The organism is Gluconobacter sp. DsW_058 (assembly GCF_002153615.1).
GTDB lineage: Bacteria > Pseudomonadota > Alphaproteobacteria > Acetobacterales > Acetobacteraceae > Gluconobacter > Gluconobacter cerinus.
Window position 1 is genome coordinate 1 of record NZ_JOPH01000002.1, and the last position, 55,611, is coordinate 55,611.

The 55,611-nt window shown below is 54.4% G+C and carries 60 protein-coding genes and 1 pseudogene (1 of these 61 only partly in view); 44 read left to right on the forward strand and 17 right to left on the reverse strand.

Features of this window, described 5'->3' with window-relative positions; genetic code table 11:
- Positions 1–139 precede the first annotated feature (139 nt).
- Both HK24_RS01685 and bfr read left to right on the forward strand, forming a co-directional pair.
- Positions 140–452 (forward strand): annotated as a pseudogene (locus HK24_RS01685) (transposase); the annotation flags it as partial.
- A 426-nt stretch (positions 453–878) separates the two neighbouring features.
- Positions 879–1,400: a bacterioferritin gene (bfr, locus tag HK24_RS01690; RefSeq protein WP_233125940.1), complete on the forward strand. Its 522-nt coding sequence runs from the start codon at positions 879–881 to the stop codon at positions 1,398–1,400.
- A gap of 46 nt (positions 1,401–1,446) precedes the next feature.
- Here the strand turns inward: bfr and HK24_RS01695 are convergent, their stop codons facing one another.
- Together HK24_RS01695 and HK24_RS01700 are read right to left on the reverse strand one after the other, a co-directional pair.
- The gene (locus HK24_RS01695; protein ID WP_086633141.1) at positions 1,447–1,677 is read right to left on the reverse strand and encodes a bacterioferritin-associated ferredoxin; all 231 of its coding nucleotides are present in this window, start codon (positions 1,675–1,677) and stop codon (positions 1,447–1,449) included.
- 88 nt (positions 1,678–1,765) lie between these two features.
- Positions 1,766–2,239: an Lrp/AsnC family transcriptional regulator gene (locus HK24_RS01700; RefSeq protein WP_086633062.1), complete on the reverse strand. Its 474-nt coding sequence runs from the start codon at positions 2,237–2,239 to the stop codon at positions 1,766–1,768.
- Positions 2,240–2,350: 111 nt separating this feature from the next.
- Between HK24_RS01700 and alr the strand changes: the two genes are divergently transcribed.
- The 5 genes from alr to HK24_RS01725 all read left to right on the forward strand — a co-directional run bounded on the left by alr (position 2,351) and on the right by HK24_RS01725 (position 6,700).
- Entirely contained in the window at positions 2,351–3,475 is a 1,125-nt protein-coding gene (alr, locus tag HK24_RS01705) for an alanine racemase (protein ID WP_086633063.1), read from the forward strand.
- A gap of 126 nt (positions 3,476–3,601) precedes the next feature.
- Entirely contained in the window at positions 3,602–4,048 is a 447-nt protein-coding gene (locus HK24_RS01710) for an Rrf2 family transcriptional regulator (RefSeq protein ID WP_086633064.1), read from the forward strand.
- A 237-nt stretch (positions 4,049–4,285) separates the two neighbouring features.
- Positions 4,286–4,603 (forward strand): DUF2849 domain-containing protein, encoded by a 318-nt coding sequence (locus HK24_RS01715; RefSeq protein ID WP_086633065.1) that lies wholly within the window; start codon positions 4,286–4,288, stop codon positions 4,601–4,603.
- The gene (locus HK24_RS01720; protein ID WP_086633066.1) at positions 4,600–6,273 is read left to right on the forward strand and encodes a nitrite/sulfite reductase; all 1,674 of its coding nucleotides are present in this window, start codon (positions 4,600–4,602) and stop codon (positions 6,271–6,273) included. The genes HK24_RS01715 and HK24_RS01720 overlap by 4 nt, the downstream gene beginning before the upstream one ends.
- Positions 6,260–6,700, forward strand: coding sequence for a DUF934 domain-containing protein (locus HK24_RS01725; RefSeq protein ID WP_086633067.1), 441 nt, complete (start codon positions 6,260–6,262; stop codon positions 6,698–6,700). Before HK24_RS01720 ends, HK24_RS01725 begins: the two co-directional genes overlap by 14 nt.
- On the opposite strand, the gene HK24_RS01730 is transcribed toward HK24_RS01725, so the two are convergent.
- Positions 6,697–7,746, reverse strand: coding sequence for a CorA family divalent cation transporter (locus HK24_RS01730; protein WP_046900308.1), 1,050 nt, complete (start codon positions 7,744–7,746; stop codon positions 6,697–6,699). The genes HK24_RS01725 and HK24_RS01730 overlap by 4 nt on opposite strands.
- Positions 7,747–7,924: 178 nt before the next feature.
- Between HK24_RS01730 and trpB the strand changes: the two genes are divergently transcribed.
- Positions 7,925–9,151, forward strand: a complete 1,227-nt coding sequence (gene trpB, locus HK24_RS01735) for a tryptophan synthase subunit beta (RefSeq protein WP_086633068.1) — start codon at positions 7,925–7,927, stop codon at positions 9,149–9,151.
- On the forward strand, positions 9,148–9,960 hold the full coding sequence (gene trpA / locus HK24_RS01740; RefSeq protein ID WP_086633069.1) for a tryptophan synthase subunit alpha: 813 nt from the start codon (positions 9,148–9,150) through the stop codon (positions 9,958–9,960). Before trpB ends, trpA begins: the two co-directional genes overlap by 4 nt.
- Before the next feature lie 72 nt (positions 9,961–10,032).
- On the opposite strand, the gene HK24_RS01745 is transcribed toward trpA, so the two are convergent.
- The gene (locus tag HK24_RS01745; RefSeq protein WP_086633070.1) at positions 10,033–10,596 is read right to left on the reverse strand and encodes an HdeD family acid-resistance protein; all 564 of its coding nucleotides are present in this window, start codon (positions 10,594–10,596) and stop codon (positions 10,033–10,035) included.
- A gap of 272 nt (positions 10,597–10,868) precedes the next feature.
- Here HK24_RS01745 and accD point away from each other — a divergent pair, with 272 nt between their 5' ends.
- Together accD and HK24_RS01755 are read left to right on the forward strand one after the other, a co-directional pair.
- A complete protein-coding gene (accD, locus tag HK24_RS01750) occupies positions 10,869–11,738 on the forward strand; it encodes an acetyl-CoA carboxylase, carboxyltransferase subunit beta (protein WP_086633071.1) in 870 nt (289 codons plus the stop codon).
- Positions 11,738–13,060: a folylpolyglutamate synthase/dihydrofolate synthase family protein gene (locus HK24_RS01755; RefSeq protein WP_086633072.1), complete on the forward strand. Its 1,323-nt coding sequence runs from the start codon at positions 11,738–11,740 to the stop codon at positions 13,058–13,060. The genes accD and HK24_RS01755 overlap by 1 nt, the downstream gene beginning before the upstream one ends.
- Here HK24_RS01755 and HK24_RS01760 read toward each other — a convergent pair.
- Positions 13,036–13,350, reverse strand: coding sequence for a hypothetical protein (locus HK24_RS01760; RefSeq protein ID WP_086633073.1), 315 nt, complete (start codon positions 13,348–13,350; stop codon positions 13,036–13,038). The genes HK24_RS01755 and HK24_RS01760 overlap by 25 nt on opposite strands.
- Before the next feature lie 121 nt (positions 13,351–13,471).
- Between HK24_RS01760 and HK24_RS01765 the strand changes: the two genes are divergently transcribed.
- Positions 13,472–14,986, forward strand: a complete 1,515-nt coding sequence (locus HK24_RS01765) for a replicative DNA helicase (RefSeq protein WP_046900301.1) — start codon at positions 13,472–13,474, stop codon at positions 14,984–14,986.
- Between the two features lie 535 nt (positions 14,987–15,521).
- Here HK24_RS01765 and HK24_RS01770 read toward each other — a convergent pair.
- Positions 15,522–15,914, reverse strand: coding sequence for a helix-turn-helix domain-containing protein (locus HK24_RS01770; RefSeq protein WP_046900300.1), 393 nt, complete (start codon positions 15,912–15,914; stop codon positions 15,522–15,524).
- Positions 15,915–16,020: 106 nt separating this feature from the next.
- Between HK24_RS01770 and HK24_RS01775 the strand changes: the two genes are divergently transcribed.
- From HK24_RS01775 to HK24_RS01885, 23 genes are all read left to right on the forward strand, one after another.
- Positions 16,021–16,329 (forward strand): hypothetical protein, encoded by a 309-nt coding sequence (locus HK24_RS01775; RefSeq protein WP_064274272.1) that lies wholly within the window; start codon positions 16,021–16,023, stop codon positions 16,327–16,329.
- A complete protein-coding gene (locus HK24_RS01780) occupies positions 16,329–16,841 on the forward strand; it encodes a hypothetical protein (protein WP_086633074.1) in 513 nt (170 codons plus the stop codon). The genes HK24_RS01775 and HK24_RS01780 overlap by 1 nt, the downstream gene beginning before the upstream one ends.
- Before the next feature lie 587 nt (positions 16,842–17,428).
- A complete protein-coding gene (locus tag HK24_RS01790; protein ID WP_086633075.1) occupies positions 17,429–17,878 on the forward strand; it encodes a hypothetical protein in 450 nt (149 codons plus the stop codon).
- Positions 17,859–19,175, forward strand: coding sequence for a phage terminase large subunit (locus HK24_RS01795; RefSeq protein WP_198942036.1), 1,317 nt, complete (start codon positions 17,859–17,861; stop codon positions 19,173–19,175). The genes HK24_RS01790 and HK24_RS01795 overlap by 20 nt, the downstream gene beginning before the upstream one ends.
- Positions 19,176–19,217: 42 nt before the next feature.
- Positions 19,218–20,636, forward strand: a complete 1,419-nt coding sequence (locus tag HK24_RS01800; RefSeq protein ID WP_086633076.1) for a phage portal protein — start codon at positions 19,218–19,220, stop codon at positions 20,634–20,636.
- A 23-nt stretch (positions 20,637–20,659) separates the two neighbouring features.
- Complete coding sequence (locus tag HK24_RS01805) at positions 20,660–21,148, forward strand: phage scaffolding protein (RefSeq protein ID WP_233125942.1); 489 nt, start codon at positions 20,660–20,662, stop codon at positions 21,146–21,148.
- 76 nt (positions 21,149–21,224) lie between these two features.
- Positions 21,225–22,604 carry a DUF4043 domain-containing protein gene (locus HK24_RS01810; protein ID WP_086633144.1) on the forward strand — a complete coding sequence of 460 codons (1,380 nt, stop codon included), beginning with the start codon at positions 21,225–21,227 and terminating at the stop codon, positions 22,602–22,604.
- Positions 22,605–22,659: 55 nt separating this feature from the next.
- Positions 22,660–23,061, forward strand: a complete 402-nt coding sequence (locus HK24_RS01815) for a hypothetical protein (protein ID WP_064274306.1) — start codon at positions 22,660–22,662, stop codon at positions 23,059–23,061.
- Between the two features lie 118 nt (positions 23,062–23,179).
- Positions 23,180–23,671 carry a hypothetical protein gene (locus tag HK24_RS01820; protein ID WP_233125944.1) on the forward strand — a complete coding sequence of 164 codons (492 nt, stop codon included), beginning with the start codon at positions 23,180–23,182 and terminating at the stop codon, positions 23,669–23,671.
- Between the two features lie 10 nt (positions 23,672–23,681).
- Positions 23,682–24,659 carry a hypothetical protein gene (locus HK24_RS01825; RefSeq protein WP_086633078.1) on the forward strand — a complete coding sequence of 326 codons (978 nt, stop codon included), beginning with the start codon at positions 23,682–23,684 and terminating at the stop codon, positions 24,657–24,659.
- 83 nt (positions 24,660–24,742) lie between these two features.
- A complete protein-coding gene (locus HK24_RS01830; RefSeq protein ID WP_086633079.1) occupies positions 24,743–26,227 on the forward strand; it encodes a phage tail protein in 1,485 nt (494 codons plus the stop codon).
- A 2-nt stretch (positions 26,228–26,229) separates the two neighbouring features.
- Entirely contained in the window at positions 26,230–26,655 is a 426-nt protein-coding gene (locus HK24_RS01835; RefSeq protein ID WP_086633080.1) for a hypothetical protein, read from the forward strand.
- On the forward strand, positions 26,652–26,972 hold the full coding sequence (locus tag HK24_RS01840) for a hypothetical protein (protein WP_086633081.1): 321 nt from the start codon (positions 26,652–26,654) through the stop codon (positions 26,970–26,972). Before HK24_RS01835 ends, HK24_RS01840 begins: the two co-directional genes overlap by 4 nt.
- Positions 26,973–27,138: 166 nt before the next feature.
- Positions 27,139–28,014 (forward strand): hypothetical protein, encoded by an 876-nt coding sequence (locus HK24_RS13395; RefSeq protein ID WP_143412281.1) that lies wholly within the window; start codon positions 27,139–27,141, stop codon positions 28,012–28,014.
- A gap of 18 nt (positions 28,015–28,032) precedes the next feature.
- Positions 28,033–28,950, forward strand: coding sequence for a hypothetical protein (locus tag HK24_RS01845; RefSeq protein ID WP_086633082.1), 918 nt, complete (start codon positions 28,033–28,035; stop codon positions 28,948–28,950).
- A 6-nt stretch (positions 28,951–28,956) separates the two neighbouring features.
- A complete protein-coding gene (locus tag HK24_RS01850; RefSeq protein ID WP_086633083.1) occupies positions 28,957–29,166 on the forward strand; it encodes a hypothetical protein in 210 nt (69 codons plus the stop codon).
- 338 nt (positions 29,167–29,504) lie between these two features.
- Positions 29,505–30,224 (forward strand): hypothetical protein, encoded by a 720-nt coding sequence (locus HK24_RS01855; protein WP_233125946.1) that lies wholly within the window; start codon positions 29,505–29,507, stop codon positions 30,222–30,224.
- Positions 30,221–30,844, forward strand: coding sequence for a baseplate assembly protein (locus HK24_RS01860; protein WP_233125948.1), 624 nt, complete (start codon positions 30,221–30,223; stop codon positions 30,842–30,844). Before HK24_RS01855 ends, HK24_RS01860 begins: the two co-directional genes overlap by 4 nt.
- The gene (locus HK24_RS01865) at positions 30,841–31,200 is read left to right on the forward strand and encodes a phage tail protein (RefSeq protein ID WP_086633085.1); all 360 of its coding nucleotides are present in this window, start codon (positions 30,841–30,843) and stop codon (positions 31,198–31,200) included. Before HK24_RS01860 ends, HK24_RS01865 begins: the two co-directional genes overlap by 4 nt.
- A gap of 42 nt (positions 31,201–31,242) precedes the next feature.
- Positions 31,243–32,382, forward strand: a complete 1,140-nt coding sequence (locus HK24_RS01870) for a baseplate J/gp47 family protein (RefSeq protein WP_086633086.1) — start codon at positions 31,243–31,245, stop codon at positions 32,380–32,382.
- 44 nt (positions 32,383–32,426) lie between these two features.
- Positions 32,427–33,665, forward strand: a complete 1,239-nt coding sequence (locus tag HK24_RS01875) for a hypothetical protein (RefSeq protein ID WP_086633087.1) — start codon at positions 32,427–32,429, stop codon at positions 33,663–33,665.
- Between the two features lie 3 nt (positions 33,666–33,668).
- Positions 33,669–34,355, forward strand: coding sequence for a hypothetical protein (locus tag HK24_RS01880; RefSeq protein WP_086633088.1), 687 nt, complete (start codon positions 33,669–33,671; stop codon positions 34,353–34,355).
- 35 nt (positions 34,356–34,390) lie between these two features.
- Entirely contained in the window at positions 34,391–35,611 is a 1,221-nt protein-coding gene (locus HK24_RS01885) for a hypothetical protein (RefSeq protein ID WP_233125951.1), read from the forward strand.
- Between the two features lie 46 nt (positions 35,612–35,657).
- Here the strand turns inward: HK24_RS01885 and HK24_RS01890 are convergent, their stop codons facing one another.
- The 9 genes from HK24_RS01890 to HK24_RS01930 form a co-directional block, all read right to left on the reverse strand.
- Positions 35,658–36,974, reverse strand: coding sequence for a cytochrome c (locus HK24_RS01890; protein ID WP_086633090.1), 1,317 nt, complete (start codon positions 36,972–36,974; stop codon positions 35,658–35,660).
- On the reverse strand, positions 36,971–38,749 hold the full coding sequence (locus HK24_RS01895) for a GMC family oxidoreductase (protein ID WP_086633091.1): 1,779 nt from the start codon (positions 38,747–38,749) through the stop codon (positions 36,971–36,973). The genes HK24_RS01890 and HK24_RS01895 overlap by 4 nt, the downstream gene beginning before the upstream one ends.
- Before the next feature lie 12 nt (positions 38,750–38,761).
- The gene (locus HK24_RS01900; protein ID WP_086633092.1) at positions 38,762–39,487 is read right to left on the reverse strand and encodes a gluconate 2-dehydrogenase subunit 3 family protein; all 726 of its coding nucleotides are present in this window, start codon (positions 39,485–39,487) and stop codon (positions 38,762–38,764) included.
- A gap of 121 nt (positions 39,488–39,608) precedes the next feature.
- Complete coding sequence (locus tag HK24_RS01905) at positions 39,609–40,436, reverse strand: hypothetical protein (protein ID WP_086633146.1); 828 nt, start codon at positions 40,434–40,436, stop codon at positions 39,609–39,611.
- Positions 40,437–40,455: 19 nt separating this feature from the next.
- Complete coding sequence (locus HK24_RS01910; RefSeq protein ID WP_086633093.1) at positions 40,456–41,514, reverse strand: hypothetical protein; 1,059 nt, start codon at positions 41,512–41,514, stop codon at positions 40,456–40,458.
- On the reverse strand, positions 41,511–42,392 hold the full coding sequence (locus HK24_RS01915) for an Hsp33 family molecular chaperone HslO (protein ID WP_086633094.1): 882 nt from the start codon (positions 42,390–42,392) through the stop codon (positions 41,511–41,513). Before HK24_RS01915 ends, HK24_RS01910 begins: the two co-directional genes overlap by 4 nt.
- A gap of 47 nt (positions 42,393–42,439) precedes the next feature.
- Entirely contained in the window at positions 42,440–43,369 is a 930-nt protein-coding gene (gene argF / locus HK24_RS01920; protein ID WP_198942041.1) for an ornithine carbamoyltransferase, read from the reverse strand.
- Positions 43,370–43,410: 41 nt separating this feature from the next.
- Positions 43,411–44,613 carry an aspartate aminotransferase family protein gene (locus HK24_RS01925; RefSeq protein WP_086633147.1) on the reverse strand — a complete coding sequence of 401 codons (1,203 nt, stop codon included), beginning with the start codon at positions 44,611–44,613 and terminating at the stop codon, positions 43,411–43,413.
- A gap of 151 nt (positions 44,614–44,764) precedes the next feature.
- Complete coding sequence (locus HK24_RS01930) at positions 44,765–46,330, reverse strand: D-aminopeptidase (protein ID WP_086633096.1); 1,566 nt, start codon at positions 46,328–46,330, stop codon at positions 44,765–44,767.
- A 64-nt stretch (positions 46,331–46,394) separates the two neighbouring features.
- Here HK24_RS01930 and HK24_RS01935 point away from each other — a divergent pair, with 64 nt between their 5' ends.
- The 8 genes from HK24_RS01935 (at position 46,395) to HK24_RS01970 (ending at position 53,198) form a co-directional block, all read left to right on the forward strand.
- Positions 46,395–47,003, forward strand: coding sequence for a regulatory protein RecX (locus HK24_RS01935; protein WP_086633148.1), 609 nt, complete (start codon positions 46,395–46,397; stop codon positions 47,001–47,003).
- The gene (locus tag HK24_RS01940; protein WP_046900274.1) at positions 47,000–47,470 is read left to right on the forward strand and encodes a CHAP domain-containing protein; all 471 of its coding nucleotides are present in this window, start codon (positions 47,000–47,002) and stop codon (positions 47,468–47,470) included. Before HK24_RS01935 ends, HK24_RS01940 begins: the two co-directional genes overlap by 4 nt.
- Before the next feature lie 71 nt (positions 47,471–47,541).
- Complete coding sequence (locus HK24_RS01945) at positions 47,542–47,799, forward strand: twin-arginine translocase TatA/TatE family subunit (RefSeq protein WP_046900273.1); 258 nt, start codon at positions 47,542–47,544, stop codon at positions 47,797–47,799.
- Positions 47,799–48,425: a methylthioribulose 1-phosphate dehydratase gene (locus HK24_RS01950; RefSeq protein WP_086633097.1), complete on the forward strand. Its 627-nt coding sequence runs from the start codon at positions 47,799–47,801 to the stop codon at positions 48,423–48,425. The genes HK24_RS01945 and HK24_RS01950 overlap by 1 nt, the downstream gene beginning before the upstream one ends.
- A gap of 3 nt (positions 48,426–48,428) precedes the next feature.
- Positions 48,429–48,983 (forward strand): acireductone dioxygenase, encoded by a 555-nt coding sequence (locus HK24_RS01955; protein WP_046900271.1) that lies wholly within the window; start codon positions 48,429–48,431, stop codon positions 48,981–48,983.
- A gap of 9 nt (positions 48,984–48,992) precedes the next feature.
- Positions 48,993–49,673, forward strand: a complete 681-nt coding sequence (mtnC, locus tag HK24_RS01960; protein WP_086633098.1) for an acireductone synthase — start codon at positions 48,993–48,995, stop codon at positions 49,671–49,673.
- Positions 49,670–50,593: a bifunctional riboflavin kinase/FAD synthetase gene (locus HK24_RS01965; protein ID WP_086633099.1), complete on the forward strand. Its 924-nt coding sequence runs from the start codon at positions 49,670–49,672 to the stop codon at positions 50,591–50,593. The genes mtnC and HK24_RS01965 overlap by 4 nt, the downstream gene beginning before the upstream one ends.
- Before the next feature lie 217 nt (positions 50,594–50,810).
- Positions 50,811–53,198, forward strand: a complete 2,388-nt coding sequence (locus tag HK24_RS01970) for a TonB-dependent siderophore receptor (protein WP_143412282.1) — start codon at positions 50,811–50,813, stop codon at positions 53,196–53,198.
- An 18-nt stretch (positions 53,199–53,216) separates the two neighbouring features.
- Here the strand turns inward: HK24_RS01970 and HK24_RS01975 are convergent, their stop codons facing one another.
- Both HK24_RS01975 and HK24_RS01980 read right to left on the reverse strand, forming a co-directional pair.
- Entirely contained in the window at positions 53,217–53,996 is a 780-nt protein-coding gene (locus HK24_RS01975) for a tetratricopeptide repeat protein (RefSeq protein WP_086633100.1), read from the reverse strand.
- A gap of 89 nt (positions 53,997–54,085) precedes the next feature.
- On the reverse strand, positions 54,086–55,051 hold the full coding sequence (locus HK24_RS01980) for a TraB/GumN family protein (protein ID WP_086633150.1): 966 nt from the start codon (positions 55,049–55,051) through the stop codon (positions 54,086–54,088).
- 219 nt (positions 55,052–55,270) lie between these two features.
- On the opposite strand from HK24_RS01980, the gene ileS reads away from it, so the two are divergent.
- Positions 55,271–55,611: the start of an isoleucine--tRNA ligase gene (gene ileS, locus HK24_RS01985; RefSeq protein ID WP_086633101.1), read on the forward strand. It continues 2,506 nt past the right edge of the window; only the first 341 of its 2,847 coding nucleotides appear in the window; the start codon lies at positions 55,271–55,273; its stop codon lies beyond the right edge, outside the window.

Consider the following 55,611-nt stretch of genomic DNA (forward strand, 5'->3'; position numbering starts at 1 on the left):
GGTTTTGCATTTTGCTCTACAGAACTACACCACAAATCACTCGAAGACCCGAACCACCAATCGGTTGAAAAATATAGCTACATCTAGAATGCCAGATGGCTTCGAGGCCGGGGCTAAAAAAGGGATCCGGATCGCCTGAACAGGTGCCGCTGCCCTGCTGGGCAGCCTTTATGATGGACAATGGATGCTGGGAGACCGGGGTTTATGACACGGGCCGGTTCAGGGATGCCCTGGAAAAGAAAGGCACCATAAAGCCCTGCATTCCAGGACGAAGATCTTGCGAGAGACCTGTCAAATACAACAGGCAGAAATACAAACGCCGCAACCGCATCGAAAGCATGCTCGGATGGCTCAAGGACTGGCGTCGGGTCGTCCCCCGGCGCTACGACAAATTCCCTCATATCTTCTTCTCAGCCATTCGCAGCGTCGCAACCGTCATGTTCTGGATATGAGCTCTATGCCTAGTCTGAAGATTAGAAAAATCCGTGCCCGCCTGAAAGGCCGGATACGGTTCAATGTGGCTACCGATAGGATCGATTTGATTTCAGTGCAATTATTTTTAATATCGAGATGAATTATAAAATGATCAATCTTTAGCATCGGAATTATGATTTACTTTGGTACTCCAGAAGATAAATGGAAAAATTAGATTAAATTTAAGAAATAATAAAATATCTTCAAATTATTTTATAAATATAATTTATATACATATACTACGAATTAAAGGTAGAAATATATAATACTATTATAAATTTCTTAGTAAGAAATATAAAATATTTGATTTTTATAGATAAAAAATCCTAAATGAGAATGTATATTATTTTTATCAATAGTTATATTGAACTATTTTTTGTTATCTACTTTCTTTTGGTGTATGGATGGCGAATCAAGATAACGAAGAGGATTATCCCGTGGCGATTAAAGACCCTAAAGTCATCGAGCATCTGAACACGCAGTTGACCAACGAGTTAACGGCCATCAATCAGTATTTTTTGCACGCACGTACGTTGCGCCACTGGGGTGTGACGCTACTCGGTAAGAAAGAATACGAAGAATCCATTGAAGAAATGCATCATGCCGATTGGCTGATCGAGCGCATTCTTTTCTTGGGTGGTTTGCCCAATGTTCAGCGGCTAAATCAAATTTTGATTGGGCAGAGCGTTGAAGAAATTCTCGAATGTGATCTGAAGCTTGAGAAGAAAGCTCTTGAAGATCTTCGTGAAGGTATCGCGTATTGTGAGAGCGTACGAGATTATGTTTCCCGCGACCTTCTTCTTAAGATTCTTGTGAATGAAGAAGAACATGAAGACTTTATTGACCGTCAGTTTGACCTGATTAAGCAGGTCGGAATTGAGCGGTACATTCAAACAAATTCTGCCGCAGCACCTGATCAAGACTAAGTTCTTTGAAAATGCCCGGAAATCCCGGGCATTTTTTTGATTTAAATTAGCAGTACACGTTTTGCGTTGTTGGCTGTGCGGTATTGGTATTTGCCAGACCGAGATTTCTCCGCTCCTGAATGGCTTGCTTTAAAAGGCAAACCATTCCTGGAACGCAGTTCCCACATTGAGCACGGCACTTCCTGGCAGTGTAAATTTCCGAGGGTCGGGATGCTCCGGCATCGATCGCCGACTCGACGTCTTTGTGGGAAAGTGCGTTACATGAACAAATGATCATGAGCTGCTCGTGGCGTCCTATCATGAGGCAATAATTTTCTATACGCCAAATGAGATTAGTTCGCAAATGCAGTTCGATTAAAATTTCCTTATGTTGTCTGGCCTATGTTCTGAGTGCTCCAACGCTGCACAACTGGCCTGATGGCGAAGTTACTGTGAATGCGGATCACACCAGGAAGGCGAGAGAGTTCTTCTTTGTGGATGCGTTCGTAGTCTGCCAGGTCCCGGGCTGCCACATGCAGAAGATAGTCTGCTTCACCAGTCATCAGGTAGCACTCACGAATGTCGGCGCATTCCTTAATGCGGGCTTCAAAGCGTCTTAGAGCTTCGTCCGTCAGGCGCTCCAAGGTTATCTGTACAATGACTGTTGTCAGGTTATGTACAGACCGATCGTCGATGACGGCATGATAACCTCGGATGACGCCTTTTTCTTCAAGCATTTTGACACGTCTTAGGCATGCTGAGGGTGAAAGACCAACGCGTTCCGCGAGGTCTGCATTGCTCATACGGCCGTCATGTTGCAGAAGGCGAAGAATGGATTCGGTGGTGCGATCGAAGATCATGTCACAATTTTCCGTCTTCCTTGGTTATATGCTGCATATATAACGTTTGAGACTGAAGAATATGCTGAATTTATGCAGGAAATTTCATTTCGATTTGCGATAGGGTGACGTATGACGATCTTATCAGCTCCTCACCTTTGGCCTGCCTCCCGGGCGGGTGCCACTCTTACGGTTGATCTCAAAGCTATAGCCAAAAACTATCGCTTTTTGAGGGATAGGGTGGGAACGGCAGTTTGTGCCGTTGTTGTGAAAGCGGACGCCTATGGGCTGGGTGCTGAGCAAGTGGCACCTATTCTTGAACGGGAAGGCGCGAAAGAATTCTTTGTCGCTCATGTTGATGAAGGAATCGCTCTGCGTCAGATCGTCTCACCCGAGACGCGGATTACGGTTCTGCATGGGCCACGGCCGGGGGCAGCAGCTGAGTGTGTCTATTTCGGACTTCGGCCTGTTCTCAACAGTCTTGAACAAATAGATCTTTGGAAACGCGAGGCTGCGCGAGAGGGGGCCGTTCTGGAGGCTGTTATCCAGCTGGATAGTGGGATGTCCCGCTTTGGTCTCTCATGGGCGGATGTCAGGAAGCTTTCTGATGATCAAACTCTTTTGGACGGTATCAGTATTGGGTTGGTGATGAGCCACCTGGCTTGTGCGGACGATCCAGCCAGTGCAGCCAACCAAATCCAACGCCAAAGATTTCGGGACATGGCGGCTTTAATGCCTGCAGCTCCTTTGAGCCTCTCGGCTTCTTCGGGGATATTCCTAGGTACGGATTACCATATGGATTTGGTTCGGCCTGGCGCGGCTCTCTATGGAATCGCTCCTAACGCTGAACTGCCTAATCCCTTGCAGCAGGTTGTTTCTCTTCACGCCCGTGTTCTTCAATTGCGGGATGTGGGGGTAGGCGATGCTGTTGGGTACGGCTTGACCTATCGTCCGGAGAAACCGCGCCGTATTGCGACTGTGGCCGTGGGATATGCAGACGGTTTCTCCAGGCATAATAGCGGGACAGGTTGTGCATGGCTGGGAGATATCGCGCTCCCTATTGTAGGGCGTGTTTCTATGGATTCCCTGGCCTTGGATGTATCAGCGGTTCCGGAATCTCAGCTGCATGCAGATATGTATGTTGATTTGATCGGGCCACGCAGAAGCGTTGATGATGTGGCCGCATCTGCGGGAACTATCGGATATGAAATTTTGACCTCTCTAGGTGGGCGATATTATCGCGAATATGTGGAGTAGAGTCATCCGATTGAGGGTGTAATCCCGTTTCAATGATTGACAGGGCTGTTTGAAAGACCCAAATACACGAATGAGCATCGCAAGTTGTTCAAGTGCCCTTTCTTTTGCGTTGAATTCGGAAAATTCATGTATCTCCGCCGCGATCGTGCCCTGACAGCTGTTTCAATCATGTTGGATGTTGCTTTTCACGCGGGGCGTTCCGGTGTGGTGAGTGGCGCTGATATTGCCAAGCGGGGTAATATGCTGCGTCGCGGGATCGAGCCTGTTCTTCAGGCTCTTTCGAGAGAAAAACTTCTGGACAGCGTGCGGGGGCCTAAAGGCGGTTATCGGTTGGGGCGTCCGCCACGAACAATTACGGTGCATGAGATTGTTCAGGCCGTTACCGAAGAACACACCTCCGATGGGGAAGCAGCCAATCCATTAATAGAGAAGGTTCTTGAACCTTTTTGGGCCTCAATGAATGTTGAGCTAGCCAAAAAAATGGAAGCTGTGACCTTGGAAGGGTTGTTGCGTCAGGCTGAGGAAGCGGGAATGCAGCGACCAAATCGAGCTCCTATCTCCTTCTCCATATAACTAAATAAATTAGTTATAAAAAATTATCACTAAAATTTTCTGATTGAGGTTGGAGAATTCACCATAATGGATCATTATTTGATCCGTTATGGTGAATTTTTCGTTGCTACGCTCAGTCCTTTTTCATTCGCTGCATTACGTTGAGAAGGTCTTCGGAGCTTCTTTTGACGTCATGCGAGGGGAAACCTGCGAGTTGATGGTTTATCCTATGTCAGTTTCGTTCCTGCGGAGAGCATTATGAAACGACCAGTTCGTGTTAGAGCAGGTGAGAAGCTTGTTTTGACGGCTAATCGCCTTCTGGACGGGAGAATCGTCTGGCGCGATCATGATGGACATTGGGCGGCTCGAGTTGGGGCAGCGGAAAAATTGGATGCTGACGCTGTGAGCGATGTTCTTGAGGGAGCGCAGGCGCGTGCCCAGCAGGATGGTGTCGTAGGTGTATATGAAGTGGCTGTACGCGACGTTGATCCTCCGGAACCTGTGACGGTGCGTGAGCGAATCCGTGCGCATGGTCCAACTGTACATCCGGAATTTTCAGTGGAGGCCGGGCAATGAACGCTCCTGTTGGCCATTACCAATATGATCAGATTGACCGCGATTTTCTGGCCGCTCGCATTGACGAGTTTTCCGGGCAGGTAACGCGCCGCATTGATGGAAGCTTGAGTGAAGACGAATTCAAGCCGCTGCGGCTGATGAATGGTCTGTATCTTCAGCTTCACGCTTACATGTTGCGGGTCGCTATTCCGTATGGAACGATCGACAGTCAGCAGATGCGGATGTTCGCGCATATCGCACGTCGGTACGATCGTGATTATGGGCACTTTACCACGCGTCAGAATATTCAGTTTAACTGGATAAAGCTGGAAGAAACTCCAGACATTCTGCGCGATCTGGCGAAGGTGGACATGCATGCCATTCAGACCAGCGGAAACTGCATCCGGAATGTGACGTCGGACGAATTTGCGGGTGCGGCTGCGGATGAAGTCGTGGACCCGCGTGTTCATGCGGAAATTCTGCGCCAGTGGTCCACATTGCATCCCGAATTCACGTTTTTGCCGCGGAAATTCAAGATTGCTATTTCTGGCAGTCCGAATGACCGGGTTGCGGCTCGTTTCCATGATATTGGGATTCTGGCTCGCAGTGGCGCGGACGGGCGTCCTGTCTTCCGGATCTTTGTGGGAGGAGGCTTAGGCCGCACGCCCATTATCGGGCAGGAGATATTTGACGCCGTGCCTGAAGAGCGTCTGCTTGCAACGCTCGAAGCGATTGTCCGTGTCTATAATGCGCATGGACGCCGCGACAATATTTACAAGGCACGGATCAAGATTCTGGTTCAGGCTCTGGGCATTGACGCTTATCGTGAGGCTGTCGAAGCTGAGTTGCAGCAGATGGATCTGGAATATTACCGTCTGACGCCTGAAATGGTGGATGCGATCCGCGCGCGTTTTGCTGTTCCGGAACTCTCAGCCCCGGATAACGCCTCTCAGGAGCTCTCAGCCAGACGTGAGGCTAATCCGGAGTTTGATCTATGGGTTCGAAGCAATACGCATCCGCACCGTGATGCGGGTCATATTATAGCGGTTGTTTCGCTCAAGCCTGCCGGAGGAATTCCGGGGGATGCGACGTCCGCCCAGATGGACCGTCTGGCCGATTTGGCGGACGAATATTCCTTTGGCGAACTGCGGATTACGCATCTTCAGAACATTGTTCTGGGGCATGTTCGGCAGGATTGGCTGTATGATCTGTGGCTGGCCCTAAAAGAAGTGGATCTGGCATCTGCCAACATCGGTCTGATCGGGGACATCGTGGCATGCCCAGGGCTGGATTACTGCGCTCTGGCAAATGCACGTTCCATTCCGATTGCCCAGAAGCTGGGTGCCCGTTTTGGGGATGCCACCTTGCAGGCAGAAATCGGCGCGCTACGGATCAATATTTCAGGCTGCATTAATGCATGTGGCCATCATCATGCGGGTCATATTGGCTTGCTGGGTGTGGACAAGCGCGGGGAAGAGTTCTTCCAGATTACGTTGGGCGGCCGGGCAGAGAACGGGGCCTCCATTGGAACCATTCTCGGGCCAGCGCTTCCGGAGGACGATACGGTTGATGCGATTGCCCGGCTGGTGGATTGCTACCTTGGTATAAGGCAGAGGGGCGAGACGTTCCTCGATACGTTGGATCGACTCGGGGACGTTCCTTTCAAGGAGGCAGCTTATGAAACTGTTTGAGCTGAATGAGCGTCCTGCCAAGTTTCATGAGGCATTGGTAACGCTTTCAGAGTTGGCAGAGAATACGGAAGCACGTGCTGTTCTTCTGGATATTGCTGATGATGCAACGGCGCTGAAACCGTATCTCAACCGGCTTGAACTGGTTGTTTTGCGCTTTCCGATCTTCCGTGATGGGCGTGTGTTTACGCAGGCGCGGGAATTGCGGGAGTACCTCCGCTTTTCGGGAGAAATTCGTGCGGAAGGGCATGTCCTTCCAGATCAGGCGGCTTTCCTCAAGCGATGTGGCGTAGACAACGTCGTTTTGCCGGAGGGAAGTGACGTGGAGCTTTGGGAAAAACAGCTCCATCGTTTCCCGGTGGCATATCAGCGATCTGTTCTGCCTTTTCGTCCTGTTGAGGGCGGCCTGCGGATTGAAGAAGACTCCTAACGGGTTCCGAACCATCCACGGCGCCAAAACCAGAAAAGCGGCAGGATGGTGGATAAAACCATCAAGGTAAGACCGTAAGGGTAGCCATATTTCCAGGTAAGCTCCGGCATGTCCTTGAAGTTCATGCCGTAGATACCTGCGATCAGCGTTGGCATGATCCCGATTGAGCTGGCGACGGTGAGGACTTTCATACCGTCGTTCTGCTCGATGCTGATGAAGCCCAACGTCGCATCCAGAAGGAATTGGACCTTGCTGACGATCTGGGCATCAAAGTCGCTCAGGGAAGCGATGTCGCGGCCTGCGACTTTGAGGCGGGATTTGAATGTGTCAGCCGGCGTTGGTGATTTCCCAGCAGTATCTCTGGCGGGAAGGGGAGACGTGCCCTGGTCCTTGGCCTTTTGCAGGCTTTGGCTGATGTAATCTTCCAGATAGATACGAACACGGTCGATGCCGAGGAGACTGTCCCGGACTGTTGAGGCTAGGTCTCCGGCATATCCGAGGCGGCGCAGGGTTTCGCGAAGCATGGCGCCCACGCGTGCGCGGTCACGCGGTTGCTCGGCGTTGAAGACGCGTCGGGAGATGGTGTCGAGAGTGCGACCCAGGCCTTCGAGGATATCAGCCAGGCGGTTGATGATCTCTTCGAGCAGTTCAACCAGTAGTTCCGTTGAAGACGGCGAGACCTTGCCTGCCGGGTATTCTGCTAGCTTCCCCCCTACGAGATCAAATGCGAAATAATCCGTATAGCGGACCGTGATGATTCTCTTTTCCGTCAGGATGAAACCGACGGGTTTGGAGAACGAGACGTCATCCGCACGGCGTACAAGGGGGGTGGAGAGATACAGGCAGTTATCCCGTTCATAATGGCGGGATGAGCTTTCGATCTCTTCCAGTTCTTCCAGTTTGGGAATGTGCACCCCAAGGAGTGTCTCGGCTTTTGTAATTTCATCATGTGTTGGATTGATGAGGTCAATCCAGTTCGTGGCATTGATATCGACGTCCGGGCCGATCTCGCGGGCCGGTGTGCCGGCGGGCCGGGCGAGAAGCATCAGAGAAAGATCCTTGGTCGGAGGCAGGAGGTGTTCTGACTCATGTCTTGAGGAAGCGCTCCGTGCAAGGGGGCTGCCGAGAATTCGGTAAGGCTGATTTCTTGAAAAGGGTGTGGATGGACGTTCCCGTCTGGCCTTGGTATCGCTGGTTAGCCCTTTAAGCGGAACAGAGCCCGGTATGACGACCCCTTCATCTTCCTTGTCTAACTCCCTGCGTTCCGGACCGGACGAGCGCGGCCGGTTTGGCGTCTTCGGTGGACGCTTTGTTGCGGAAACGCTGATGCCTCTGGTTCTTGAACTGGAGGAGGCGTATCGCGCGACGCAGGCTGACCCAGCGTTTCGTGAGGAGCTGGACTACTATTACCGGGACTATGTTGGCCGTCCGAGCCCGTTGTGGTTTGCGAAGCGCCTGACGGAAGAGTTGGGTGGCGCGAAGGTTTATCTCAAGCGTGAGGAGCTGAACCACACAGGTTCGCACAAGCTCAACAATGTCATGGGGCAGATCCTGCTCGCCCGACGGATGGGCAAGACACGGATTGTGGCTGAGACGGGCGCTGGCCAGCATGGTGTGGCGACGGCGACGGTTTGTGCGCTCTTTGGGCTGAAATGCGTCATCTACATGGGGGCGACAGATGTTGAACGTCAGAAGCCCAACGTGTTCCGCATGCATTTGCTTGGGGCTGAGGTAAAGCCGGTGACGGCTGGGGCCGGTACACTCAAGGATGCCATGAATGAAGCCATGCGCGACTGGGTTGCGAATGTGGCGGATACATATTTTCTGGTGGGCACGGTTGCGGGGCCGCATCCGTATCCTGAGATGGTTCGTGATTTTCAGTCCATTATTGGTACGGAAGTGAAGGAGCAGATTGTCCGGGCTGAGGGGCGTCTGCCGGATGTGATTGTTGCGGCCATTGGCGGCGGCTCAAACGCAATGGGGATTTTCCATCCGTTCCTTGATGATGCGGATGTGCGTCTGATTGGTGTGGAGGCTGCCGGGCTGGGACTGGATTCTGGCAAGACGGCGGCATCTATTTCCCGTGGGCGCTCGGGAGTGCTCCATGGCAACCGGACGTATCTGCTTCAGGACAAGCATGGTCAGATCGAAGAGGCGCATTCGATCAGTGCGGGGCTGGATTATCCGGGGATTGGGCCGGAGCATTCCTGGCTGAATGATATTGGCCGTGCCGAGTATGTTGGTGTGACGGATCAGGAGGCTCTGGATGCGTTCCAGCTTCTGACGCGGACGGAAGGCATTATTCCGGCTCTGGAGTGCGCCCATGGACTGGCGCATGTCATGAAGATTGCGCCGGAGATGCCGAAGGACAAGATCATTGTGCTGAACGTCTCTGGCCGTGGAGACAAGGATATCTTCACTGTGGCGAGCCATCTGGGAGTGAACCTGTGAGCCGTATCAAAGCCCGTTTTGAAGCCCTCAAGACGGAGGGACGGGGTGCACTGATTCCGTATCTTCAGGCGTTTGATCCGGATTATGAGACCTCTCTGGAGCTGTTGAAGGCTATGCCGGCTGCGGGTGCCGATCTGATCGAGATTGGCGTGCCGTTCTCCGATCCTTCAGCGGACGGTCCGACGATTCAGGCTGCGGCACTGCGGGGGCTGAAGGCTGGGGCAACGTTGGGTGGCGTTCTGGAGATGGTTCGGTCTTTCCGGGAGACCGATGCCGAGACGCCGATTATTCTGATGGGATATCTGAACCCGATTGATAGCTACGGGCCAGCGGAATTCTGCTTTGATGCGGTTCAGGCGGGTGTGGATGGCATCATTGTCGTGGATATGCCCACGGAAGAGGCGGATCTGCTGGATGCCCATGCGCGGGCGGCTGGGCTGGATATCATTTCTCTCGTGGCGCCGACGACGTCCCGGACGCGTCTGTTCCATGTGCTAAAAGATGCGTCTGGATTCGTGTATTATGTGAGCATCACGGGGATCACGGGGACGGGCAGTGCCAGCCAGGCGCAGCTTGAGGAAGCTCTTCCGAAGATTCGGGAAGCGACGGATCTGCCGGTTGCGATCGGGTTCGGGATTTCGACGCCTGAGCAGGCGCGGGCGGCATCCCGGATTGGGGATGCGGCTGTTGTGGCGTCTGCTTTGATCAAGACGATGGCGGGAACGTTGTCTGAGGGGGAGGCGACCGAAAAAACGGTTCCATCCGTATTGAAGCAGCTTATTGAGTTGTCTGCGGCCGTTCGGGGTTGAAACCTGTTTCGGGTGGTGAATTTGGAGCGCATCAGGGGTTTCTCTGATGCGCTCTTTTTATTTGCAGTCTGATCACGTGCGATTGCGCAGTGACATGCCAAAAAGAATGGCAGATGCCCCAGCCATCAGAAGCTCGATGGCAATCAGGGTTCCGATTAGCCACAGGCCTGACCACGGCAGTGTCATGTAGAGAAGGATGCCGATCAGGAGCGTGAAGACGCCACTGACGGCGAGGAGGCCCCAGCCACCTGTTGTGCGGTGCCCGGCGGCCCAGAAGGCACGGCTAAGGCCTGCGAAGATCAGGCAGCCTGCAAGGATAGCCGTAATGAAGACCGATCCGGTAGCGGGCTCTTCGATGAGGAGAAGGCCGCCAAGAATGTAAAGTCCGCCGATCAGGCCGGAAAGCCACTGGTTGGGCAGGGGGAGCCCGCGATGCGCGAAGCTCTGCATGATTTGGGCGATTCCACCGATGATGAGCAGAACGCCCAGAAGGACCATGCTGGCAAGCGTTGTGGCGATCGCATCAAAGGCTGCCAGAAGCCCCAGGACGACCAAGAAGGCGCCCACGCCGATGAACCATCCGGGTTTCAGGCCTGACTGAGGGGAGAACTGCACGGTATTGAAACTGTCGGACATTGGGGTTTCTCCGGACGGGAACAATGACCCGTCTGTTCACTGATTTTGCCTGATTAAACCGCGAGGACGCTCAGTGGTTGCAGGTGATCGCGGTGCGTGTTCCTTAAGGGAGATGGTGCCATATTTTTGCGAGGCTGGGCACAGTTCTGTATGGCAAGGCTGGCATAAATGTGCTGGCAACGCTAAAACGCGCCGATTATGAATGGCCTGTACAAGAGCCTTTTCCCATTCTGGCCTTCGTCCCGAAGGCAGGCAGAAAGTAACGAGACGACATGAGCTGGCTGACCGATTACGTCCGACCCAAGCTGCGTGGCCTGCTTCAGCGGGACGTGCCGGATAATCTTTGGACAAACTGCGATTCCTGCGGGCAGATGATGCTCGTCAAGGAAATGGAGCGCTCCCAGAAGGTGTGCCCGCATTGTGGGCATCATATGCGTGCGACGGCAAAGGAGCGTCTGGCCTGGACGTTCGATGGTGGCGAATATACGACCATCGAGCTGCCGAAGATGCCGGTTGATCCGCTGGGGTTCAAGGATTCCAAGCGTTACACCGATCGTCTGAAGGACGCGCGGAACAAGTCTCATCTTGATGAGGGGCTTGTGGTCGCACATGGCCGAATTCAGGGGCAGAAGGCTGTGGTGGCCGTCATGGCGCCTGAGTTCCTGTTGGGAACGATGGGAGCAGGTCTGGGTGAGGCTTTTGTGGCGGCCTGTCGTTTGGCTGTTCTTCAGAAGGCCCCGCTGGTGATTTACACGGCTTCCGGCGGTGCGCGTATGCAGGAAGGCGCTGTCAGCCTCATGCAGATGCCGCGTACAACGATTGGCGTGCAGATGCTTCAGGAAGCTGGTCTGCCTTATATCGTGGTCTTTACGAACCCGACGACCGGGGGTGTGTCAGCGTCTTTCGCAATGCTGGGTGATATTCACATTGCTGAGCCGAATGCGCTCATTGCTTTTGCTGGTCCTCGTGTGATTCAGGACACTGTGCGAGAGAAACTGCCGGAAGGTTTCCAGAGGTCCGAGTACCTGCGTGAGCACGGGATGGTTGATATTGTTGCAAAGCGCTCCGAGCTGCCTGAGCTTCTGGGTCGTGTTCTTGGTATGCTGACTCGCCAAAAGGCGGCTCCGGACGTCGCTGCCTGATGGGTGCCCAGAAGGGGGAGCCGGTTCGGCTGGCTGGTGAATATCAGGGACGGCCGGGCGAGGTTCTTGCCCGGTTGCACCAGTTATATCCCAAGCTGATTGATCTTTCTCTTGGGCGGCTGGAAGTTCTTCTGGCTAAGCTGGGTCATCCCGAACTGCACTTGCCGCCAGTCATTCATGTTGCTGGTACGAACGGCAAGGGGAGCACATGCGCCAATCTGCGGGCGATTGCCGAGGCAGCAGGTCTCCGCGTGCATGTGATGACCAGCCCGCATCTTGTGAGCATTATTGAGCGGTTTCGTCTGGCAGGGAAGCTGGTTGACGAAGATACGCTGGTGGATGCTTTTGAAGAGGTTGAGCGCGTTAATGCAGGTGCGCCCATTACCGTCTTCGAGGTTTTGACGGCCGCAGGTTTTCTTCTTTTCTCTCGCATCCCTGCTGACCTTGTCATTCTTGAAGTGGGTCTCGGTGGACGGCTGGATGCCACAAATGTGGTTCCTAAGCCTGCTGCGTGTGCCATCACGACGATTAGTCTGGATCATCAGGCCTTTCTGGGAGAAACGCTGGAGGCCATTGCTGGTGAAAAAGCTGGGATTATCAAGCCTGCTGTGCCCGTCGTTGTCTCTCCGCAGGCTTCAGAAGCGTTAAATGCCATTCGGTCGCGTGCGGAGGCATTGAAGGCGCCTCTGTGGAGCCTGGGACAGAATGTGCACGTTCGGGTGGATGGTCTAAAGCTGCATTATTCTGACCCGCAAGGTAGCCTTGAATTGCCCTTGCCGGGTTTGAAGGGGCCGCATCAGGCAACAAATGCAGCTCTTGCGATTGCGGCTTTGCGGGTGTCTGGGTTGAATATCCCGTTGAGTGCGTATGAGGGTATTGCCAGAACTGACTGGCCTGCCCGGTTACAGCGATTGCATGGAACGCTTGCTGCTATGCTGCCAGATGGGTGGGAGCTTTATCTGGACGGTGGCCATAACCCTGGTGCAGGTGAGGTGCTGGGGGAAGTGCTTGATGGTTGGAAGGATCGACCTGTTCACATCATTGCCGGGGTCAAGCAGAGCAAGGACGTGAGTGGATTTCTCAAGCCCCTCTTGGCGCGGGCAGCAAGTGTTCAGGCTGTGGCGGAAGTTGACCAGCATCTTGCCACGCCTGTGGAGGAGCTGGTTGCTGCGTCCGGGGGAATCGCAATCGCTGGGCCGACGATTGTCAAAGCTTTGGAGCGTTTGGCTGAAAGTGGGCAAGAGCCCGCACGCGTGCTGATTTGCGGTAGTCTTTATCTTGCGGGCGTTGCTCTTGCTCAGGATGGCTGGGTTTCCGTCTGAGCGAAGTTTTGTCGGACCAGGTCATCCCATTCCTGCATAATGGTCTGGTCCGGCATCCTCGCATCCGCTCTGGAATACCAGTAGCGGGCGTTGGCCAGATCTCCTTCCTGTCGGTGAAGAAGGGCGTGAATACGGTCGTTTGGTCGTATGCCTTCGGCTGATTGCACCAGTTCGTGCGCTTTGGTCCAATTCTGCTTTCCAATCCACCAGAGTGCTGTTTGAGGAAGAGACAGGCCGGTCGGCGGACTGGTGTTCTTAAGGCTTTCATAGAACTGCTCTTTTGAGATCATGTCCTGCGTCCTGATGTAGCGATTAAGAGGCTGACAGGACTGAAAACGTTTTGTCTCGGCAGGAGATGCACATTGAGGCGCTGCTTCTGGAAGATGCTGATGGTAAAAGACTGTCGTGACTATGATCGAATCCTTTCCTTCTCCAGCTGCGTCTGACGCGTCCTCTGATGATGGGGGGCTAGGCGCGCTCCTGCGTCGTTCTCCGCCAGCGAATATCGCGGCAGAGCAGGCGCTTCTCGGAGCTATCCTGACCAATAACAAGGCCTATGAGCGGGTCTCGGATTTCTTGGAGCCCGAGCATTTTGCCGACTCGGTGAATGGCCGGATTTATGAGGCTGTGGCCCGTCGCATTGAGCGTGGCCAGCTCGCTGACCCCGTTACGATGAAGGCCGAATTCGAGCACACGGGTGTGCTGGATGCTGCGGGCGGACCTGCGTATCTCGCCAAACTTCTGACCGCCATGGTGGGGATCGTAAATGCCGGGGATTATGGTCGTGTTGTTCACGATGCATGGGTCCGGCGTCAGCTCATCGATATCGGAGAGACAGTTGTAAACAATGCTTTTGGTGCGCGGCCTGATCTGGATGGTAGTGATCAGATTGCGGCTTCTGAAGAGGCGTTGTTCAAACTGGCGACTGAACGTGGTCAGGAAGGCGGGTTTGTCTCGTTTGGGAAAGCCCTTACCGGAGCTATTGATGTTGCTGAGAAGGCCTTTCTACGGACGGGCGATGTTGTTGGCCTGACGTCCGGACTGCGGGATCTGGATAAAAGGACGGGTGGGTTGCATCCGTCTGATCTCTTGATTCTCGCTGGGCGTCCGGCCATGGGAAAGACAGCGCTGGCGACGAAAATTGCGTTCTCGGCTGCGCGTTCGATCATGAGAGACGCTGAAGAGCGTGGAGAAAAGCCTCACGGCTCCGTCGCTATCTTCTCTCTTGAAATGTCATCTGAACAGTTGGCGACGCGTATTCTGTCTGGCGAGGCAGAAGTATCGGGTGAAAAAATTCGTCGTGGTGATATCGGACAGAAAGAGTTTGATCGGTTTGTCCGGGTGTCTCGTGAATTGCAGAAGCTGCCACTTTACATTGACGATACGCCGGCTATTTCGCTTTCCGCGATGAGAACGCGATGCCGAAGGTTGGCGCGAACGCAGGGGTTAAGCTTGGTCGTTGTGGATTATCTGCAATTGATGCGTCCTGCGATTGGGACCAAACCGGACAGTCGTGTGTTGGAAATTTCAATGATTACACAGGGCCTGAAAGCAATTGCGAAAGAGCTCTCAGTGCCGGTTATCGCATTGTCTCAGCTGTCTCGTCAGGTTGAATCCCGCGAAGACAAGCGACCGATGTTGTCGGATCTTCGTGAGTCTGGCTCTATTGAGCAGGACGCGGATGCTGTGATGTTTGTGTATCGTGATGAGTATTATCTGCAGCAGCGGATGCCCAAAGATAGTGCATACGATAGCAACGAGAAGTTTCAGGCAGCGACTGAAGAGTGGCAACGGAAAATGGCCCTTGTGCATAACAAGGCTGAGTTGATTCTTGAGAAGCAGCGACATGGTCCGACTGGAATGGTCCAGTTGTACTTTGAGGGAGAGTATACCCGGTTCGGAGATTTGGATACGATCCACGAATAAGAATTGGAAAGCGGTCTTCGGACCGCTTTTTTTATGTCCGAGTATCACCCGAGATCGAATCTCGAAACGGGAATTAACATCCAAGAAATGTCTGCTTTCCAGATTCACGGAAGGTATCAAAGATTGGCAACATTTTGTTGCATTCTAATTTTTGGTACAGAAGCGAGTTAAAAAAAAATCGGTTCCGCAATGTGATGCAAGTTACGGAAACCAACAGTTTTCATCATGTCAGAGTGCTGTGAGAGGGGGGGTGGTTAGGGGGCACGTTTCCCAAGCGGGGAGTACACGCAAGCTCCGCAATGGCAATGAGCCATATTTGCTTCTTGACCTAGTGGCATATTGCCATTAATTTATCGTTAATCGGCGGTTGTCGTGGGGATGGCTGCTGAGGAAGGAAGGGGGCCGGTTGATGCGTTGTGTTTCGCTGATAGCTGGAAACGTTTCTGATTTGTTCATTCCATCGCCGAGGCAGGTTTGCTGCACTACGACGAATGGGGGAGCGTTCGAATGCGGATTGAAGTCAGCGAAGACACTATCAGTGCAGATCCTCGTCTGGTCTCGTGGGCTGATCAGGTATGTCAGAAGTCGTGCTTTTGTCCCTGTCGGGAGCCATGTCTTGCCGCTGGAGCACCAACTCTGGGTGCAGGGCAGCCAGCCGCAGGGCCAGTTCTTCGTCGGTACGACCGTTCAGGACGCCTTTCAGAAGAAAATCTGTCGAGACGCGGAGGCGGTTCGAGAGAGCGGCGATGAGGAAGACGCTGGGCGCGCGATCGCCACGCTCAATCTTGTTGAGGGTGGAGGCATCTACTCCCAGGAGTCTGGCACATTCGCTCTGGTTGGGAATAACGAGTTCCCTCGCCCAGGCGATACGTGTTCCGATAGCTCGCTGGAGGATAGTCAGGGAGTCCGAGCGCTTGTGTTTGGCCATGTGGCCTTTTTAGCAATGGCTTTATGCCAAATCCAGAAGAAGTTTTTTTTCTTATTGCCTATGGCATTTTGCCAAAAATCAAATTTGCAGCATGAAGGAAGTTAGAATGAGGCAGATGAGTGAAAGCCAGACTCCTCGTCGGGTATCTGCCAGCGCCATTGCAGCCATGTTGGCGGCTGACAGTTGGAAGCCTCTCCATAAAGAGGCGCGTAATCGTTCGATGCGCAAGGCTAAAAAGATTGCAAAGGTATCGGGCGGCACTCCGAAAAGACTGGTCGTGGATCGTGAGAGCGCTGAGGCTCTGCCGCCAGGGCACCCTGTGAGCTGGAACGCTTTGTGGGGCGCTGATCGGGTTCCGCAGTTTCCTGTTTTGGCTCCGATGGGGGCTTCTGCGATTTGGGAAAGTATCCACTGATGCAAACGTTAATTCGGGAAATCCCTCCGGTGACCATTGCCCGCCATATGAAGCCCACTCCAGAACGCTTTCAGCATCATGAAATCGTGGAGCGAAATGGGGTGCATCGTGTCGTTAACACAGTGCATTCGATGTATGAGGCGGGCGACATTGGGGACGACGAGGTTTCTGCTGCAGATCGGTGGTACCGGGAGTATCTCTTTGCAACGATTGGTATTGTGGAAGAAAAACCGTCAGATGGCCGTTTTCGTGAAAAGGGCGATATGCACACGTGGATGATTGGCCGTGGCAAGTGCTCGGTTCGGATTTCGGAAATTCGTGAGAGGTTGGGATTGTGCGGGCACGTGCGTCTTGAAATGATGCTGGCGAGAGAAATGTCTTTTTCTGCGATGGCACGTCATCTTTATCCCGGCCTTTCTGAAGGACGGGCGCGTATGAAAGTTTCGGCGCAATGTGCATTGCTTCTTGAGCAACTTTCGTATGCGTACGCAAATATGAAGAATAAAATTTAAATCTATCAGAAAAGTATTGAATTTCGAACGCGATTATTGCATAAGAAAAGTACATTGAAGATATCTTATTTCAAAAGGCCAGCTCAATTTTGAGTTTGGCCTTTTTTATTTGGAAGAGCTTCTAGTGTTGGAACGATTTCACATTTCTTCCGGATCAGGCGTCCTTTCCGGTCACCAAGTTATGGTTGTTATTCTTGGGGATGGTTTAGATGTCGTCGCGTGCCCTTTGGTGAATGCTGAGGAAGCGCTTCATCGGGCAGATTGTTCTCTTGAATGGCATGAATTGGTGGACGCAGGGCTCACGCGGCTTGATGTGCGTTGTCGAGCTATTCCCTGTCGGCGAAAAACTCTTTCGCTAAAGGCCCTTGGATGCGTGAGCGAGGCGACCAGAAGCCGTTTGGAAGTTATGGCGCAGCGGGAGCAGCGATTACGATTACAGGAAGTTCCCAGAACACATTTTCCAAGGAAAAAGCCCATACATGCTGGGCAAAAACACGAGGCTTGGCTTGATGGATGGTCATTGAAAAGCCGACGTGAAGCAGAGCTTCGGATTGATTGACGCTCAGAGTCGGGAAGGGAATGGACAAATGAGCGAGACACAGAGTGAGAAGCAACGGATACGCCATGGGCGATCTCGCCAGCGCAAGGAACAGTTTCTGAAGCATCTTGCTGCCAATGGAAATATCTCTGCAGCTGGCCGTTTTGCAGATGTTCAGAGAAGCACGCTGTATCATTGGAAAGAGACGGACCCTCACTTCGCATTTCTTTGGGATGATGCTTTGGAGGAAGCGGCAGACGCCCTGGAAGCTGAAGCCCGGCGTCGCGCTGTCGAAGGATATGACGAGCCAATTACCTATGGTGGAAAAATTATTTGCAACCCCGAGACGGGAAGCCCGCTCGTCAGGAAAAAATATAGTGATGGTCTGATGGCGTTCCTTTTAAAGGCACATCGACCGTCTCGTTTTAAAGCCGGACATACCGAAGACCAGACAGGTTCCATTTCCATCTGTATCAGCCATGACGACAGCGCCCTTTAGACTGAATGATGCACAAAGCGAGGCTGTTCGTTTGTTGGGAGGGCCTGCCCGTCATATTTTATTAAGGGGTGGCTCACGCTCAGGCAAAACGTTTGTGTTGATCCGAGCCGTTATTATTCGAGCGTTGAAGGTTCCAGACAGTCGTCATGGTATTTTTCGTCACAGATTAACGGCTCTTAAGGCGTCTGTTTTGCGGGATACGTTCCCGAAGGTCATGCAGTTCTGTTTTCCGCGGATTCGGTGGAAGCTGGATCGGCAGGACTGTGTCGTGACGTTCTCCAATGGGTCTACCATTCTGTTCGGCGGTTTGGATGATGAGCAGCGTACCGAGAAAATTCTGGGTCTTGAATTTGCGACAGTTTATCTGAATGAGGCGAGCCAGATCAGTTATGGCGCGCGGAACATGTTGCTGACGCGCCTGGCGCAGAAATGTGACTTGGTGAACCGTGAATATATTGATGCCAATCCGCCGAGTGTTGGTCATTGGCTGTACGCGCTTTTCGAGTTGGGAATAGAGCCGAAATCGGGGCAACCCATTTCGGATCGTTCCTTATATGGCACGATGATTCTTAATCCGCATTCTAACAGGGATAATCTGGGAGAGGATTATCTTGCAGCGCTGGAAGCGTTGCCGGAACGGGAGCGGCGACGGTTTCTTCATGGCGAATACCAGGTTGCTGTTGAAGGGGCGCTCTGGCGGATTGAGTCGTTCAGACGCGAAGCTGCTGTTGCGGCTCAGACGCGGATGGATATCGCTTCACGCATGCGGCGTATTCTGGTGTCGGTTGATCCTTCGGGAGCCTCTGGTCCGGAAGATTATCGATCGGATGAAATCGGAATTGTTGTCTGCGGCGTGGATGCTGATGGTGTCGGACATGTTCTGGAAGATCTTTCTGCCAGAGACAGTCCGGCAGGATGGGCGGCACGGGCATTGCATGCTCTGGATGACTGGCGGGCGGAGCGGATTGTTGCCGAACGAAATTTCGGTGGCGCACTGGTAGAGAATACCATTCGGAGTGTGCGAGCGACTGCGCCGGTTCGGCTGGTCACAGCAGCGAGAGGCAAGGCTGCGCGGGCAGAGCCTGTGGCGGCGCTCTATGAGATTGGCAAGGTGGTTCATCATGGGCGCTTTGAAGCGCTTGAGGATCAGCTCTGTCATTTTTCAGTCAGTGGATATCGAGGGCCCCGGTCTCCGGATCGGGCGGATGCGATGGTCTGGGGACTGAGTGAACTGATGCTGTCTGACAGCAGCAGTATGGCGGGCTGGAGCCCGTCAGCATTTTCGTTGGCGCGCTGACCGGCTTCTGGGCTGCAGGCGGGCTTTAGCATTGGAGAATTCATGGACTGGTTGTCCCTGCAACGGCGGTATGCCGTGCCGGCGGGTGCGTCTGCGCGCACAGCACGCCTGCTGGCGTTAAAGCGCGTTCTGGACGGTACGCAATATGATGCCTTGCCTCATCCGTTCTCGCTGGAACGATCAGGGGCGGGGGAATACATTCCGCTTTCGAATAGACGACCATCTGTCCGGAGTAATTTATGCCGAACGGTTGTCGATGAATCCGTCTCGTTACTTTTTGGCGATACGCACTGGCCCAGTCTGATTACGGATGATGTGCGAGTTGCGGAGGCCATGAGTGTTTTCGCCGCACAGACGCGTTTAGCATCAATGATGATGGAGGCCGCAACGTGTGGCTCCATTGGCTCTGTGGTGGTTCTTTTTGAGGTGTCGGCCGGCGTGCCGAAGCTTTCGGTTCTCGATACGGCTTATCTGACGCCGGCCTGGGATGATGCCAGTGGCGAGCTTTTGCGTGTTGAGGAACGGTTTCTTGTTCGAGGCCGGGATCTTGCTGCGCAGGGTTATCCAATTGGCGAAGATCTACTGGGTGCGCAATTCTGGTGGCAGCGGATTTGGACACCAATGGATTGTGCAGTTTCCGTACCCTGGCTCGTCGGGATGGACGGTGGGGTTCGGGATGAAAGCCGGTCCGTGCGTCATGGGCTGGGTTTTGTGCCGATTATCTGGATCCGCAACCTGGGGGGTGTACATGGGCGCGACCCGGAAGGAGAGTGCACTTTTGAACGGGCGATCGATACGGTCATTGAGGCGGACTACCTTCTGTCTCAGGCTGGGCGGGGTCTGAAATACGGCTCTGATCCGACGCTGGTTTTGAAGACTGGAGGTTTTTCGGATGGTGTGGCTCACCAAGGCGGAGCGTCGTCGGCTCTGACGTTGCCTCCTGAAGGGGATGCCAAGCTTCTGGAAATTAACGGCAATGCCGCAGGGGCCGTGCTCGAGCACTATCGGGAACTGCGGCAAATTGCGTTGGAGCAACTGCACGGCAACCGGGCGCATGGCGATCGGATTTCAGGCGTGCAGTCTGGCAAGGCCATGGAAATGATGTGCCAGCCTCTGATCTGGCTGGTGGATCGGCTGCGGCATTCTTATGGCGAGAATGGACTTTTGGCTGTTTACCGAATGGCCTGCCGTTTTTCCTGTGTACTGGAAAACGGTCTGCGGTTGGGTGGGGCTTTGGTGAAAGACCTCCCTTATTGTCGCATGGCATTGAGGTGGCCCGCCTGGTTCCCTGCAACGGATCCGGAGCTTCTGTCTCTGTCGCAGGGGCTGGTGACAGCTGTTTCCAGCGGGATTCTGAGCCGAGAGACGGCTGTCAGAATGTATGCGACGGCATCTGGAAATTCTGACCCCGGGGCAGAATGGCGTGTGCTTGAACAGTGGGTTGCGCCGGATGAGGCGTGACGTTGAACGGAGGGAAAATATCCGTGTCTGAAGAAACTATTGAGGGTGTGGAGGCTCTGCGTCAGGCGCTTGCTCAAGCGCAGGATGAGGTCAAATCCGTTCGTCGGGAAATGGCGGATGCTGTTGCCCGGCAGGAAGATCTGCAGCGATCGCATGAGGAAATTGTGTCTCGTGTGAAGCAGGAAAGTGACCGTGAAATTATGGTTGCGGCTCTGCGGTCAGAGGCTGTTCGTTTGGGCGCGTATAATCCTGAAGATGTTGTTCGTCTGATTGATATGGGCGGTGTTACCCGCACTGAGGATGGCGCGGTTGTGGGAGTGATTGAGGCTTTGGAACAGGCGCGGCAGGAGCGTGCATATCTGTTCGGAGAAATTGTGCGGCCCGGATATTCGAGTGGCACAACGGTTGGGTACCCGGCACCGAAGCCTGGCGGCATTGAACCTTTTGATGCGCGCGCAGCTACTGAAGCTGATTACGAAGCGCGCAAGTGGCAGTTTCTGGCCCGGGCCTGATAGTTCGACAGTGAATTAAATATTTGACCGGCCAAATATGCCGGAATTTTTCATAAATATTTACGGAATGACATTCATGAGCATCGAAAATTTTCCAGTTCAGCTTCAGGCCGCTATTCAGCAGGGTTTTCTGGCACGGGAGTTTGAAAACGGCCTCAAATCTCGACTGGGATTTCGACAGGTTGCTGACCGCGAGATTTTCCCTAACGCTATTGGTGAAACTCTTACAAAGACGCGTAAGAGTCTGAAGGCTCCTGTTACGACACCGCTGAATCCAACGGGCAATACCAACTTCGATAATGGAATGAGCCCTGCTGGCTGGTCTGTTGAGCAATACACTCTTTCGATCAATCAGTATGGCGACACGATTGATCTGAATATGGTGACGAGTGGTGTCGGGATTGCATCGCAGTTTCTTGCAAATGCCAACACCAATGGTGTTCAGGCCATGCAGTCTCTGGATCGGCTGGCGCGCAATACGCTGTTTGGTGGAGCTCAGAATGGAGTAGGTGGTTATCTGGGTGGCAATACGCGCGTTAGTGTTGCACTTGATGCTGAAGGCGACACCATTCAGGTTGATGACATTCGGGGATTTCAGTCCGTCATCGTTAATGGTCAGGTTACGCTGATTGGATCCAGCAATGGCATGACTGTGACAGTTGGTTCGGATGTATACACGCTTGTTCGCGTGGTAGCGGATGCAACCAATGTTTCCACGGCGCCCGGTGGAATTTCCGGGCAGATGACATTCTCCGCCAGCGTGTCCGTTGCGGATGGTGCCGTTGGGCAGCCGGTGGTTGCGGCAACGGCACCGAAGGTGATCCGTCCGAATGGCCGTCTGACAACGGCAGCTCTACAGACGGCGAGTGCAAACGGTCTCGCGGATACGCTGGGTATTCAGCAGGTTCTGGCTGGCGTCGCGACGCTTCGCCGTAACAATGTTCCTATGATCAATGGGGCATATCATTGTTATCTGGATGATATTCAGCTTCTATCGCTGTTCCGTGACGATGATTTCAAGCATCTTTATCGGGGGGCATACAGTTCGGAAGAGTATCGTTCCGGACAGGTGATTGAGCTGCTGGGTGTTCGGTTTATTCCGACCACAGAGGCCCCTCAGCAGCTTTCTCTTGGTGCCGGTCCTATTCATCGTGCTCTGCTGTTGGGTCAAGGGGCTCTGATCGAGGGTGACTGTGCGCTGACCGGCCATTCGGACATCCCAGACGCTGATCGCGCACTGATTGAGATGGTGGATGGGGTTGCAATGGTGACGCGCGAGCCACTGGATCGACTGCGCCAGATTATCGCTCAGTCCTGGTACTGGATTGGGGGTTTCGCGCTACCGACGGATGTGACGGCAGATACAAACGTTATTCCCACGGCGACGAACAGCTATCTCAAGCGTGGCGTTATCATTGAGAGCCTGGGCACGGATGCACTTGGCATGACCTTCTAAGCTGATTTCGAACCCCCATGATTCCATGGGGGTTCTTCTGGTGGAGGAGGATTATATGTCTGGGACTGCAAGCCTTTCCTCGGGCCCATTGACGGACGGGGAAAAGGTCGATGTTCGGCGATTTTGCGGGTATCCGGCAATTGGATCGCGGGAGACAGGGCAGGAATCCTGGCGCTTCTTTCAGGTTGAGGGAGCGTTGGAATGGCGGATTAACAGCTTGTCTGGCGCAGAACTGCAGCAGGTGCGTTTGTACCTTTCACAGCTTTACCCGTTGGAAACGGCTCTTTTGGGGGCATCTGAAAATCTGGATACGGCACAGGCTGCGAGTTGGTATCACAACGGTCATGAAGTGCGTGATCGCGTGATGCTTCTGACGTTATGGCGTCGGCGTTTATGCGCGTTTCTCGGGGTGACAGGCGGTTTGGAATTGCAGGATGGCCGATTGGTCATCATCTGAAGGGGGCATGATGCGGGCGGAACAGATCGCGTCCAGACTTTGTCGAGGGTATGCAAAAGCGGCAGGGATTTTAGGTCACTCCGGAGAGCAATACCGGCCGGATAATCCGTTATCTCCCATGCAAAATATTTATGCACACCCGATGCTCGCTTTTGATTCGAGTGCTGACTTTACATTCTCCCGATCCCCCAATTGGGGTTGGGTTATGGAATATGTGCTTACGGATTGCCGTGAAGATACTGTGGTCGGAGATATTCTGACTTGCGGGGGAAATACGTTTTTTGTTGCGGCAGTGGATGACCTTCGACCTCCGCTATGTGTGGCATGTAATCGGACTGTGGAGATCAGTGGCGTTTCTGGGACGCAAGGGAACATCGTTGAGGAATGTCCTGCTGCGATTGTTTTGCGGTCTAAAGGAGAGGGGTCTGGGAGTGGCATTCCGGGCTCAGCCAAGCCTGGGCAGTTTGTCATGTATTTACCGCGGCTGCCGGGCATCGTGTTGCAACCCTATATGACGGTCACGACGGACCTGGATACGACGTACACGATTAATGCTGCCGAGATGTCGGACTGGGGTTTGCGTTGCACCATGTCTCTGCAACAGGTCTGAGGAGAGAAAAATGGCGGATGCTTCTCAGGTCGGATTGGCTCTGGCTTATGTGTGTGCGGGAATTTTATATCCAGAAGGGCTCGAAAAGCCGTCTGTAACGGGACGGCAGACGATCGTTCGTCGCGGGTGGCTTTTACCGAGTGATATATTTGCAGCTCAAAATATTCGGAACAATACGGATTTCCTGACGGTCACACTGGCACCTCAGAAAGGTGTTGTTGTGCCAGAGCCTTTGGGGCGCCCCTGGCAGGTTCAGGCGCGTGTTCTGCCCACGGTGTCAGTGAAGCAGAGTGCGCAAGCTGTTTGCATTGCTTTTCCTTCTGATGGGGTGTCTTCAGGTGTTGTCGGTGTTTGGTACGAGGCTGGGAAAACTCAGATTTCTGCCGCCTATGCCGTGACTGAGCAGGACACGCCTGAAACTGTAGCTTTGGCTTTGGCCGGGCAACTCCCAAAAGGTCTTGCAGACGGAAATTCTGTGCAGGTTCCGGGGCATAACTTAGCCGGAAACGTTGTTGGCTATGGCCAGTCCGTAAGGGTGAACCGCCGACAGAATCAGCGGTATAGGGTTTCGCTCTGGACGGCTGATTCTGGTGTTCGGGATACGCTTGGACAGTCTCTGGATACTGAGCTGGCTGAGAAGAGCTGGATTTCTACGTTGGATGGCGGGCAGGCACAGCTTAGGTTCGTGAGTGTTGAGGACATCGATACGATGCAAAATCAGGCATTGTATCGACGGGATTATTTGTACGAGCTGGTTTTTGACACCCTGCAGGTTCAGTGGTCGTCTGACATGATGTTTGGGGCCGGGACTGTTTCTGCTGGTGATCAGGTTAGCAGTTTCGGCGCAATCGAGCCTGCTTTTGATAATAGTGTGGTTCTGCATGCTCTTGAGGCAATGCAGGCTGCACAAACTTCTCAGGCAGCTCAGAATTCATATCCGGGAATGATGGTCAATCAGTTTGGGACTGTCGTCTGTCAAAGCCATTAAAAATAGAATCGATGTAATAGAGAAAAATTAATTGTTCTTTTATTGAAACAATTTACTGTATTTTTTGGAGGAAATATCGGCGGATGTCTCTGGTTTATCAGGCGGGTACGCTGAATACGACTGCGCTTACGGTTCCTAACCTTTATGTACAGATTGCGCAGCCACAGCCGCTGGGACTGACGGGTGCCTCTTCATCGAAGCTGGGTATCGTTGGAACGGCAGGATGGGGCCCGGTAGGGCTTCCAGTGCCAGTGGGTGGCATGAGTGATTATCTCTCTGCTTTTGGGAGTAAGCAGAACAAAACGACGGATGCAGGGCTGGCTGTAAATATTGCGGCTCTGCAAGGAGCGTCATCGTTTGTTGTCGTGCGTGTAACAGATGGAACAGATGCAAACGCAACGGCCTCTTTGGGAGGCGTTACACTCAGTGCTGTTCATACCGGCGCTGCTGGTAATGCTATCGTTGTGAGCCTGACCGCAACGGGGGCGGGTTATGGGCTGGCAGTTTCGCATCCGGTTCTTGGAGCAGCAACTTATTCAGGTGCGACATGGAACATCCTGGAAGCTGCTGTCGCGCAGGATCTGTCAGCTCTGGTGACGATCCATTTGCCGGATGCAGTTCCTGATCCTGTTCCCGGAAGCGTGACGCTGTCTGGAGGACTAGATGGTGGGGCGCCTGATACGTCGGCTTTTCTAGGGAAAGACGATATTATTCGGACGGGTATGTATGCCCTGAGGGGGCAGGGATGTGCCGTTGCCACCCTTCATGGCGTGACAGATAGCACGTCCTATTCGTTGCAGGCGGCATTTGGCCTCGGTGAAGGGGTCTATATGGTGGCGGCAAGCCCCGCATATGACAGTGTAAGCAATGCAGTGTCCGTCAAAGCCGCCAGCGGTCTGGACTCTTCAGCTGTAAAGTTGATGTTTGGTGACTGGATCTGGTGGAACGATGACGTCAATGGCATGATGCTTGTCAGCCCTCAGGCATTTGCTGCAGGCATTCTTTCTGCACTTTCACCTGAACAGTCGAGCCTGAACAAAGCACTTTCCGGTATTGTTGGAAGCCAAAAAGCAGGGTTAGGGGGAAGCAGAGCAACCTATTCCACGGCCGAACTGTCTACACTGTTTACGGCTGGGATCGATGTTATCTGCAATCCGGCGCCGGGCGGGACTTACTGGGCAGTAAGGTGTGGTCACAATACGTCAAGTAAAGCGACGGTAAATGGAGATAATTATACCCGCCTGACCAATTATATTGCGTCATCCCTTGCTGGTGGCATGGGAGCGTATGTCGGACAGGTCGTGAATGACACACTCTTTTCCGATATTCGCTCGACCTTGCTGGGTTTCCTGTCGTCCTTGTTGTCTCAAGGTATTTTGGGTGTTCAGAATTCTGAACTGCCTTACCGCGTTGTTTGCGATAGTTCGAATAATCCCCAGTCGCGGACTGCGTTGGGATATGTGCAGGCTGACGTGGCTGTGCGGTACCAGGGCATCAATGAAAAATTTGTGGTGAATTTGCAGGGTGGCACCTCCGTGACGGTGACGACTGCGGGTGGGAGCGTCTGAGCATGGCAAATCCTTACAGTATTGGTCGTGACTGCCGGATTACAGTTCTTTGGAACGGCCAGCGGGTTGATTTGCGTGATGTCACGTCTTTCGGGGCATCACAGGAGACGCATGCTCTGCGAGCAAGTCCGCTTAATGGCATGCCGATCGAGTTCAATGTTCCGAATGGCTGGCGTGGTTCGTTTCAGATCGCACGTGCGAGTGCGGCGCTGGACAATCTGGTTGCTGCTATTGAAGCTGCTTACTGGAATGCTGGAACGGTTGGGAGCGGTACAATTTACCAGTACGTGACAGAGCCTGATGGCACGACAAGTACGTGGGAGTACACGAACGTGTCCATCAAGTTGAAAAATGATGCCTGGCAGTCGGATCAGATGGTTCATCAAACGGTGCAGTTCTTTGCATCAACGAGGGCAAAGATTTCATGAGTATGCTTCCGAAAGAAGTTCGTCTTGCTGATGGACGATGTCTTTCTCTGAAAGAGATCGATCCTGCGGATATGCTGGATCTGATTGAGGCGGCAGGCTCTGCTGTGACTGGTGCTTCGGCTGCTGCATGGTTGGGCTATGCGGAAATGATCTGTTCAGTTACGGCTATCGACGGTGTTCCAGTGCAGATGCCGGGTACGAAAGAAGAAATTCGTGATCTGGCGCGCCGTATCGGTAAAGGTGGAATTGCAGTGCTTTATCCATGTTTTCATCAGGATACTGATGAAAACATGGTGGTCGCTACAGCAAAAAACTGAGTAGGCACTCTGCGTTTCAGGAGATGCTTTATCTTCTGGATCATGGGGTGCCATGGAATTTGTTGAAGTCGTGGTCTCGCGCAAGGCGGATGGCTGCGTGTGTTGTGACGGCAGAGCGTGCAGGTCATGTCTTTGACTGGGACCAAAGACAGTACCGAGAATAGGTATGCATACGGATAAATTGTGGAAAGGCGTTCTTTCGTCAGGAATGTTATTTTGCCGGAATGTGTTGCGACGATCTTTGCTAGAGGGAAGGACGGCTGTCATTCCCACAGTGAGTTTTTTTAAGAGCCGCGAGAAAGGAAATTTGGATTTCCCGAGATTATCGATGGCTTCTTTAATACCTCGCGTGACGTCAGCCGGGAGCTTTTCCTTCTCGAAAAGTGGTCCAGAGACACATGTCGAAGGCACATTAGAAAATGCTCCAAAACTTGTAAGAAATAAAAGAAGCATTTTTAAAATGGAGCCTAAGCAAGAAAGTCTCGTGCATATTGTGCAGGCTAAATTGGAGAAATATGGCCAAGCTGTATCACAAAAAATTCGAGATAATATGCAACTGGACGGCACGGAAAATTTTTTTATCAAGCCGGGAAGATTAAGCGCGGCCTCACCGGCGAAGAATTTTTTTTCTGCAAGAAGCCCGGGGCAGCACTGCCGCGTGGCACCTCATGTTTTTTCCCGTAATACGCCAGATTTAGTGGGTTCTCGCCCTGATATTTGGAAGTCAGCAATCAATACCCGGTCTGTCCCTGTTCTAAAATCTGGTGTGCGAGACCTGGAAGGTTGTTCAGCAATTTCATCACAGTTCCTTCCAATATCGTTGGGAAAATTGGGGCGGATACGGCAGCCTGAATTTGAAGAAAATACCTTACCCCACACATTTCACTCCTCCCGATCAGGAATGCCCCCTTTGGGTGAAGAGCAGCGCAAAGACATCAGCGCTTTTGGAAAAATGAGCCGTCTTGCTGCGCGACGTGCAACGGGAGGCGTCGATGAAATTCAATTTCCCCAATATCCAGGTTGTAGTATTGGAATTGGATGAGATCAGAGGAGAGCCGCAATGAGTGTAACGCTCTCTGCCATTGAAAACGTGATCGGTTCCATCGGTCGTTTAGGGACGTCTGCGCCAGTTACCCTTGGCTCACTTGTACTGAGCGGTATTGAAGTTCCTGACGGACTTGAGGTTGGTGGCCATCAAATGATGGTCGTGCATAAGCTTCCCGGAGGCGAGCGTGTTGTTGATACGCTTGGAAACGACCCTGGCCGACTGGAATTGCGAGGGCGTTTTTTAGGGCCGAACGCACAGGTCCGAGCGCAAGCCGTGGAGCGGATGCGCATTTCGGGCCAGCCTGTCGCTTTTTCTGCGGCAGGTATGGCAAGTGATGTTTGGATTGCTCGCTTTGTTTATTCATATGAAGCGAAGGGGGCTGTCTGCTCCTATGAACTGACGTTGGAACGGCCAGCGGAAGCCACTGATTTTGGGACAAACCAAAGTTCACTCACAGGCATTCTAGGAAATGATACTGAGAGTGGGCTCAAGACTGTTTCAGATATGGTAGCGCGTATTTCGGAAGGCGTTTTTACAGGCACTGGGCAAGTTAATTCCATCGTAGGCCAGCTTATGCCATTGGCCACTTTAGTAGGGGCGGGGGGAGCTGCGGCCAAGGTTGTTGATGCTCTGGGTATGGCAAATACCTTGGGCCAGAGTGGTTCTAATCTTGCTGCTACTCCGTCCAGTATGGCCGCGATATCCCATCAGCTTACGACCGCGGGGAGTGGGTTGATGTCCATCATGGAGAGCACAGGAAGCAATCTGGAAAGTGTCGCGATTGCGGATACATCGTCTCTGGGTGCAGTTGCCGGGAGTGCCGGTTTGCTTAGTGCAGCATCCGATACTGGCGGTCTGGTTAATCATTCTCTGGCGTATGTCCGTGGTTCTCAAGGTGCTTCCGGGCTATTGCCGATAGTGCACGCGTGAGGAATTATGAAAAATATTGTTGTAACGGCAGCTGATATTTCGCTGTTTCATGTTGCGGCGCGTGAACTGGGAGATGCTTGCCAGTGGTGGAGAATTGCTCAGACCAATGGGCTATCAGATCCAGATTTAAGCAAAGTTGAAACAGTCCAACCTCTGAAAATTCCGATGAAAGGCCTTACGCTCTCATCAGGGCTTCCCAATGAGGAGGGAGGATGACCACGCGCCAGATCGAAGTTCGAATTTTATGGGATGGAATAGAAAATCCGGATCTTGCGCTTAAAAGTTTCGAACTGGATTCTAATAGATATGAGTCTTGCGATACGGCAGTTTTGACGTTCGCAATAAAGAGGCAGAGGGTTAGAGAGGCACCGTTCTGGTTTGAACAAGATATACCTTCAAGCCCGTGGATTTCTGTTGAAATCAGGGACAATAAAATTTCTTCAGGATGGACCGTTCTATTTCAAGGGCGTGCAGATCATGTCCGGAATGTTGACGAGCATTCTCTTGTCGAAATGGAGTGTCGGGATGCTCTTGCGGCACTTATAGACCTTCGCGTGCAGGATTCCTGGCTTAACCATACGGGATCTGATCTGCTGCAGGATATTGCCAGAAGCGCTACACTTGAAACCCGGATTTCTCTTCCTGACGATGGCTCTGACCATATGATGGGTCAGTTTTGGCAAGTAGAGCATAAGAGGGGTGCCCTTCTGTCGCAGCATCGCTTTCAGACGGCGGCAGATCTGGCCTTTGCCGTTGCGAGGGATGCGTTGTGTGACCTTTATGTAGATGGAAAAACGCTTGTCTGTCAGCCGTCTTACGTAGACGAAGACACCGCTGAAATTATTGATGTTCGAAATGCCGTATTTGAGACAGATGTTTCTCGAGATCTTCAATTGCTCACGGGTATTGTGGTGCATATGGCATCCTGGGATTCTCGCCAGAGAAGCAGCACGCATATTTATTATGATGGAAAAACATTTTCCCAGGATGCACCATCAGATGTGACTGTACTCCACAGCTTTCGTGTGCCGGGCCGTCGTTTGGAAGATCTGCGTCGGCTGGCTCGTGGTAAGTATGAGCGTATTTCTGCACATGCACTGTCAGTCCGTATTTCAATGCCCGGTATTATGGGGCTGCGCCCACGGCAATTTATAAAGATTTCACTGGGGACAACGGAGCCGACGCTGGGTGTGGATCAGGTTGTTTCCCGGTTTTCTGTGAATGATGGATTTATTCAGCGTGTGGTTTTGCGTAGCCGGAGAAGTGGGGCATGAGTGATACGCGAATGCTAGCTGCCGCCCTTGCGAACCGAAGCGCGCACGCTGTCCTTGGAATTGTGTCCGCAGTTGATCCTTCGAACCATGCCATCAAGGTCCGTATCCAGCCCGACAATGTGGAAACCGGTTGGATACCTGATGTGGGGGGCGTACAGGCCGGAAATCTGCGTGTTTCTTGCCCATCTGAACCAGGGACCCACGTTGCCTTGTTACCCCTTGAAGGGGATGGTGAGCATCTGATTGCTATCGGGGCTGTTTTTGACACGGTTGTGACTGCGCCCGTCTCTCCCGCTGATGCGCAGGCTATTCAGCCAGGGGCCATGCTGATCAGGGCAGGATGCGGCGCACCTCCAACAGAAACAAACGGCAAGGTTGGTGATGTAAATCCTCAGGCTGGTTGGTGTCAGATTGGCTCTGACGGGGTGATCCTGGGGGCAGGCAATGCGCGCCTACATATCGCAGAGAGTGGTGTCTCACTGACGATAGGCGACGTAACGGCTGTGCTTTCTGCAAATGGTCTGAAGGTTTCTGGTGGTGATATTCAAACAGATCAGCACTCGTTGACGCAGCACGTACATCTGATGGGTAGCCAGACGACAGGGGGACCTGTTGGATGAGTTCCATCGGTCATTTGTGTGGCGGTGATCTGCTGCTGGAGAACGGTGGCTTACAGGTTATTTCCGGGGCTGCCGAAACACGTCAGAGGCTTTTAAGGCGCTTGTTAACCAATCCTGGTGATTACATCTGGCAGCCGGAATACGGGGTAGGTTTGCAAAGCATGGTTGGGGAAGTTGTTGTTCCAGCCGTCATGCATGCTGCCATTCGGGGGCAGGTTCTCAAGGACCCTGGAGTTGATTCCGGTCATTCTGTTGATGTGACTGTGAGTGCTGCCGATAACGGGCTTTGCCTTTGCCATATCTCCTATGTCGATGCTGACACGGGGCAGCAGCAAAAACTGGATTTTTCCGCCTAAATAAGAAGCGCAGAGCTATGTTCTGCGCTTCCGGAGGACGTAATGTCTCTTTCTCTTCGCTCGTTTGCTACGACGGTTTCCACCGCCGTGGCGACGGCGCAGTCTTCCTGTGCGCAGCTTTTGGATGGCTCTGTTGGATCGCCCGTACGGGCGCTGATGGAAGGTGTCGGTGGCATAGGATTATGGCTGCAATATCTTGTTTTACAAACCTTGCTCCGCACACGTCTGGCAACCTCCTCTGCTGAGGATTGCGACAGTTTTGTCGAAGATTTCGGGATGATGCGTTTACCCGGAACAGCATCGACCGGGATGGTGACAATGATGTCATTTTCGCCATCCCAGCAATCGGCAGTGATTGTGCCAGGAGCCATTGTCCGCACTGTTTCTGGCCTCTCATTCGCAGTGATCAAAGATAGCAATCTGCCTGTCTGGTCCGACGTTGCAGGCGGGTATGTTCGGCAGACGGACATGCAGAGCATATCGGTTCCAGTTCAATGTCAGCTTGCGGGATCAAATGGTAACGTATCTGTTGGTGCGCTCTGTCTGATGGGCACAGCTATTTCCGGCATTGACACTGTTACAAATCCAGCGGCTTTTCTTAACGGCGCCGACCAGGAGACGGATGCGCAGCTGCGTGCGCGTTTTCCTCTGTGGCTTGCTGCAAAAGCATCTGGGTGCAGAGCAGCCGTTGGGAATGCTGTTGCGGGTGTTCAGACAGGATTATCGAGTTTGCTTCGAGATGGTGTTGCTGCTGATGGAACTGCGCAGACCGGGTATTTTACGGTCGTCGTGAATGACGGAAGTGGCTCGCCATCGGACGCGCTCCTGACACAGGTTTATGAGGCTGTTGACGCTGTTCGGGCCTTGGGAGTCGGCTTTGCCGTCAGACCTCCCCAGACGCTTGCGGTGAATGTGTCCATGACAGTCGTAGTGCCAATGTCGGTTGTGGTTCAGCAGGCTGCAACAGCGATTGAGAATGCCCTTAGCTTGGACATTGCAGGCGCAGTAGTTGGTGCAGGTTATGCCTATAGCCGTCTGTCATATCTAGCGTATGTCGGGGCCGGTGTGACGGTTACCTCCGTTCTGGATGTCCGCCTGAATGGCGGGCAAGCCGATATTGCTGCGAATGGCGAGCAGGCACTGACAGTCGGCACAATTCAGGTCAACGTTCTTCAGAACTGACCAAACAGGCCCCCTGCTAACTGTATCGGGGCAGAAGGAAGGCTATGCCTGTTTTCAATACATACCCGCGGCTTGACACGTTGACGGGCGATGAAGTTCTGGTGCTGGCAGATTCCAGCGGCCATCAAACCATTACTGCAACGGCTTCCCAGATTGCAGGTGCTCCAGCAGTTTCCCAGCCGAGTGGGGCATTCTATCAGGATAAAGGAGCAAAAATCAGCCGTTTTGCTGATCGTGTTCTGATCGGGGATGCCGCAGCTAATCCGGGACTGAGCGATCGGGATGCAGCGTCTAAAAACGAGTGGCTATCCCAGACAATGGGAGCCACCTCGATTGGGCCCTGGGCATTGCAGGACGCGCAATGCGCTTCGGTAGCACAGTTTGGAAATAGTGCTTTTGTGGCAGCGTCCCGGACATCTGATGCAAAAACGGCACCAGATATTTTAGGGTTTCAGCCAAGTACGATCGGCATTGCGTCATGGGGTGTCGCTGATGACACTTCTGCACCTACGACCACGACAGCCTACGCTTATTATGGAGAAGCGTGGCGTCTTGCTGGTGTAAATTATCAACCGACTTTTGTCATGGAACTTGAAGCGGTCAATTTTGGTGGTTTGGCGATTGGTCAGTCTACGCCGTATGCCCCCAATGTCGGCGGTGGTGTTTATGGCATTCAGCTCGGTGCGGGTGGTGGTCAGACCTCGGGTACTTCCGATGCTGCGGCAGGGGTCGTTTTTGTTTCAAACCCTGACGCCTGGCAGGTCGGTATTGTTTTCGGCGCGACGGCTTTAAGCGGCACAAACGGGACAGATAATGGATATGCCTCCGCCCTGTCTCTTGCGCGTAATCATGCTCTGGAGTGGCATACGCCGGAAGTTGTTAGTGGGGTCTCTGGTGGTAATGTTGGAGCATTTGTCCGCTCTACCGTGACAGAGCGTTCGAAAGGCGTACGACAGGATTTTGTCGATAATGGAATTCTGTTCAGCAATATCGAAGGACAGACACTCTTTTCAGTCGCAAGTGCTGTGGCACCCAACAACACGTTGCAGGTCCAACCTGGGACAGGCACTCAAGCGGCTGGTCTGTATGTGCAAAGTGGCGAAAACGGATCGTCAAACCTTGGTTTGTTTCCGGAAGAGGGAGGGCAGTTGCAAATCTCTTCCCCGGTAACGAATGCGGCAGGCACACTTCCCGCCACAGTGGGGGGCGGCTTTTTGCATATCAGCGTCAATGGAACGGATTATCGTATCCCGCTGATGACTCCAGAGCAGGCTGGAGGTTGAAGCATGGCCAGATTGTACGACCGCCAGAAAGTGGTCCTTCAGGCGACTGATGGGAAAATTCTTTTGGATACGGGGGTGGTTCCCGGGTCAGTCGATGATTTTGCGTCGAGGTTGAGAAGCCTTCTGCCTGTCGGCTGGTTCTCAGCAGCGCCTCAGGATCTGGAGGAGGAAACTGCACCAGTTCTTGTCGCGGTTCTGAGGGGATTTTCAGCCGTTCTGGCTGGAATATGGACATTACTTGATGAATGTCAGCAGCAGACACGCCTCATAACGATGAGTGGCCCATTTCTGGATATGCTGGCGGCTGATTATTTTGGACCGGCTGGTTTAACGCGTCGCACTTCGGAGCTGGACAGGGACTATCGCACCCGCATCGTGTCCTCTTTGGTGGCGCAAAAGAATACGCGTGCATCTGTTTTCAACGCGCTGCTGTCAATCACAGGTGTCGCGCCCACTATTCTCGAACCTCTGAATGCAGCGGATTGCCATGCATTGGCGTCACTCGCCGCTCCTGCCGGTGGAGGAGGTTATGGTTATGGGAGCGCAGGGTTGCGATACGGCAGCCGGCATGGTGGCCAGTTCTTCGTGGAGACAGCGCTGGGGCACGCAGCTGATGCCCACGTAATTTACCAAACAATTGAAAAAACGGCAGCCAGCGGCATAACCGGCTGGGTCAAGGTGAGCAAATAATGGATCGGGCAATTGTATACGCAGGATCAATTCCAATGGATACGGATCTGCTGCGAATAGGGCGATATGGCAAGGCGGCGCTCGGTCATCTGTCTGATATGCTTTATGGCCGGGATGTCACAGCTGCTTCGGGTCTGATTTGTACGCCTTCTCCCTCCGGTCTGTCTGTTACAATCGGGGCCGGGTCCATCACGGCATCAGGGACGATGGATGCTGCATTTCTGGGGGGGGCCGGTGGGGGATATGGCGCGGATGCAACCCCTACAACTTGCCAGTATTCAAGTGATCAGGATGTAACGGTTTCTGTTCCTGGAACTGGCGCGACATATACGGTTTTTGCTCTTTGTACCGAACAGGATGTCGATCAGACTGTACTCCCGTTTTTCAATGCCTCAAACCCCTCCCAGACGCAGGCGGGCATGAATAACGACGGAAATGCCTTGCCAACGCGGAGACAGGCAGGTCTTTCTTTTGTTGTTTCGACAGATACACCACCTGTGCCGCCCGGCAGCGCAATTGTTGGGCTATATACTCTGAATGTGCCTCAGGGAGCCACGTCTCTTTCTGGCGTACAGCCGCAGGCAGGGAAGGTTTTTTGGCCAACAATTCCTGAATTGGCAACGCAGACTTTGCTGCGTGCCGCTATGCAGCCTCTACAGCTTGTCACAGCCAATGCATCAGTTTCCATTCCAGTTTGGGCGTCCCGTGTGGAATTGCGTGTTGTGGGCGGCGGCGGCGGCGGCGCATCGTCTAATTCCATGACACTGAATGGATCATTTTCAGGTGGCGGCGGTGGCAGTGGGGGGGATGCTTCAGGGATTTATGACGTCAGCCTCGCAACTGGTAGCGCACTGAATGTGACAGTCGGCGCAGGTGGCGGATCGGAGCAGACGGGGGGCACCTCCCTTGTCAGTTACAATGGGCAAACATTGCTACAGGCTGGTGGAGGACAGGGTGGCTATTTTTATAGCGCCATGGGCTCTGCAGGTGGTGAAGGTGGCGTAGCGTCAGGCGGCACCGTCTGGAATCAGACTGGGACTTCGGGAGGAGACGGTCAAACGAATTCCAGTACCTTTGCAGGCTACGGCGGTAGCGGCCCATGGGGTGGCGGCGGTCGGTGCGGAAACGAAGGAGGGCGCAATGGCACCCATTTTGGTGCCGGAGGCGGGGGCTCTTATTCGACACCTGCAGATGGAACGCACTCGCCGGGCGGCGCTGGTTATTCCGGGTGTGTTATGTACCGTTTTCTGCCGTAAGGCAGGCGAGGGGACCTTAACTGGGTGTTCCCCTCGTTACGTAGACTCAATTCAATGAAATTTCGCCGTCCACCATATTGCGCGGCGGCATGTCTTTTTTCAGATTTACAACGTCCTCTCGGCTGACAGCAGGTGCGTTGTTTCCCCATGCATGACGGATAAACGTTGTGACATCTGCGATCTGCTGATCGCTGAGGCGATGCATGAAATCCGGCATCGTAAAGGCAGAAGGGGCTGTCTCGGTCTTGGGTAATGTTGCCCCACTCTGAATGATGTGAACGAGTGACGCCGGATTTTCTCCCATGACAACAGGGTTGCCCGCAAGCGGTGGAAAGACGGCAGGATATCCCTTGCCGTCTGTTCTGTGGCAGGCTGCACAATTATCGATATAGACTTTGGCACCTCGCGCGGAAACATCTGCTCTACGCAGAGCACTGGTGGATGCGGGGTCATAGACCCAGTTTTTCTGCGTCTTGTCGTAAGGCTTGAGAGTGCGCAGATATTTGGCCATCGCAAGAAGATCTGCGGCAGAAAGATGCTGCGTGCCGTGAACAATGGCAGACGTCATGGCACCAAAACTTTCTCCCTGCATGTTTCGTCCGGTCTTAAGAAACGCGACGATGTCCTCTTCGCTCCATCGACCTAAGCCAGTTCGGTTTTCCTGACGAAGCGAGGTTGGGACCCATCCATCGACAGCTACTCCACCTGACAGAAAGGCCTCGCTATCGGCCGCTGTAAGAGCTTTTTCCTGCATTGCAAGGCCACGTGGCGAGTGGCAGGCCCCACAATGTGCTGGACCTTCCACCAGATAAGCTCCGCGGGCTATCTGTGGATCTGTAAATGTCTGAAGCGTTTTGGCTTGAGCCTTGACTGGGGCAGGAGAGAACATCCAGCGCCAGAATGTCAGCGGCCAACGCATGGAAAGCGGCCAGCGAATACCATTTTCCGGTGTTGCGACGGATGATGCCTCAACACCGTCGTGGAAATAAGTGTAAAGCGCGTGAACGTCATGATCTGTCAGGCGGGCATAGGATGGATAGGGCATTGCGGGATAAAGCGTTGCACCATCTCGGCGGATGCCTTCTCGCAGGGCTTTTCCAAATTCGGCTTCTGAATATTTGCCGATCCCGTGCACCATATCGGGGGTAATGTTCGTGGAATGAACTGTACCGATCGGAAGAGAAAACGACACTCCTCCGGAATATTCCGGTTTTCCATGGATTGAATGGCAGGCTGCGCAATCAGAAGCGGCGGCAAGATAGCGGCCTTCTTCGATCAGGGCAGATTTTTCATCATTGGCTGAGGCATCATAACTGAAGAACAGAACGCTGCTGGTAAAGGCCAGAAAAGGAAAAAATTTCATGCCTTCACCAATGGACCAGGAGATTTCAGATAGGTTGTACGGATGTGATAGGCCGCCCAATAGGCAAGGGCCGCGACTGTGCCTGTGGGGTTATATCCCATCCCTTGCGGAAAAGCATTGGAGCCGATCACAAACACGTTCGAAACATCCCAGCTTTGAAGGTAGCGGTTGAGCGCGCTTGTTTTGGGATCTGTTCCCATAACTGCGCCGCCGCCGAGATGAGTGGTTTGATAGTGACGCGTGTCAAAAGGTTGGCCAGCATTGAGATGAACGAGATTGGTCTTCGTGGCGCCCATGGCTTTTGCCAGTGGTTCGATCTTGCTGACAACGTACTGGTTCATGCGGATATCGTTATCTTTCCACGTGAAGGTCATGCGAAGCAAAGGCAGGCCGTAAGCGTCTTTCCATGTCGGGTCCAAGTCTAGATAAACATCCCGGTAGGCCATGTTGCTGCCATGTGCATCCACCCCGATAGAGTGCTTATAACTGTCGATGAGAGCGCCTTTATACGCTGAGCCCCATCGTGGTGTGCCTCCGCCGCCTGTCCCGATGGCTGCGGCAATCGGCTTCGTTCCGGCCTGATTGACCCACACCGGAGACCCTCCGATGAAGCCAAGCGGGCCATGATCAAAATTCATGCTGTTGAAGTCATCAAATGCGACACCAACGCCGCCTGCACCAATGAACTGGTTGGTATATTTGGACGGTGGAAGCCAGATGCGCGACGACGTAATGGTCTGGTAAACGAAGTTCCGCCCAACTGTGCCTGTGTTCTGAACAGGATCATACGGCTTTCCGATGCCCGAGAGGAGCATCAGATGGACGTTATGAAACTGAAACGCACTCAGAATGACGAGGTCAGCGGAGAGGGAAACTTCTTTCTGCGTTTTCGTCTCCAGATACGTGACACCGGTTGCCTTGCTCTTGGTGCTGTCCAAGTCGACACGAAGAACGTGCGCATCGGAAATAAGAGTGAACCGAGGGTCCTGCCGGAGGGCAGGCAGAACGTTCACGTTCGGGGATGCTTTTGAGTAGAGGTAGCAATCATACCCGCTGCAATACCCGCAAAAATTGCAGGGCCCCATCTGGCAGCCGTACGGGTTCGTATACTGGCGGGATGCATTGGCTGCGGGTAGGGAATAGGGATGATAGCCCACCTGGGATGCCGCATCCCGAAAGGTAGAGGCGGTGAAGGTGTCTTTCATGGCCGGGAGCGGGAAATTATCCGACCGGTCTCCATCAAAGATATTACCGTTTCCGACAATTTTGCCGTTGACCCGATAGGCTTCGCCAGATGTTCCGAAAACCTTTTCGGCCTTGTCGAAAAAAGGTTCCAACTCCGCATAGGTCACGCCGTAGTCCTGAAGGTTCATGTCCTCAGGAATGAACTTCTCGCCGTAACGCTCTACTACTGAACTACGAAGCCTGAGATCTTCTGGAGAAGCGCGAAAATGGACGCCTGACCAGTGAAGCCCCGCTCCCCCAACGCCTTCGCCTGGCAGGAATGCTGCTAACTGACGATAGGGCAGTGCAGTTTGATCAATTGTATTGCGGACCGTGACTGTCGTCTGGGAAAGATTCTGGAAGAGGCGTTTACGAATTGCCCCCCGCAGTTCATCAATGGACTCCGGGTAAGCGCCTTCTACGGGCGTCGTACGCTCGGAGCCGCGTTCCAGCATGATGACCGACAGTCCGGCTTCGGTCAGTTCTTTCGCCATGATCGCACCAGCCCAGCCAGCTCCGACCACGATGGCATCTACGTGTTTTTTTGTCATGATTTAAGCCCCTCAGGCCGTTTCACCTGAGATGGAAACCGGACCAAACGGATAGGCTGCGCCGTCCTGATTGACCCAGTCCATGAAATCGGCCCGAGCACCCGGGAAGCCCAGCATCCGCCACCCGCCCAGCCCTCTGTTGCCACCATAAAGAGGATCAGAGAATACACCCTCAAGGGTATTGGTTCGGAGTTGCTCGAAGAAAACCCGGCCAGGAATATCTCCCAACGAGACAGAGCCGCCCTCCAGTGCCGTCAGAATAGCGTCCTGCTCTGCCACAGGAAGATCCGGAAAGGATTTTCCATGTTGCTGGCGGGTATAGGCGTCCAGTCCCTGAAGGCCTTTGCGATACAAATCGCGCGGCACAAACGGCAGCTGATAACCGAGATTAGCCGGGCCCTGTACGAAAGGGGCTGACATATACCAGTTGTTTCCCTGCGCGTAAGGCGTTTCCATCTGACGATCTATGAATTCTGCAACACCCAAGGCGCGCGCACCTGGTCCATGCTGATCCTGTGGAAAAAGCCGTTCCGTAGCGGATTCCAGCAGGCGGTACTCGTCAGGTGTGAAGAAGGAAGGGTGGTATGGCTGTTTGGATTCTTCAGCCAGGGCTTCAGCCCAGTGGGCATGGCCCCCAACCATCCAGAAGGATGTGGACCCAAGCAGGCCTTTGACAAAACTGCGGCGAAGAGGGCGGGTCACGGTCGGTTCCGTCGAAGGCACACTGTTCTCCAGCATAAGGGTAGGGTCATATTCGGAAAACAAACATATCCGGAATAAAAGATATCAGACCCCCATAGGACGGGTAGAGGTCGCAATGCCAGAGAACTTTCGATCATCATTTAGCGATGAGCGCTATTTACCCTGCTGAATCGCTGGCCTTTCCATTGGATGGAAGTTGCAGAACGCCTGCAGGAGGAGACTTCTGCTTCGGTGCTGCTGTTACAGGGGCTGTGCTGTCATCCCCTGCGCCCGTCGGGAAAATTGCATCTGGAATGCTGGATTGAACGGGGGCAGCAACGCTTGGCGTATTTGTGACTGCGGCTGGAACATCCTGTGTGACAGGCTTGGCGGGAGCAGCTGATGCGGTACTGCCTGGTCCATCAAGAGCCTGTTGCTTCACGCCGCCATCAACCAGAGGGTTTCCTACCGCATCTGTCATCCAGCTCATGAGTTTTTTACGGACCTGAAACTCAAGCTCAACATTCATGTCCTGCATCATCTGATTGGTCAGGGCATAGAGAGAAGCGCGGGATGTAGCGCTTTTGGTGCCGGTGTCGAGCTTTCGGCTGATCCGTGCATGGATATATCCCGTATGCAGATTTCCCGCATCGGCAATATTCAGCTGCACATCCAGGGCGCCTGAGATCGCATTCTCGCCCTCTGAAGAAATGTAGGCCTGTTTAATGATGAATGCTGCCTGACCCTGCTGTCCACTGGCAACCAGTCGTTGGTTAGCCATTTGTTTCAGGGCCTGATCGGGGGGCGTAGGGGCTTTCGAACTCAGGGAACCTGGGGCCGGAACAGCTTCATCCTGAATGTTGATTGTCGCCACATTCAGGTGCAACTGCGACAAATAGCTGTAGTCTGCGGGAGGGAATGTCTGCGCTGGCTCATCATCTGCACAACCCGCAAGACCAAGTGATAATCCCAGAGCGACTGCTCCGAACCAGTACCGTACACCCATCACGCTATTCCCCATGATCTTATTGGTCGTCGCGGCCCAATAGGCTCTTGAAACGCCCGAACAGCCCCTTCTTGTGCGGTGACTGTAATACCGGAGGCGGCTCCAACGGAAGCTCCGGCAAAAAAGACCGACGTTGAACAGGCTCTGATTCCCGAATTTCCGTCACTTCCGGACCGTTATCAGAAGGCTTTTCTGGCTTAGGATCAGTCGGTTTCACAACCGTCGGAGCCGGAGCCGGAGCCGCCTGAGGAACGCGGGGCGTCCGTAGCGAAGACGCCTGACCGACACCAAAGTCTTCCGGAAGGAAAGGACGTGCAGCTCTGATGACATCGGCATGTCCGGAATGTCGTGCAAACCATTCTAAAATCCAGCCAGGAATCAGCGGTCCTGACGGGTCGTCACTAATCAGGAGTGGGCCTCCTGGATAGTAAAATGATGGACGGTTTCCCGGTGTTGCTTCGTTCCACACAAGGTAGAAAACTGAATTTTCCAGTGCATCGTGGAAGCGATAAGCAGTTGCTGTGCCCAGCTTCATTTCAATCTGCGCCCGTACAGGCATTGCAGAAAACGGAGAGGACACGACCAGAACGTCCGTTCCTCTGCGAGCTGAAAGAAGCGCTTTCATCCGCCCTTCAGCCACGGGCTTTCCATCAGGGCAGGTCAGGGCTTCGCCGCTGTCCGCATGTCCGGCAGCAATGAAAATTGCATGGGGCGCATGTCGTCCCAGCCAGAGGCCCGACAGCTCCCGAAAAGCTGTTGAAGGAAGGTCAGTTCTAAAAGAGGTGGCATCGTCCCGGATGTCACCACCAAGAACGCCTTCCGCCAGTGGCCAGAATACCGAGTCCATGCCCGTCAGAAGGCGATCTTGTACATCTGGACGAAGCGCCATGACATGGCTGCCCTTGTAGGCTCCAGCCTCAATCCACCAGCAGGCTTGTCGTCCGCTGTCCTGATCCTGAAAGAGAATAACTTCGAACTGGCCAACAACCGGGTGGCGCTCCAAAGCTATCCAACCTGGATAAAGCTGTTCGACGGGAAGGCCGTCGATCCTGATTCCGTCGAGCAGTGGACGCGTCATGCAGGTTTTTCTCCAAGCTCATCACGAGTGAAACGGAAGCCGACATTGCAGAACTCACAGTTCATCGTGATGGCACCGTTTTCTACCATGTGATCCAGATCGTCTTCGCCAAAACGCTCCAGAACTGAGGCAAGTCGTGCCCGGGAGCAGCGGCAGCCGTAAGCCAGAGCGCGTGGTGTAGCAATCTGAACGTCTAACGTCCCGAACAGACGATGGATCAGATCACCACTTTCGAGCGTTTCGTCAAAAATTTCCTGGTCCCGCAATGTTTCGGCAAATGTGCAGGCCGTTTCCCAGGCATCCTCAGCCTGAGCATCATTCTCGATGCCGCCTTCATCTGCGATCCGTTCTAGCACCAGGGCACTGGCGCTCCAGCCGTCAACCGTCTTGAGGCAGAACAGCCGGATCCAGCAGTCATGCTGTTCGCTGGTCTGAAAATAGTGGACGGCCATCTCAGAAAGGGTCTCGCCCGTCAGCTCCACGATACCCTGATGGCGGTCCATATCCGCCCCTTGGTCGATCGTGAAGGCGAGGTAACCGTTACCAAGCAATTCTTTGGGGGATGTCGGTAGCGCTGCAGGGTCAGCATCTTCCGCAAGTCGGGCCGTAAAACGCAGATCGCCTGTATCTGTGGCATCAGCCAGCAGCATGGAGACAGGGCCATCTCCCTTGATCTGAAGGGAGAAAGATCCCTTGAATTTCAAGGCAGACGCCATGCCCGCAACCAATGCAAGAGCCTGCCCACCCATGGTCAGGACAGCATCAGGGAGATCATGCCGTGACAGGATGGCGTCTGCCAGCGCTCCAAGTCGAATCAGGCGTCCGCGGACGGGAGACTGTGCCAGATGAAATGGCACAATCCCCCCTGAAACAACCATGTTCGGGACGTTGGGGCGTCCCCTGTCAAGGAATGGCGGTGTATCGATCACCCGTTCTCTCTTCCAAGAGCCCAGAGAAGCAGGCCCTTTTGCGTATGAAGGCGGTTTTCCGCCTCGTCAAAAACAACAGACGCCGGGCTTTCGAACACCTCGGCAGTCACTTCTTCCCCGATATGGGCAGGCAGGCAGTGAAGGAACAGGGCATCGGGTGCAGCTTTTGCCATAAGGGCTGCATCCACCTGATAAGGGCGGAACGCTTCAAGACGCTGTTCGCGGTCCTTGTCGCCCATGCTGACCCAGGTGTCCGTGAGGACGGCATCTGCACCGGAGACAGCCTCGGCAGGGTTCTGGAAGACCTCGATGGAGGCACCATTCTGGCGTGCCCAGGCAACAGCACGCTCACTGGGCGCGAAACCCTCAGGCGTTGCCAGACGAACATTGAATTTGAGCAGAGCTGCCGCTTCCATCAGGGAAGTGGCTACGTTGTTGCCGTCCCCAATCCACGCAAGCGTCTTTCCCGCAATCGGGCCACGATGCTCTTCAAATGTCAGCACGTCTGCCAGAATCTGAATAGGATGGGAGACCGGCGTCAGACCGTTAATGACCGGAACCGTGCTCCACTTTGCCAGTTCGCGCAGGTTCTCGTCCGTGCCCGTTCGCAGAACAATTACGTCCAGAAAGCGCGACAGAACGCGCGCCGTGTCTGCAATGGTTTCCCCGCGGCCAAGCTGCATATCGCCCGGCGACAGGACAGACACCTGGCCACCCAACTGCCCCATACCCACTTCGAATGAAACACGTGTACGGGTGGAAGGCTGTGCCAGCATCAGTCCGAGCGTACGCCCTTCAAGAGGACGGTCCGGATGTAGCGGATTTTTACGATTATTCTGGAGTGCCTTGATGCGGGCCGACAGATCAATGATCTGTCGGATTACGTCGCTGCTGAAATCGCGAATATCAAGAAAATGCCGTGGCATCTGCTGGTCCGTTCCTGCTGTCCGGGGGGCAATTGCCAGACTCACGACACGTTCTCCTGTTCTTTCTTATGGGCTGCTACATATGCTTCGGCAGCTTCGATCAATTTCTTGCAGGCTTCCTGGCAGTCTTCTTCCGTCACGATCAACGGAGGCACCAGACGCAGCACATTATCGCCCGCACCAACGGTCAGAAGCCCTGCGGCCGTTACGAGTGGCATCACCTCTCCAACAGGCGGAACGCAGTGCAGACCACGCATCAGACCCATGCCGCGGACATCGTCAAAAACGCCTGGTGAACGCTTCACGACATCCCGCAGCATGCCGTCGAAGGCCTCTCCAACCGCGCAGACATGCGCCAGAAAGCCGGGGCTGAGAACTTCTTCCAGAACTGTCGTTCCTGCGGCACAAGCCAAGGGATTGCCGCCAAACGTCGTTCCGTGAGAACCGGGTGTCAGATGTTTGGCCAGCTCTTCCGTTGCGAGAACAGCCCCGAGCGGGAAGCCGCCACCAATGCCTTTGGCAATGGAAATGACGTCCGGCTTGATGCCATACCACTCATGTGCAAACAGCTTTCCTGTTCGGCCAACACCGGTCTGGACTTCGTCGAAGCCAAGATAGATGCCGTGCTCGTCACAGACTGCGCGCAAGGCCTTCATGAAGACTTCGGACGCTGGCTTAATGCCGCTTTCACCCTGGATGGGCTCCACGATAATACCGGCAGTTTCCGGCGTAATAGCTGCGCGCAGGGTATTGGTATTGTTGAACGGCGCATGATCGAACCCTTCAACAACAGGCCCAAACCCCTTTTGGTATGCAGGATTTCCGGTCGCAGAAATCATGGCCAATGTCCGACCGTGAAACGCGCCATCAAAGCAAAGAATTCGCGTACGCTCGGGATGGCCGTTCTCGAACTGCGCCCGACGGATCATCTTCACCATGCCCTCGTTCGCTTCAGCGCCCGAGTTGCAGAACAGCACAGAGTCCGCGAATGAGTTCTTCACCAGAAGATCCGCCAGCTTTTCAGCCTGCGGAATACGGTAGAGGTTCGAGACGTGCATGACCTTCGCGGCCTGATCCGCAATGGTCTTCACCAGCTTCGGGTGGCCGTGGCCCAGCGAAGAGACGGCAATGCCAGCCCCGAAATCCAGATATCGTCGCCCGTCCGATGCCGTCAGCCAGACGCCTTCGCCCTGCTCGAAAGCAAGGTCGGCACGTTTGTAATTGGGCATGAGGGAGGAGATCATGATGATCGTCGATCCTGGATCAGGGTGAATGAAAGCTGCAGAATCGGAAAACCCTGCCCCGGTCGCCCGGGGCAGGGCCAAAGATTCCGCAGACACATACTGTGCGGCAGAAATGCGATCCGTCAAACCCCTTGCGGGGAAAGAACGGTTGTCAGGCGCGCCTGTAAACCAGATCCCGCGCCAGCCAGCATCCGACCTTCACCGTGTTGACGCCTGAAGAATCCCGTTCGAACAGCAGCGTCCAGTCGCCCGGCGCCGTATGATCAAGCGCCCGAGGGCACGGCAAAACCCAGACGTCCCGTGCCAGCCTTTGAAGCGGTTCCATCCGGCCATTGCCCAGAAAGCCTGAGAAACCGCCATAGACCACGCCACCTGCCAGTTCGATGGTGACTTCCGCCTCATCCAGCTCCTCACAGCGATAAACGCCTTCAAGTGCTTCGATGTCTTCACCGGCAGTTTCGTCACAGGCGGTGAGAATGCCCACGCGGTTTTCACCCGGCCGCTCCATCCGCATTTCGTCTCCCTGACGAACAATCTGGACGCTCGGTGTTTCAGCCCGCGAGGCGGAAACACCTTCCAGCATCTCCGGTACCATCAGATATCGAAGCTTGGCTCCGCCGGGAGCGGGCTCGATTCGCGCGGATAGCCCCGTTTCTCGCTCAATTAAGGTGCCGTACAATTCATGAGGCGGCTGTGTGGTCCGATCCGGCTCGTAGGGAACACCCAGTGCTGCTGCCAGGATCTGTCCCGCTGCAACCTGTGCAGGCGACATATGATTGAACATCACAACAATAGACAGGCGCTCAGATGCGACGTGCAGTCTGTGGGACCGCCAGCCTCTTAGGGCGCCGCCATGCATCGTCACATCACGCCCGAAAAGTGATGTCCGTTGCAGTCCAAATCCGTAAGGCGCGGCTTCACCATCACGGAAGGTCACCGGCGTTGTCAGACGGTTGTAAAGCCCGTCAGGATCATCGCGCGTCGCATCAATGAAACGCTCCCAGGCAATCATGTCATCCAGCGATGCGCCCAGACCTGCATCCCCGGTCCACCAGATGTTATTGACAGCCGGGCGGAAGCCGCTCTCCACGGTTCCTTCATATCCAACAGTCCCGTCCGGCATGGCGCGTGTTTCGGCGGCCAGAATGGCCCGTTCCATGCCCACGGGATTGAAAATGGACGTCTGAAGCAGTTCAGCAAAATTCCGCCCTGTTCTGTCTTCCAGAATGTCAGACAGCAGGCGGAAGTTCTGGTTCACATAGGAGTAAGATGTACCAGGCTGGAACTGGAGCGTACGCGTGCCATCAATAACGCGACGTCCTTCCCGATCCCCGAAAAATCCTTCGACTGGTGCGCCATGCAACATCGCCACAGCCCAGTAGTCACGCAGGCCTGACTGGTTGTGTGCAAGGTGAAGCGCGCCTGGCGCGGGCTCATCCAGTTGCGGCAACCGGTCGTCCACATCTCCATCCAGTTCCGCCGGGTCCTGGAAAAGATCCAGCAATACGCCACAGGTGAACTGCTTCGTGATGGAGCACATGCGGAACAGGGAAGACGGGGTGAACGGCAGGCGCCGCTCCGCATTGGCGTAGCCCCATGTGTGACGGACAAGAACCTCGCCATCTTTCACGACAGCCACAGCCCCACCGGGGCCAGGAAAACGGACAGGAAGGGCGGAGACAGCCGCCTCGAGGCGGGCTGAAAGAGAGTCGCTCATGGGTCGAATGATGACCCTATCCGATCTTGCCGTAAATGCCCTCTTCGCAGCATACTCATCCACTATGGAGGACATACCAACAGCACCTGATTTCAAGGCACTGCGCGAAATGGCCCTGGCCCACGTGGCTCGCTTTGCCACAACCGAGCATAGTCTGCGCCAGACGCTGGAACGTCGTCTTCGGCGCTGGGGCACGCGAGCCGTGCATGCCGGGCTGCCTGAAGAAGATGCCGAAGCCACAATCAGAACTCTTCGACCTGCCGTGGAAGACGTCATTGTCGCCATGACAGAACTCGGAGCCGTCAATGATGCCGGATTCGCCCGTTCCCGCGCTCTGAACCTGACCCGGACCGGACGATCTCGCCGGGCTGTCGCCGCACATCTGGCCACGAAGGGCGTTGATCAGACGACCACGCAGGAAGCGCTCAACGAATCGCTGGGTGAAAGATCAGACGAGACGGCGCGGGAGGCAGAACTGGCGGCTGCGCTCGTTCTGGCGCGTAAACGTCGCGTTGGTCCCTTCTGCCGCCCGGACCGTCCGCAAGAGGACTTGGTTCGCGTTATGGGAATCTTTGCGCGCAATGGTTTTTCCAGGGATGTCGTGCAAACAGCTTTGGAAATGGACACTGAAGAAGCAGAAGACCGCATCATCGCCTTCCGGAGCCGCCCATGAAAAAACTGGCACTCTGCCTGCTGCTGTCGCTCACAGCCTGTGGCGGTAGTCGCGAATACAGTCGTGCCAGTTTCAATGGGCCACTCCAGTGCGCGCCTTATGCCCGCTCCCGAACAGGTCTTCAGTTGCGGGGAGATGCTGCCTCTTGGTGGCGCCAGTCTGCGGGGCATTATGCCAGAAGCCATGCCCCCATCGCAGGCTCTGTTCTGGTCTTCCGGGCAACGTCCCGTGTACCGAGCGGACACGTTTCCATCGTGCGCAGACAGATTTCTTCAAACACGATCCTCGTAGATCATGCTAACTGGGAACCGGGACGCATTGATCGCAATGTTCCCATCACGGATGTTTCACCCCGTCATGACTGGACACTCGTCCGGGTCTGGTGGGCACCCATTCACGGCCTGGGGCGCCGAGCCTATCCAACCTATGGCTTCGTTTCGGCCTCCGGTCCGGATGATGCGTCCTGAGCGAACGCTTGCACAAACGCCCAAGCCTTGCCACATGAAGGTGTAGCCTTGGCTTTTCGGAGTAATACATTATGGGCAGCATGAGCCCCGTTCACTGGCTGATCCTGGCGGTCGTCCTGCTCGTCGTGTTTGGCGGCGGTGGAAAGATCAGCGGCCTGATGGGAGACTTCGCGAAGGGCATCAAGTCCTTCAAGAAGAACATGGGCGAAGACGAGAACATGACGCCGCCTGAAGCCAATCAGGCGCCGGGTCATATCTCGGCCCCCAATCAGTCGCCCGGTTACAGCCAGACGACCACCAACAGCGACACGCACCGCACGCAGGTCTGATGTTGAATACGACGTCTGATACGGCATGGACCGAGGGCGCCGGGCAAATCGTCCGGGCGGGCCAGCGGATGGATCAGCGCGGCTGGGTTCCAGCGACAGCTGGCAACCTGTCCGTACGGCTGGCAGATGGCCGCATCGCCATCACGCGGTCAGGAGGGCACAAAGGCTTCCTGACAGAGCAGGACGTGATCCAGATCACCCCTGAAGGCGTACCGCTGGACCCAACGAAGCGGGCCAGTGCGGAAACCCTGCTGCATACCCAGCTCTACGCACATAATCCGTCAATCGGGGCTGTACTGCACGGTCACTCTGTTGCCGCCACCATCCTGTCCATGGATGAACCAACAGACGCGATCACCCTCGCGGGCTATGAAGTGCTGAAGGTTTTCGAAGGCCAGTCAACGCACGACACCGGCCTGGAGTTACCCCTGTTTCACAACGATCAGGATATCGCCCGTCTCTCGACAGTTGTCGCTCCGAAACTGTCGGACATGCGTCTGGGTTACCTGATCCGCGGTCATGGCGTTTATGTCTGGGGTAAAGATATGTTCACAGCATTGGCGCGGCTTGAAGGGCTTGAATTCCTGCTTGCCTGCCATCTCGCCCGTCTCCAGAAGGCACGCTGAACCATGAGCAGACTGACTGTTTATCGGGACGATAGCCCCGAAACGATCCTTCTCGACGTCACCACCCCCGGGGAAATCGCGGAGACCCTGCGTCCGCACAACATCCGTTTTGAACGCTGGACGCCGCCTGTCACGCCTGCAAAAGACGCGACGACGGACGAAATTCTGGACGCGTATCGCCCCTACCTAGACACCCTGATGGGTGAAACGGGCGCGGGAAGTGCAGACGTGGTGCGCATCAATGCGTCCACGCCCAATCTGCCAGAGTTGCGCAAGAAGTTCCTCTCGGAGCATACGCACAGCGAAGATGAAGTCCGGTTCTTCGTGCATGGTCAGGGCGCTTTCGTCCTGCACATTCACGGTCGGATCTATTCGGTTCTTTGCACGGCCGGAGACTTGATTTCTGTGCCAGAAGGCATTCCTCACTGGTTTGATGCTGGTCCGTCCCCGGATGTGGTCGCTCTGCGCGTTTTCACCGACACAACTGGCTGGATCGCTCAATATACAGGCGATGACATCGCCGAGCGTTTCCCCGCAGACGTCTCCATTTCCTCCTGAAAGTCCGACATGATCCGTCTCGTCCTGCTTGATATCGAAGGCACGACCCTGCCGATCTCTTTCGTTCGGGACGTCATGTTCCCTTATGCGGCCAAGGCCCTTCCGGCTTTGATCGAAGACCACACAAACCCGCAGGTTGTGGCCGCACGAGCAGATATTGCCATCTCCCATCCTGGAGAAGATCCGTTGAAGGTCTGTCAGGACTGGATGGCGAAGGACGAGAAAGCGGCTCCCCTCAAAACACTTCAGGGCATCACCTGGCGGCAGGGTTTTGAAGATGGCACGCTCCGGGCAGATCTCTACAAAGACGTTCCCCCAGCCCTGAAGGCTTGGTCTGAGGGCGGCCTGCGTCTCGCGGTGTACTCCTCCGGCTCCATTCCATCCCAGAAGCTTCTGTATGGCTATACGGAGCAGGGTGACCTGACGTCCCTGTTCGACGGCTTTTTCGACCTTTCTACAGGTGGGAAGAAAGACGCAGCGTCATACACAAAAATTGCGGCAGCCTGCGGCCTGAATCCGGAAGATATTCTCTTCCTTTCTGACATCGGAGCAGAACTGGATGCTGCGTTGGAAGCTGGCCTTAAGGTCTGTCAGCTTGTACGGCCACAGGATCAGACAGTGCCGCATGAAGGCGTACCGCACGCGGCGGATCTGAATGACGTTACCCAGAAGTTCAGTCTCCCCGTATGACCCTGCACACTGATTGGCGAGATATCCCGAAGGACGCCCTTGGTACAGTTGCCGCTCTAGGGAATTTTGACGGCGTTCATCGCGGGCATGTGCACCTTCTGAATAGCCTCCGTGCCGCACGTCCAGACCATCCCCTGTCCGTCGTGACGTTCGATCCGCATCCCAGAGAGCTGTTTCGCCCTCAGGACCCGCCGTGTCGGCTCATGCTCCCGGATGTTCGCGCCAAGGCTCTGGAAGAGCAAGGTGTGTCGCACGTTTTCCAGATTCCTTTCGACGAAGAGTTTTCACGGTTAAGCGCTGAATCCTTCGTTCAGGATGTTCTTCTGCGGTCTCTTGGTGTTCGTCATGTCGCCTGTGGCGCAGATTTTGCCTTTGGCCACCGTAGAACCGGAAACACTGACGATCTGGAAGCGCTTCTGGCGCCAAAGGGTGTCGGGCTGACGATCGTGCCGCAGTTAGTGGATGAGGGCGGCCCCATCTCATCCAGCCGCATTCGCCGTCTCCTTCAGGAAGGATATCCTGAAAGGGCAGCACTGGAACTGGGCCGGCCATGGTCAATCGTCGGGCCGGTTATTCATGGAGATCAGCGGGGGCGGCTTCTGGGCTTTCCCACAGCGAACATTCCCCTTCGTCAGCATCTTGAACCCGCACGCGGAGTTTATGCCGTTCAGGTGACGCTACCAGATGGGCGTGTCATCCCCGGAGTGGCAAATATTGGCCGACGCCCGACGATCAACGACGGGCAGGAAAGCCGTCTTGAGGTTCATCTTTTTGATTTTTCGGAAGACCTTTACGGCAAGACCCTGAGTGTCGCTCTGATTGCTCTGCTGCGAGATGAAAAGCGCTTCTCGGGGCTCGAAGAGCTCAAAGCCCAGATTGCTCAGGATGCCGAACAGGCGCGCGGTCTTCTAGAGATTTAAAACCCGCATCATTTTTGATGAGCTTTCCAGCAGGCTGTTCCGTGAGGAACAGCCTGTTTTTTTATGCCCATATCCAGGGCGGTCTCTGTGCTAATTATATCACTGAATGTCTAATTTATGACGAAGGATGTAAAATTCTCGCTTTCCTATATTGAGAATCATTCTCATTGTCGCTTTAAGGGCAATCGCTTTTATCCTTTTGCAGGATCGTGATGCGATGCACCCGAAACATTCCATCCGGCCCCTCGGGCCACTTTCTCTTGCCGCTGGTCTGACATTGGTGGGCACGGCCGCCCATGCCCAGTCCACCTCGCACCATCACAAAACGCGCCATTCACAAGGGCGGCGCAATGCAGCAGCTCTTCCCAAGGAAACACCGACAACTACGGTTCCAACGCCTCATTCTGATGTTCAGCAGGCTAGTAGTGTGGAGGCCAGCGCCGCAGAGGCCGAGCATCTTCATGTCGTCGGTTCGCCGATGAACATTCTGCAGACGCCGATGGGGATCAGCCGCCTCCCGGATGATGTTCTGCACACGCCGCAGACCATCAACGTTGTGCCGAAAGTCCTGATGGAGCAGCAGAACGTCAAATCCCTTGATGAGGCTTTGCGCAATGTTCCGGGTGTCACCGCATCTGTCGGAGAGGGCGAGGGGGGAATGGCGGGAGATCAGTTTCTGATCCGCGGCTTCTCAGCCAGTAACGACATTTATGAAAATGGTCTGCGTGACTTCGGCGTCTATACCCGGGACAGCTTTGATTACGACCACATCACGGTCATTAAAGGACCATCGTCGGAAGTTTTCGGGAACGGGACGACGGGCGGAGCGATCAACATTACCACGAAGGTTGCCCACCTCGGGGACAGCTATAGCGGCAGTTTCTCAGGTGGCTCCGCTGATTATTATCGCGGCACCCTCGATTTCAATAAGCAGATCGGTGAATCAACGGCCATCCGCATCACGGGTATGGGGAACGAGAACAACACGGTTGGCCGGAATGACGTCTATTCCCACCGCTGGGGTATTGCGCCATCCATCGCCTTTGGCCTGGGCAAGCGTACAACGCTCACCCTCGAATACTTGCATCAGACCAGCAACAACGTTCCGGATTATGGTGTGCCTGTCATTACCAAGCCGGGAACAAAGGTTGCTGTCCCCATCACGGAATACGGGCTCAACCGCAACAACTGGTATGGCACGACCTATGACCAGGACGCCTCCAGTGTGGATATGCTGACGGCCCGACTGAAGTTCGACCTGAACAAGAACATCACGTTCTATAACGACCTTCGCGGCGGCAAATACAGCCGTTATTTCTCAGCCTCCCAGCCCGGCTGTGACACAACCTGCGCGACGGATTTCTTCACCAATCCGTCTGCCGCGGTTGTTGACAGACGTGGCCATCTTGGCGGTCCAGAGCCCTACCAGCAGAATGACTGGTCGGTGCAGGACGTGTTCTCCGGCGTTGCGAAATTTTCGACCGGCAGCATCCGTCACCAGATTATTGCAGGTGTGGATATCGAACACGTTTATGACCGCCGCACAAACTACGCGTATAACTTCAACGGCCAGAATGGCACAAAGGCCGATACCACAAGCCTTCTCAACCCTTCTGCCACGCAGCCGGGTCTATTGTTGGGGTCTGCCAGTCAATACAGCTACGATCTGGTCAATGTGTCCGGGGTCGGCCAACCGCGTTACAAAACAGGCGATGCGACTGATGTTGGGGCGTTCTTCTCCGAACAGTTCTGGCTGACGTCATGGTTCTCGGTCCGCGGTGGCTTTCGCTGGGATCACTGGGACAGCCACTACGCGGCGAACGGTGGGGAAGCCGGGGCAGGCGTCTCTTATGGGCAGACACAGGATACGTTCAATCCCAGTGTCAGCCTCATGTACACGCCAAACAGTAATCTGATGGTCTATTTCAACTGGGCCCAGTCCACGACGCCGCTTGGACTGTATGTGACCAGCGGAACCGAACCCCTGAAATCCTCAACGGAAGGATTCAGCCCGGAACGCAGCAGCCTGTACGAGCTCGGCGCCAAATATAACGCCTTTCACGGTCGCATGGGCTTCACCGCGTCTGTTTTCAGGCTGGAGAAGGGCAACGCCATGCAGACGGATGCGTCTACCGGTGATGTCACGTCATCCAGCGACAGGCAGCGCAATCAGGGCGTCGAACTCAGTGTGTCCGGTGAGATCCTGAAGAACTGGACCATGATCGGCACCTACGCTTACTACGACGCAACCACGGTTAGCTCTCTCACGGCAGCGGATGTTGGCAAGCGTATTCAGTATGCGCCGAAAAATTCGGCAACCATCTGGTCCACCTACACCATCGCTCCCAATCGTCCCTGGAACCTGACGTTTGGTGGCGGACTGACATGGCGCGACGGGGTTTGGCTCAATGCCGCCAATACGGCGCGTGTTCCTGCCACCATGGAGTGGGATGCCGTGATTTCCCATAATTTCGGCAAGCACTGGCGGATCGCCATGAATGGCTACAACCTCGATAACCGCCTGAACTACAGCAATCTGTTCTCTGACCGTGCAACACCTGCGGTTGGTCGCTCGTTCCTGGCCAACATTTCGGCCAATTATTGAGCCTCATGTCAGGCCGGATTATTCCGGCCTGATTTTTGCGTCCTCGGTGGAGAGCGGCACGCCCATTTCTTTCAGACGGTCCTGAACCCGTGTTTCCAGAGCTGGGTCTCTTTTGTTTCCCAGAAGAGCCAGCTTCTTGTTCATCGCCAGAAGAATGTCAGACGTGGCATCCACAACAGCCTTGCGCCACCAGCCCAGCGCTTCGTCAATCTGGCCAGCATCCACCAGCGCCGTCGCATAGTTGTGCTGCCCCCGGTAATCTCCACCTTCTGCTGACTTCCGATACCAGTCCAAGGCTGCCGCGCGGTCTTGGGGCACAACCCAGCCTTCTTCCAGAAAACGCGCATACAGGTTCATGGATTTTGCATGGCCCTTGTGCGCCGCCGTTCGAAACAGATGAAGCGCCTTTGGCAGATCCTGGGGCTGCCCGATGCCCCGCATGGTCAGAATGCCCAGATTATAGCGGCCCCATTCGTCTCCAGCGTCAGCTGCTGCTGCATAACACCGGGAGGCTTCCTGAAGGTCTTTTTCGCATCCCCAGCCGAATTGAAAGCACCGGCCCCTCATATTGTGCCCCGGCCCGAACCCAGCCTTTGCGGCAATTGTAAACCATTCCAATGCCCCGACAGGGTCCTTGGGAACATAAATGCTCTCCAGCAGGATCTGCCCCCACTGGACGATTTCCAGATGGTGCCCTTTCAGGGCTTTCTCACGGATGATCTCGATATGAGACGGCAGCGGGGGGGCTGCCTCACGTTCGGGTGGGCGGGAAAAGATTTTCCTGAAAACGCGCTTCATGCCGGGGTCACCATCCACCCTGTCCGAATGCAGAAAATACTGCTGCCGGACTGTAGCTTCCCAGGTCGTTCAGGCAAAGCGCCTGCTGTTTAAAGCGACGTTTTTGCCGAAGGCGCAGGCAGGATCTGCTGCACGTCGAAGCCGTCCTTTTTCAGGAGCGCAGGAAGTCCTTGTGGGCCCGCCATGTGTAAAGACCCAACTGCCACGAACAGGGACTTTCCAGAATCATGAAGGGTCAGGATTTTCTGGGCCATCGCTGCATTTCGCTCATCAATCATGTGGAACGTCTGGCGTTTCTCCTGTGGTGTCCGCTCACATTTGCACCACTGTTTGTACTGGTTCAGTCGCGTCAGATCGCTGCGCCCCCACATCGCAATCAACTGATCTTCATCCTTCCGCGCTTCCCCCGAGGAAATCTGCTTGATGGTTTCATCAATGAAGGCGTTTTCTTCGGACAGCTTGGGGGAGATCAGGAGGTTACGCTGTGTCTGAACATCTTCGAGCGCGATAACTTCCTTTTTCAGGCTGCCCGCCATTCCTTGAAGGACAAAGTCGACGGCATAATCGGGATAATATCCATCTGCACGGGCAGCTGACGCGCTAAGCCCGGCTGCTTCAAGGCCGATTGCCGTAGTGGCAAAGCCTGCCGTGGGAATACAGAGTTCATCTGCCAGGGCATCGAGTTTTTTCTTCCGCCCTGAAGCAATCAGCTTTTCACGGTTGGCTGGTTCTTCGGGTTTGCGAAGGGCTGCCAGTGTCTGGGGATCCTGCAGATTCAGTTCAAGCGCAACAGCCTGGCTTTGCAGGATGGCGGACCGTATGAGCGGCCCAGGCATCAACCATTCTTCGCGAGAGGCATGAACAGTGCCGTACAGCCACGACGTATGACCATCTTTCGTGGCTTTCCACAGAAAACCGCGGTCTTGGGATGTCATCAGAAGATGAGGCAGATCAGATTTGGACGGAACAGCTGCCGGCGCCGGACAACGAGGGGCCTGTGCTACCGCGAGAGAAGGAGCAATCGCCAGGATCGCAACCAGCCAGAATGTCTTCATGAAAATGCCCCCGTACAGATCTTCTGCCAAAACAGATCATGCTTCTGCCCCTGAAACAATCCATGACCAGACCTGTCATTCAATTGTCTTGAAGGCCTGAATAACAGCGTTTTTGGCAGAACATGACGCGGTTTACCCTCAGAAGACTTGACCACATCCCCGCCCAATCTCCATATGGTCCCCCTTATTTTGTGTGAATGACCAAAGTTGGCCCGTCCCATGTCCGACAAGTCCGATACGACCTTCAAAGAACAGCAGGACCGCTACCGCGATACTGTGTTCCTGCCGCGCACCGGCTTCCCTATGCGGGGTGGCCTGCCGAAGCGTGAGCCTGAGACGCTTGCCCGCTGGGCGGCCATGGATCTGGACGGGAAAATCCGTGAGGAAGGGAAGGGACGCCCGGTCTTCACGTTGCACGACGGCCCTCCGTATGCCAACGGGCACATTCACATTGGTCATGCGCTGAACAAGGTGATGAAAGACGTCATCAACCGTGCGCATCGCATGTCCGGTTTCGAAGTCCGCTATCAGCCGGGATGGGACTGTCATGGTCTGCCGAT

What these genes read in the sequence shown, in the direction of transcription:
- HK24_RS01790 (WP_086633075.1), top strand. Translation starts at nt 17,429, where the DNA reads ATGAGCGAGACACAGAGTGAGAAGCAACGGATACGCCATGGGCGATCT.
- HK24_RS01875 (WP_086633087.1), top strand. Translation starts at nt 32,427, where the DNA reads ATGCCTGTTTTCAATACATACCCGCGGCTTGACACGTTGACGGGCGAT.
- HK24_RS01865 (WP_086633085.1), top strand. Translation starts at nt 30,841, where the DNA reads ATGAGTTCCATCGGTCATTTGTGTGGCGGTGATCTGCTGCTGGAGAAC.
- HK24_RS01810 (WP_086633144.1), top strand. Translation starts at nt 21,225, where the DNA reads ATGAGCATCGAAAATTTTCCAGTTCAGCTTCAGGCCGCTATTCAGCAG.
- HK24_RS01925 (WP_086633147.1), bottom strand. Translation starts at nt 44,613, where the DNA reads ATGATCTCCTCCCTCATGCCCAATTACAAACGTGCCGACCTTGCTTTC.
- argF (WP_198942041.1), bottom strand. Translation starts at nt 43,369, where the DNA reads ATGCCACGGCATTTTCTTGATATTCGCGATTTCAGCAGCGACGTAATC.
- HK24_RS01955 (WP_046900271.1), top strand. Translation starts at nt 48,429, where the DNA reads ATGAGCAGACTGACTGTTTATCGGGACGATAGCCCCGAAACGATCCTT.
- HK24_RS01900 (WP_086633092.1), bottom strand. Translation starts at nt 39,487, where the DNA reads ATGCTGGAGAACAGTGTGCCTTCGACGGAACCGACCGTGACCCGCCCT.
- HK24_RS01870 (WP_086633086.1), top strand. Translation starts at nt 31,243, where the DNA reads ATGTCTCTTTCTCTTCGCTCGTTTGCTACGACGGTTTCCACCGCCGTG.
- alr (WP_086633063.1), top strand. Translation starts at nt 2,351, where the DNA reads ATGACGATCTTATCAGCTCCTCACCTTTGGCCTGCCTCCCGGGCGGGT.
- HK24_RS01825 (WP_086633078.1), top strand. Translation starts at nt 23,682, where the DNA reads ATGGCGGATGCTTCTCAGGTCGGATTGGCTCTGGCTTATGTGTGTGCG.
- HK24_RS01765 (WP_046900301.1), top strand. Translation starts at nt 13,472, where the DNA reads ATGATCGAATCCTTTCCTTCTCCAGCTGCGTCTGACGCGTCCTCTGAT.
- HK24_RS01775 (WP_064274272.1), top strand. Translation starts at nt 16,021, where the DNA reads ATGAGGCAGATGAGTGAAAGCCAGACTCCTCGTCGGGTATCTGCCAGC.
- bfr (WP_233125940.1), top strand. Translation starts at nt 879, where the DNA reads ATGGCGAATCAAGATAACGAAGAGGATTATCCCGTGGCGATTAAAGAC.
- HK24_RS01755 (WP_086633072.1), top strand. Translation starts at nt 11,738, where the DNA reads ATGGGTGCCCAGAAGGGGGAGCCGGTTCGGCTGGCTGGTGAATATCAG.
- HK24_RS01795 (WP_198942036.1), top strand. Translation starts at nt 17,859, where the DNA reads ATGACGACAGCGCCCTTTAGACTGAATGATGCACAAAGCGAGGCTGTT.
- HK24_RS01800 (WP_086633076.1), top strand. Translation starts at nt 19,218, where the DNA reads ATGGACTGGTTGTCCCTGCAACGGCGGTATGCCGTGCCGGCGGGTGCG.
- HK24_RS01720 (WP_086633066.1), top strand. Translation starts at nt 4,600, where the DNA reads ATGAACGCTCCTGTTGGCCATTACCAATATGATCAGATTGACCGCGAT.
- HK24_RS01715 (WP_086633065.1), top strand. Translation starts at nt 4,286, where the DNA reads ATGAAACGACCAGTTCGTGTTAGAGCAGGTGAGAAGCTTGTTTTGACG.
- HK24_RS01840 (WP_086633081.1), top strand. Translation starts at nt 26,652, where the DNA reads ATGAGTATGCTTCCGAAAGAAGTTCGTCTTGCTGATGGACGATGTCTT.
- HK24_RS01820 (WP_233125944.1), top strand. Translation starts at nt 23,180, where the DNA reads ATGCAAAATATTTATGCACACCCGATGCTCGCTTTTGATTCGAGTGCT.
- HK24_RS01930 (WP_086633096.1), bottom strand. Translation starts at nt 46,330, where the DNA reads ATGAGCGACTCTCTTTCAGCCCGCCTCGAGGCGGCTGTCTCCGCCCTT.
- HK24_RS01890 (WP_086633090.1), bottom strand. Translation starts at nt 36,974, where the DNA reads ATGAAATTTTTTCCTTTTCTGGCCTTTACCAGCAGCGTTCTGTTCTTC.
- HK24_RS01760 (WP_086633073.1), bottom strand. Translation starts at nt 13,350, where the DNA reads ATGATCTCAAAAGAGCAGTTCTATGAAAGCCTTAAGAACACCAGTCCG.
- HK24_RS01880 (WP_086633088.1), top strand. Translation starts at nt 33,669, where the DNA reads ATGGCCAGATTGTACGACCGCCAGAAAGTGGTCCTTCAGGCGACTGAT.
- HK24_RS01815 (WP_064274306.1), top strand. Translation starts at nt 22,660, where the DNA reads ATGTCTGGGACTGCAAGCCTTTCCTCGGGCCCATTGACGGACGGGGAA.
- HK24_RS01835 (WP_086633080.1), top strand. Translation starts at nt 26,230, where the DNA reads ATGGCAAATCCTTACAGTATTGGTCGTGACTGCCGGATTACAGTTCTT.
- HK24_RS01895 (WP_086633091.1), bottom strand. Translation starts at nt 38,749, where the DNA reads ATGACAAAAAAACACGTAGATGCCATCGTGGTCGGAGCTGGCTGGGCT.
- HK24_RS01970 (WP_143412282.1), top strand. Translation starts at nt 50,811, where the DNA reads ATGCACCCGAAACATTCCATCCGGCCCCTCGGGCCACTTTCTCTTGCC.
- HK24_RS01725 (WP_086633067.1), top strand. Translation starts at nt 6,260, where the DNA reads ATGAAACTGTTTGAGCTGAATGAGCGTCCTGCCAAGTTTCATGAGGCA.
- HK24_RS01730 (WP_046900308.1), bottom strand. Translation starts at nt 7,746, where the DNA reads ATGCTTCTCGCCCGGCCCGCCGGCACACCGGCCCGCGAGATCGGCCCG.
- HK24_RS13395 (WP_143412281.1), top strand. Translation starts at nt 27,139, where the DNA reads ATGCATACGGATAAATTGTGGAAAGGCGTTCTTTCGTCAGGAATGTTA.
- HK24_RS01935 (WP_086633148.1), top strand. Translation starts at nt 46,395, where the DNA reads ATGGAGGACATACCAACAGCACCTGATTTCAAGGCACTGCGCGAAATG.
- HK24_RS01980 (WP_086633150.1), bottom strand. Translation starts at nt 55,051, where the DNA reads ATGAAGACATTCTGGCTGGTTGCGATCCTGGCGATTGCTCCTTCTCTC.
- HK24_RS01860 (WP_233125948.1), top strand. Translation starts at nt 30,221, where the DNA reads ATGAGTGATACGCGAATGCTAGCTGCCGCCCTTGCGAACCGAAGCGCG.
- mtnC (WP_086633098.1), top strand. Translation starts at nt 48,993, where the DNA reads ATGATCCGTCTCGTCCTGCTTGATATCGAAGGCACGACCCTGCCGATC.
- HK24_RS01745 (WP_086633070.1), bottom strand. Translation starts at nt 10,596, where the DNA reads ATGTCCGACAGTTTCAATACCGTGCAGTTCTCCCCTCAGTCAGGCCTG.
- HK24_RS01940 (WP_046900274.1), top strand. Translation starts at nt 47,000, where the DNA reads ATGAAAAAACTGGCACTCTGCCTGCTGCTGTCGCTCACAGCCTGTGGC.
- HK24_RS01700 (WP_086633062.1), bottom strand. Translation starts at nt 2,239, where the DNA reads ATGATCTTCGATCGCACCACCGAATCCATTCTTCGCCTTCTGCAACAT.
- HK24_RS01945 (WP_046900273.1), top strand. Translation starts at nt 47,542, where the DNA reads ATGGGCAGCATGAGCCCCGTTCACTGGCTGATCCTGGCGGTCGTCCTG.
- HK24_RS01710 (WP_086633064.1), top strand. Translation starts at nt 3,602, where the DNA reads ATGTATCTCCGCCGCGATCGTGCCCTGACAGCTGTTTCAATCATGTTG.
- HK24_RS01915 (WP_086633094.1), bottom strand. Translation starts at nt 42,392, where the DNA reads ATGGTTGTTTCAGGGGGGATTGTGCCATTTCATCTGGCACAGTCTCCC.
- trpB (WP_086633068.1), top strand. Translation starts at nt 7,925, where the DNA reads ATGACGACCCCTTCATCTTCCTTGTCTAACTCCCTGCGTTCCGGACCG.
- accD (WP_086633071.1), top strand. Translation starts at nt 10,869, where the DNA reads ATGAGCTGGCTGACCGATTACGTCCGACCCAAGCTGCGTGGCCTGCTT.
- HK24_RS01770 (WP_046900300.1), bottom strand. Translation starts at nt 15,914, where the DNA reads ATGGCCAAACACAAGCGCTCGGACTCCCTGACTATCCTCCAGCGAGCT.
- HK24_RS01845 (WP_086633082.1), top strand. Translation starts at nt 28,033, where the DNA reads ATGAGTGTAACGCTCTCTGCCATTGAAAACGTGATCGGTTCCATCGGT.
- HK24_RS01780 (WP_086633074.1), top strand. Translation starts at nt 16,329, where the DNA reads ATGCAAACGTTAATTCGGGAAATCCCTCCGGTGACCATTGCCCGCCAT.
- HK24_RS01905 (WP_086633146.1), bottom strand. Translation starts at nt 40,436, where the DNA reads ATGGGTGTACGGTACTGGTTCGGAGCAGTCGCTCTGGGATTATCACTT.
- HK24_RS01850 (WP_086633083.1), top strand. Translation starts at nt 28,957, where the DNA reads ATGAAAAATATTGTTGTAACGGCAGCTGATATTTCGCTGTTTCATGTT.
- HK24_RS01830 (WP_086633079.1), top strand. Translation starts at nt 24,743, where the DNA reads ATGTCTCTGGTTTATCAGGCGGGTACGCTGAATACGACTGCGCTTACG.
- HK24_RS01965 (WP_086633099.1), top strand. Translation starts at nt 49,670, where the DNA reads ATGACCCTGCACACTGATTGGCGAGATATCCCGAAGGACGCCCTTGGT.
- HK24_RS01910 (WP_086633093.1), bottom strand. Translation starts at nt 41,514, where the DNA reads ATGACGCGTCCACTGCTCGACGGAATCAGGATCGACGGCCTTCCCGTC.
- HK24_RS01885 (WP_233125951.1), top strand. Translation starts at nt 34,391, where the DNA reads ATGGATACGGATCTGCTGCGAATAGGGCGATATGGCAAGGCGGCGCTC.
- HK24_RS01975 (WP_086633100.1), bottom strand. Translation starts at nt 53,996, where the DNA reads ATGAAGCGCGTTTTCAGGAAAATCTTTTCCCGCCCACCCGAACGTGAG.
- HK24_RS01950 (WP_086633097.1), top strand. Translation starts at nt 47,799, where the DNA reads ATGTTGAATACGACGTCTGATACGGCATGGACCGAGGGCGCCGGGCAA.
- HK24_RS01695 (WP_086633141.1), bottom strand. Translation starts at nt 1,677, where the DNA reads ATGATCATTTGTTCATGTAACGCACTTTCCCACAAAGACGTCGAGTCG.